Origin of the sequence: Gracilimonas halophila (assembly GCF_042684365.1) — a bacterium.
Taxonomy (GTDB): Bacteria; Bacteroidota; Rhodothermia; order Balneolales; family Balneolaceae; genus Gracilimonas; species Gracilimonas halophila.
Genome location: NZ_JBHULI010000025.1, coordinates 506,174 through 563,844 on the forward strand (window position 1 = coordinate 506,174; position 57,671 = coordinate 563,844).

General features: G+C 41.9%; 44 protein-coding genes and 1 tRNA gene (2 of these 45 running past the window's edge). 24 read left to right on the forward strand and 21 right to left on the reverse strand.

The window, feature by feature from the left end; all coding sequences use genetic code 11:
• Positions 1–70, reverse strand: the 5' end (the start) of a protein-coding gene (locus ACFSVN_RS13170; protein WP_390303668.1) for an FtsX-like permease family protein. It extends 1,157 nt beyond the left edge of the window; 70 of the gene's 1,227 nt are visible here — the first part of the coding sequence; it begins with the start codon at positions 68–70; its stop codon lies beyond the left edge, outside the window.
• 126 nt (positions 71–196) lie between these two features.
• Complete coding sequence (lysS, locus tag ACFSVN_RS13175; protein ID WP_390303671.1) at positions 197–1,741, reverse strand: lysine--tRNA ligase; 1,545 nt, start codon at positions 1,739–1,741, stop codon at positions 197–199.
• Positions 1,742–2,092: 351 nt separating this feature from the next.
• On the opposite strand from lysS, the gene ACFSVN_RS13180 reads away from it, so the two are divergent.
• Together ACFSVN_RS13180 and ACFSVN_RS13185 are read left to right on the forward strand one after the other, a co-directional pair.
• Positions 2,093–4,288, forward strand: a complete 2,196-nt coding sequence (locus tag ACFSVN_RS13180; protein WP_390303674.1) for a hypothetical protein — start codon at positions 2,093–2,095, stop codon at positions 4,286–4,288.
• Positions 4,289–4,316: 28 nt separating this feature from the next.
• Positions 4,317–5,813: a DUF5723 family protein gene (locus ACFSVN_RS13185; RefSeq protein ID WP_390303677.1), complete on the forward strand. Its 1,497-nt coding sequence runs from the start codon at positions 4,317–4,319 to the stop codon at positions 5,811–5,813.
• Between the two features lie 362 nt (positions 5,814–6,175).
• Here the strand turns inward: ACFSVN_RS13185 and ACFSVN_RS13190 are convergent, their stop codons facing one another.
• Genes ACFSVN_RS13190 through ACFSVN_RS13210 form a run of 5 tightly spaced genes read right to left on the reverse strand, consistent with a single transcriptional unit; the run spans position 6,176 to position 11,309 of the window.
• Positions 6,176–7,264 (reverse strand): NAD(P)/FAD-dependent oxidoreductase, encoded by a 1,089-nt coding sequence (locus tag ACFSVN_RS13190; protein ID WP_390303680.1) that lies wholly within the window; start codon positions 7,262–7,264, stop codon positions 6,176–6,178.
• 2 nt (positions 7,265–7,266) lie between these two features.
• A complete protein-coding gene (gene pncA / locus ACFSVN_RS13195) occupies positions 7,267–7,881 on the reverse strand; it encodes a bifunctional nicotinamidase/pyrazinamidase (RefSeq protein WP_390303683.1) in 615 nt (204 codons plus the stop codon).
• Between the two features lie 4 nt (positions 7,882–7,885).
• Positions 7,886–9,283, reverse strand: coding sequence for a nicotinate phosphoribosyltransferase (locus ACFSVN_RS13200; RefSeq protein ID WP_390303686.1), 1,398 nt, complete (start codon positions 9,281–9,283; stop codon positions 7,886–7,888).
• A 54-nt stretch (positions 9,284–9,337) separates the two neighbouring features.
• Positions 9,338–9,943 carry a penicillin-binding protein activator LpoB gene (locus ACFSVN_RS13205; RefSeq protein ID WP_390303689.1) on the reverse strand — a complete coding sequence of 202 codons (606 nt, stop codon included), beginning with the start codon at positions 9,941–9,943 and terminating at the stop codon, positions 9,338–9,340.
• Between the two features lie 28 nt (positions 9,944–9,971).
• Positions 9,972–11,309, reverse strand: a complete 1,338-nt coding sequence (locus tag ACFSVN_RS13210) for a hypothetical protein (RefSeq protein ID WP_390303692.1) — start codon at positions 11,307–11,309, stop codon at positions 9,972–9,974.
• 59 nt (positions 11,310–11,368) lie between these two features.
• On the opposite strand from ACFSVN_RS13210, the gene ACFSVN_RS13215 reads away from it, so the two are divergent.
• From ACFSVN_RS13215 to ACFSVN_RS13290, 16 genes are all read left to right on the forward strand, one after another.
• Positions 11,369–12,991: an Ig-like domain-containing protein gene (locus ACFSVN_RS13215; RefSeq protein WP_390303695.1), complete on the forward strand. Its 1,623-nt coding sequence runs from the start codon at positions 11,369–11,371 to the stop codon at positions 12,989–12,991.
• 2 nt (positions 12,992–12,993) lie between these two features.
• Positions 12,994–13,881, forward strand: a complete 888-nt coding sequence (locus ACFSVN_RS13220; RefSeq protein ID WP_390303698.1) for a mechanosensitive ion channel family protein — start codon at positions 12,994–12,996, stop codon at positions 13,879–13,881.
• A 112-nt stretch (positions 13,882–13,993) separates the two neighbouring features.
• Positions 13,994–17,467: a methylmalonyl-CoA mutase family protein gene (locus tag ACFSVN_RS13225; protein WP_390303701.1), complete on the forward strand. Its 3,474-nt coding sequence runs from the start codon at positions 13,994–13,996 to the stop codon at positions 17,465–17,467.
• Between the two features lie 568 nt (positions 17,468–18,035).
• Positions 18,036–21,173: a glycoside hydrolase family 2 TIM barrel-domain containing protein gene (locus ACFSVN_RS13230; protein ID WP_390303704.1), complete on the forward strand. Its 3,138-nt coding sequence runs from the start codon at positions 18,036–18,038 to the stop codon at positions 21,171–21,173.
• Between the two features lie 24 nt (positions 21,174–21,197).
• The gene (locus ACFSVN_RS13235) at positions 21,198–22,619 is read left to right on the forward strand and encodes an Ig-like domain-containing protein (RefSeq protein ID WP_390303707.1); all 1,422 of its coding nucleotides are present in this window, start codon (positions 21,198–21,200) and stop codon (positions 22,617–22,619) included.
• Positions 22,620–22,670: 51 nt separating this feature from the next.
• Entirely contained in the window at positions 22,671–23,498 is an 828-nt protein-coding gene (locus ACFSVN_RS13240) for a glycoside hydrolase family 16 protein (protein ID WP_390303710.1), read from the forward strand.
• 59 nt (positions 23,499–23,557) lie between these two features.
• The gene (locus ACFSVN_RS13245) at positions 23,558–26,971 is read left to right on the forward strand and encodes a hypothetical protein (RefSeq protein WP_390303713.1); all 3,414 of its coding nucleotides are present in this window, start codon (positions 23,558–23,560) and stop codon (positions 26,969–26,971) included.
• 16 nt (positions 26,972–26,987) lie between these two features.
• Positions 26,988–28,295, forward strand: coding sequence for a glycosyl hydrolase family 17 protein (locus ACFSVN_RS13250; protein ID WP_390303716.1), 1,308 nt, complete (start codon positions 26,988–26,990; stop codon positions 28,293–28,295).
• 36 nt (positions 28,296–28,331) lie between these two features.
• Entirely contained in the window at positions 28,332–29,801 is a 1,470-nt protein-coding gene (locus ACFSVN_RS13255) for a glycoside hydrolase family 30 protein (RefSeq protein WP_390303873.1), read from the forward strand.
• A gap of 18 nt (positions 29,802–29,819) precedes the next feature.
• Positions 29,820–32,171 carry an MFS transporter gene (locus tag ACFSVN_RS13260; protein WP_390303719.1) on the forward strand — a complete coding sequence of 784 codons (2,352 nt, stop codon included), beginning with the start codon at positions 29,820–29,822 and terminating at the stop codon, positions 32,169–32,171.
• 1 nt (position 32,172) lies between these two features.
• Entirely contained in the window at positions 32,173–33,078 is a 906-nt protein-coding gene (locus ACFSVN_RS13265; protein WP_390303722.1) for a glycoside hydrolase family 17 protein, read from the forward strand.
• 2 nt (positions 33,079–33,080) lie between these two features.
• Complete coding sequence (locus ACFSVN_RS13270; protein ID WP_390303725.1) at positions 33,081–34,013, forward strand: glycoside hydrolase family 17 protein; 933 nt, start codon at positions 33,081–33,083, stop codon at positions 34,011–34,013.
• A gap of 112 nt (positions 34,014–34,125) precedes the next feature.
• A complete protein-coding gene (locus ACFSVN_RS13275) occupies positions 34,126–35,982 on the forward strand; it encodes a T9SS type A sorting domain-containing protein (protein ID WP_390303728.1) in 1,857 nt (618 codons plus the stop codon).
• A 211-nt stretch (positions 35,983–36,193) separates the two neighbouring features.
• Entirely contained in the window at positions 36,194–38,887 is a 2,694-nt protein-coding gene (locus ACFSVN_RS13280) for a ligand-binding sensor domain-containing protein (RefSeq protein WP_390303731.1), read from the forward strand.
• Between the two features lie 40 nt (positions 38,888–38,927).
• Positions 38,928–40,160 carry a TlpA family protein disulfide reductase gene (locus tag ACFSVN_RS13285; protein ID WP_390303734.1) on the forward strand — a complete coding sequence of 411 codons (1,233 nt, stop codon included), beginning with the start codon at positions 38,928–38,930 and terminating at the stop codon, positions 40,158–40,160.
• Positions 40,161–40,279: 119 nt separating this feature from the next.
• A complete protein-coding gene (locus tag ACFSVN_RS13290) occupies positions 40,280–40,651 on the forward strand; it encodes a hypothetical protein (RefSeq protein ID WP_390303737.1) in 372 nt (123 codons plus the stop codon).
• A 107-nt stretch (positions 40,652–40,758) separates the two neighbouring features.
• Here ACFSVN_RS13290 and ACFSVN_RS13295 read toward each other — a convergent pair whose 3' ends face one another.
• The 11 genes from ACFSVN_RS13295 to thrS form a co-directional block, all read right to left on the reverse strand.
• Positions 40,759–41,442 (reverse strand): tetratricopeptide repeat protein, encoded by a 684-nt coding sequence (locus ACFSVN_RS13295; protein ID WP_390303740.1) that lies wholly within the window; start codon positions 41,440–41,442, stop codon positions 40,759–40,761.
• A gap of 71 nt (positions 41,443–41,513) precedes the next feature.
• Positions 41,514–42,206 carry an ABC transporter ATP-binding protein gene (locus tag ACFSVN_RS13300; RefSeq protein WP_390303743.1) on the reverse strand — a complete coding sequence of 231 codons (693 nt, stop codon included), beginning with the start codon at positions 42,204–42,206 and terminating at the stop codon, positions 41,514–41,516.
• Positions 42,206–43,024, reverse strand: a complete 819-nt coding sequence (locus ACFSVN_RS13305) for a TIGR00282 family metallophosphoesterase (RefSeq protein WP_390303746.1) — start codon at positions 43,022–43,024, stop codon at positions 42,206–42,208. Before ACFSVN_RS13305 ends, ACFSVN_RS13300 begins: the two co-directional genes overlap by 1 nt.
• Before the next feature lie 27 nt (positions 43,025–43,051).
• Positions 43,052–43,345: a cell division protein ZapA gene (locus ACFSVN_RS13310; RefSeq protein ID WP_390303749.1), complete on the reverse strand. Its 294-nt coding sequence runs from the start codon at positions 43,343–43,345 to the stop codon at positions 43,052–43,054.
• Complete coding sequence (locus ACFSVN_RS13315; protein WP_390303752.1) at positions 43,342–43,596, reverse strand: hypothetical protein; 255 nt, start codon at positions 43,594–43,596, stop codon at positions 43,342–43,344. The genes ACFSVN_RS13310 and ACFSVN_RS13315 overlap by 4 nt, the downstream gene beginning before the upstream one ends.
• Before the next feature lie 16 nt (positions 43,597–43,612).
• Positions 43,613–46,021, reverse strand: coding sequence for a phenylalanine--tRNA ligase subunit beta (gene pheT / locus ACFSVN_RS13320; RefSeq protein ID WP_390303755.1), 2,409 nt, complete (start codon positions 46,019–46,021; stop codon positions 43,613–43,615).
• A 17-nt stretch (positions 46,022–46,038) separates the two neighbouring features.
• Positions 46,039–47,046, reverse strand: a complete 1,008-nt coding sequence (gene pheS / locus ACFSVN_RS13325) for a phenylalanine--tRNA ligase subunit alpha (RefSeq protein ID WP_390303758.1) — start codon at positions 47,044–47,046, stop codon at positions 46,039–46,041.
• A 138-nt stretch (positions 47,047–47,184) separates the two neighbouring features.
• Complete coding sequence (gene rplT, locus ACFSVN_RS13330; protein ID WP_390303761.1) at positions 47,185–47,532, reverse strand: 50S ribosomal protein L20; 348 nt, start codon at positions 47,530–47,532, stop codon at positions 47,185–47,187.
• Positions 47,533–47,550: 18 nt separating this feature from the next.
• A complete protein-coding gene (gene rpmI, locus ACFSVN_RS13335) occupies positions 47,551–47,751 on the reverse strand; it encodes a 50S ribosomal protein L35 (RefSeq protein WP_390303764.1) in 201 nt (66 codons plus the stop codon).
• Positions 47,752–47,826: 75 nt separating this feature from the next.
• Positions 47,827–48,372, reverse strand: coding sequence for a translation initiation factor IF-3 (gene infC / locus ACFSVN_RS13340; protein ID WP_390303876.1), 546 nt, complete (start codon positions 48,370–48,372; stop codon positions 47,827–47,829).
• 18 nt (positions 48,373–48,390) lie between these two features.
• Entirely contained in the window at positions 48,391–50,334 is a 1,944-nt protein-coding gene (gene thrS / locus ACFSVN_RS13345; RefSeq protein ID WP_390303767.1) for a threonine--tRNA ligase, read from the reverse strand.
• A 162-nt stretch (positions 50,335–50,496) separates the two neighbouring features.
• Here thrS and ACFSVN_RS13350 point away from each other — a divergent pair, with 162 nt between their 5' ends.
• Both ACFSVN_RS13350 and ACFSVN_RS13355 read left to right on the forward strand, forming a co-directional pair.
• Positions 50,497–51,594, forward strand: coding sequence for a PAS domain-containing protein (locus ACFSVN_RS13350; RefSeq protein WP_390303770.1), 1,098 nt, complete (start codon positions 50,497–50,499; stop codon positions 51,592–51,594).
• Positions 51,595–52,626, forward strand: a complete 1,032-nt coding sequence (locus tag ACFSVN_RS13355) for a sensor histidine kinase (RefSeq protein WP_390303878.1) — start codon at positions 51,595–51,597, stop codon at positions 52,624–52,626.
• A 25-nt stretch (positions 52,627–52,651) separates the two neighbouring features.
• Here the strand turns inward: ACFSVN_RS13355 and ACFSVN_RS13360 are convergent.
• Both ACFSVN_RS13360 and ACFSVN_RS13365 read right to left on the reverse strand, forming a co-directional pair.
• Positions 52,652–52,725 (reverse strand) — tRNA-Val (locus ACFSVN_RS13360).
• A 184-nt stretch (positions 52,726–52,909) separates the two neighbouring features.
• Entirely contained in the window at positions 52,910–53,272 is a 363-nt protein-coding gene (locus tag ACFSVN_RS13365) for a four helix bundle protein (protein WP_390303773.1), read from the reverse strand.
• 236 nt (positions 53,273–53,508) lie between these two features.
• On the opposite strand from ACFSVN_RS13365, the gene nusB reads away from it, so the two are divergent.
• Genes nusB through ychF form a run of 3 tightly spaced genes read left to right on the forward strand, consistent with a single transcriptional unit; the run spans position 53,509 to position 55,766 of the window.
• The gene (gene nusB / locus ACFSVN_RS13370; protein ID WP_390303776.1) at positions 53,509–53,976 is read left to right on the forward strand and encodes a transcription antitermination factor NusB; all 468 of its coding nucleotides are present in this window, start codon (positions 53,509–53,511) and stop codon (positions 53,974–53,976) included.
• Positions 53,976–54,653: a metallophosphoesterase family protein gene (locus ACFSVN_RS13375; RefSeq protein WP_390303778.1), complete on the forward strand. Its 678-nt coding sequence runs from the start codon at positions 53,976–53,978 to the stop codon at positions 54,651–54,653. The genes nusB and ACFSVN_RS13375 overlap by 1 nt, the downstream gene beginning before the upstream one ends.
• Before the next feature lie 18 nt (positions 54,654–54,671).
• Positions 54,672–55,766 (forward strand): redox-regulated ATPase YchF, encoded by a 1,095-nt coding sequence (gene ychF / locus ACFSVN_RS13380; RefSeq protein ID WP_390303780.1) that lies wholly within the window; start codon positions 54,672–54,674, stop codon positions 55,764–55,766.
• 31 nt (positions 55,767–55,797) lie between these two features.
• Here ychF and add read toward each other — a convergent pair whose 3' ends face one another.
• Positions 55,798–56,787 (reverse strand): adenosine deaminase, encoded by a 990-nt coding sequence (add, locus tag ACFSVN_RS13385; RefSeq protein WP_390303782.1) that lies wholly within the window; start codon positions 56,785–56,787, stop codon positions 55,798–55,800.
• Positions 56,788–57,230: 443 nt separating this feature from the next.
• Between add and polA the strand changes: the two genes are divergently transcribed.
• Positions 57,231–57,671, forward strand: the start of a protein-coding gene (gene polA, locus ACFSVN_RS13390; protein ID WP_390303785.1) for a DNA polymerase I. The gene runs 2,313 nt beyond the window's last position; only the first 441 of its 2,754 coding nucleotides appear in the window; its start codon is at positions 57,231–57,233; the stop codon falls past the right edge of the window.

A 57,671-nucleotide genomic window follows, 5' to 3' on the forward strand; every position in this document is an offset into this window, starting at 1 on the left:
ACGAAAGAAACCCGGAGCTTTTTCGGGAGCCTTTGAAATATCTAAGAGCAAGATACCATTCAAATTTCATCGGGTTCGTTACTGGTTATGCGTTAATGGTTCTTTGATATATAACTACGATTGTACGTCTGTGCTACAAGTTTATTTTAAGTACCTACAGCTTTTCCAATAACGAATATACCAATAACGAACATTGTTATTCCGGTTTCATTTGTGGGAAGAAAAGTACGTCCCGGATAGAATCGGAGTTGGTCATGATCATAGCCAGCCGGTCGATACCGATACCGATTCCTGCCGTAGGAGGCATCCCATATTCAAGGGCACGGATAAAGTCTTCATCGATGGTCATAGCTTCATCATCACCGCCGGCGCGAAGTTTGGACTGTTCCTCGAGTCGCTCCCGCTGGTCAATAGGATCATTCAGCTCGGTGTAAGCATTTGCGATCTCCTTACCATTACAAATTGCTTCAAAGCGTTCAACCAGCCCTTCTTTGGAGCGGTGTTTTTTGGTAAGCGGACTCATTTCTATAGGATAATCCGTTATAAAGGTAGGTTGTATGAGTTTCCCTTCCACATATTCTCCGAAGATCTCGTCAATGATCTTACCGGCGCCAAACGATTCATCAATTTCCACATGCAATTCTTTGGCAATGGCACGAAGTTCATCTACCTCTTTGCCGTATAGGTCTTTTCCGGTTTCCTTCTCAATAGCTTCAAACAAAGGAATACGCGGCCATGGAGTTTTGAAATCGATCTCATTTTCTCCGACCTGTACTTTCGTTGATCCATGAAGTTCAAGTGCTACTTTTTCAAGCATATTCTCCGTGAATTCCATCATCCAGTTATAGTCTTTATAAGCTACGTACAACTCGACCTGGGTAAATTCAGGATTGTGGAAACGGGAAAGCCCCTCGTTGCGGAAGTCTTTGGAGAATTCATATACACCATCATATCCGCCAACGATCAATCTCTTCAGGTACAGCTCATTTGCAATACGAAGATAAAGGTCCATATCAAGTGCATTGTGATGTGTTACAAAAGGCTTGGCTGCCGCTCCGCCGTAAATTGGCTGAAGGATGGGGGTCTCGACTTCCAGGTACCCCTTTTCATTCATGATATTGCGCATCATCTGCACCATTTTTGTACGCTGCTGAAAGGTTTTGCGTACTTCAGGATTTACGATCAGGTCCACATACCGCATCCGGTATCGTTGTTCCTTATCCGTGAAGGCATCATGGACAATGGTTTCACCATCTTCCGTAGTTTCTTCTTTGGGAGTTGGGATAGGCCGGATGGTTTTGGAAAGGAAGTGAAATTCCTCGGCATGCACGGTCGTCTCTTCGGTTCTTGTCTTGAATACAAATCCTTTGATCCCAACAAAGTCGCCAATATCAACCAGCTTCTTGAAGACCTTATTGTAATTGTCATTCCCAAGCTCTTCGGTAGCTACATCATCACGTCTGATGTACACCTGAATGGTTCCCTCAGAATCCTGTAGATTGAAGAAAGCCGCTTTCCCCATAACTCGCTTGGTCATAACCCGGCCCGCTATAACAACGGTATCAGTGTCGGGGTTATCCTCATCACGAATCAGTTTATCTTCCTGCTCTAAAATTTGTTTTGAAGTATGAGTTGCATCAAAAGAATAAGGGTAGGGGTTAACTCCGAGTTCTTGAAGTTGCTGGAGTTTTTCCCGGCGAATTTCTTCCTGCTCCGAGAGGGATAATTCCTGTTCAGACATGTATATAAGTAAATTTAATTTTGGCGTTCAAATAGAAGCTTTGAAAATACCGAATTATGCAGAGAATTGTGAGCCCAAGACAAGATTACTTTTATTTAAGAAAAGTGAATTTTTGCCGAAAAAAGAAATACTGCCATTATTAGTATTAATTAATCATGACCGGAAAAACTGCATATTAAGGGGTTTTTATTAGGATGAAACATTCTTAATTTAAATTTAAAGCTCAGCTTTATAGCTTGTTCGAAAATAATGAACATTCCTACCGGCATATTCTTATAAACTTTCATCATCAACATATATTAGGCAATGCATAACTATAGACACTTTTATATATGGCTCATAATTGGAGTCATGTTCACGGCATGTGAAATACCTGACAAACCTGATTTCCAAACCTCTCACAGAGTAGAAGCTCCTATATTGTATAATAAGACCTTTCAATTCATGGGAGAAGATGATAATGTATTGATCGACAGCACCAGTGCCGATTTCGATTCTTTATTTTCTGTGGATGGTGATAATTTCATTTCCCTTGTGAACGAACAGGATTTTGATCTTGGAGATCTGAACGATGCCATTCCTGAAGTAGATATTGATCCGACTTCTTTTAGTTCTGCCGTGGGTGAGATCGAGTTAGGCAGTTTTTCATCCGGTGGGGGTAATTTGGGTACTGCGAGCTTTCAAGATCTTACAGGAAACAATCCAGCTGCTTTTTCAGCAGGTACTCCTTTACCACCATCTGGAGGACCGACTGCTCCCTATAATATCGATATCGGTAGTAATGCGGATTATTTTGTAAGTGCAACACTGAAGAATGGGGCACTTGAGATCACGATTACGAATGATCTTGGTTTTGATATTGATGCAATTTATTTGGACCTGAATTCAAACAACACTACGATAAGTACAACCACTATCAACAATGTAGTACATAGTTCAACAGCATCAGGAACATTCAATTTCACTGATGGAGATGTACTTGAGGATATAAATTTAGATGTATCTTTGGAATGGTCAGCTCAAAATACTCAAGCAGATCCAAACGAGTTGATAGTAGAAAGTGCAGAAGGGGTAGATCTCTTTGCCTCTCAGGTTCAAGCTGTTGTAGGATCACAGGATTTTACTACCAGTAATGTGTCAAATTTTGATAACTCGGAATTCATTTTTGATGATCCGAGCCATTACGTGGAACTTGAATCCGGTGATCTTGAGATCGCTGAGATCATAAATAGCATTGATATCACTGTTGAACAAATGGAAATTTCTTTTCCGGGCATTCGCTCAGCTCCGTTTGGAGCAGGAGATTCGTTAGTGATCGTCTATAGCGGAGCTACTGAGATATCCCGAAATGGAAGCGCTCCGGCTCGTCAGGTTGATCTTTCCGGGTATCGAATTTATGCCAACAATAATCAGGTGGAATACAATATTGTAGCTCAGACTGAGAATACTCAAACAGGTTCAGGAGCACAAGCACGTGTGATCACGGAGAATGACCAGGTCTCATCTTCAGTTGCCATAAGCAATCTTATAGTTGGTGAAGCCTTTGGTTTGATCGTTCCCCAAACGGTATTACTAAGTGATGACGATCCTAATAATGGGGTCGACCAGCTCGATGTGTTCAATGACAGTGAAGCTGAGATCTCGGAAGTTGATGGACTCAGTGACCTTTCAAAGAAACTTGAAGGACTTGAATTTACTGAGCCTTCCCTAAGTATTAATTATACTACTACCGTTGGAGTACCAACGACTATTTATGGGGCCATTTTAGGGGTGAGCGGAAATGGTACTCCCGTGTATCTGACAGGAAATACGGGCAGCGAATATGAAATTACTTCCCCTATAAACGGCCTGCAGGAAAATGGAACGGATATCCCAATAGGAAATCTGATCAAGTTTGAGATCGATCCTTCATCAACTTCCGGGACCATTAATTTTGATGAAGCCACTACAAATGTGGATGACTTCCTAAATAACCTGCCAAGTGAGATCCGGTTTATTGGTAAAGCAGCGGTTAATGAGAACAGCGAAGAAGGGTCAGTTACCAATCCTATTGAATTCGAACCTGTGATCAGCGTGAACTTACCGCTCGCTTTCAGAACCACGCAAGCAGCTACCTTTAAGGATACAACAGATCAGGACCTAAGCAACTTACCATCACCTGACAACGGAGATAGCAATACGATAACTGATGGGAAGCTGGTCATCAACTATGACAATGGCTTACCTATGAATGTGGATCTCGAGATCAAGTTTCTTGACTCTGAGTACAATGCCTTTGAGACACTTACCATCGATCGTCTTGAGGCAGCAGGTGTTGATGCTAACGGATTTGTGGACAGTCCTGCTAACGGACGTACAACCATGATTGCGCTAAATGCTGAACAACTAAGACAACTCTATAGAACCAGGTATCTGGAGATATCAGCAGGATTGCTTAGTACCGATACCAGTGGAGACGGAAGCGGAAATGAAGTAAAAATTCGCACCACTGATTTTATAACTATCTCAGTGAACGCCGATTTCACTATTGAATCGGAGGTAAACTAAAATGAAGAATCTGGCTAATATAAATTTCATGAAAAAGAACATACTATTCCTCATTCTTATTTTTGGGGTTACAGCAACAACAGCGTTGGCACAATCACGTCATTTCAGTGCTCAATCTCTGGGAATGGGAGGCGGAGGAACCGCTTATATGGATGGATACAATGCCAACTTTATTAACCCGGCTAACCTGATGCTGGATATACATCGCCCACGAACTACCATTGGTTTTGCTAATTTGGGAGTAAGAGCAGGCGGTAGCTTGGCAAATATTGCGGTTTATAATGAATACCTGACTACAGGTCAGCTGATAGCCGGCGACACCAGAACCAACATGCTTAATGATTGGTTTGGCGGAAGTTCATTCAACAACCGACGAATGGCGGCCACCGTCAGTGTAACTCCTTTGGGAGTTTCTCACAGACGTTCAAAACAGGCCTTCAGTTTAGCTTCCAGGGTACGGGTTACGGAAGAGTTCTCCATTAATAAAGGAATGGCAGAATTATTGACCTATGGATTAGATGCAGATAAATTTTCTGATCCTACGCCCATCAACTTCAGCTCAAACACGGTAGCGTTTGCTGAGGTCTCTGTTGGGTATGCACGTCAAATATTGAGCCTTCCCGATCTCTTATTTGCAAAGGACGTTAAACTCTATGCCGGAATTGCACCGAAGTATTTGTACGGAATTTATACTGCCGACATGAACTTCAATTCTACCTTGCAAATGACCAGAGGTGATCAGTCGTCTCCATTTACCATCAATCATCAATTTAGCTACGGTTTGAAAACGATCGGCCTGCTTTCACAACAACTTCAGGAATATGATGCTGCTTATGAAGCTGATGAGGATGCTGATATTGGCGATTATGTAAAATATGAAGGGGATGATATCGGTGAAACACAAGCTACCGGTTTTGGTGTGGATATGGGAGCAACACTCGAAATGGATGTTTCTTCATTGCCTATACCATTATTTATGAATGCGAATAAAACCCTTCGCCTCTCTATGTCGATCACTGATCTTGGATCGCTAAGTTATGATCAGTCTGCATCAAATACTTATGCAGATGGAGAATTCTCCTATGAGGGTGCTAAAGATGAGGATTCATTTAGTGATTTCTTTGATAATCTTGCTGACAGCCTTCAAAATGATGTATATGGGAATTTTGACACCGAAGAGATAGATGACGTAAAATATAATTTACCATCCATGTATAATTTTGGAGCATCACTCGAGATGAACAAGCTTTTGCTTGCACTCGATTATGGGATAGGATTCAATAATAATGGGATCAACTCAAAGCGCAGCGTTCTTACATTAGGTGCTCAATACAGGTTTTTCGGCTTTCTTCCTATAAGAGTGGGCACCAAGATAGGAGGATATGCTTCAGCAGCTTATTCAGCAGGAATTGGGCTTGATTTTAACTTCCTGGAGCTTACTGTAGGTGCTTCTACTGTAGCTAATTCAGCGAATAATGGATCATCTGCCGGTGTAGCCTGGAGCGGACTCGTTCTTCGGTTCTGATCAGGTTTAGACATACTGAATTTTTAATTGCAGAGCTTGTTGCTCAGGAAATATTAAAATCCCCTGAACAATGAGCTTTGCTATTTATGAGATCCTTGGCTTGATCATTTCTTTGCCGTTAAGCTATGCCATGGCCCATGTAGCAATAAAATACTCATCCCCGAACTCGATCTGATGGATCACCCATCTGATCGATGGACCAGGCGCAGGATGCTGGTTTAGGATACAAACAAGTTGGTGCTTGAATCAAGCAAACGGTCAGATGGGCTTGGAGCCATCAGACCGTGCTTCAAAGGTTTTAATGAGGGTATTATCTTGAACTCATGTTAAACGAGAAAGGAGATGTTAAAGAAGCAGAGAAATTAAAAACGAGCAATTGACATTTGCTCGGGTAATAAACCACCATTGAGAATATGATCGGCGAGTAGTGAACTCAAATAATTCCCATACATCAAACCTTTCGAGCCTAATCCGGTGAACACGTGAACCTGTTTTAATTTTGGGTGGGTGCCAATAATGGGTTTTCGATTCGGCGTTGAGGCTCTTACTCCGGCCCATTGGTCTACAAGTACCGCATCTTTAAATAGAACCGGATAGACTTTCCCCAATCTCTGTATTAAATACTCAAAGCCATCTTTATCAGGTTCAGTATGCTCAAAATGATGTTCATAGGTACTGCCTGCTATGAATCGGGTCTTAGAAATGGAGGCAATGTACCCAAGGGCTGAAATGGAGTACTCAAAATCCCCGGCTTTGGGAGACTCAAAAACTGCTAACTGCCCTTTGATCTGATTAAGCGGTAAAGAATTACAGGGTTTCAAGGTCTTGGTCTCAGATCCGGTAGCACAGATCAGATGTTCCGCATACAATTTTTTACCTGCTATAGATATGCTGAAAGGAGATTCATCATAGTCTATTGAATAATCCGCATTTGTAAATAACTTCAATCCTTCCTTCTCAAGAAGATCGGCCTTACTTCGTAGATATAATTCTACGTTCACGGTAAGTCCTTTGGGAAGCCACATACCGCCATCCACACAATTTAGATCGGGATTGATAGAATGAATTTCATCTTTTTCAAGCCACTCACACCAACCTTCAGGCCAGTTATCGGGGTGAGCATTTTCCTTCATCCGGGAAGCCATTTTTTTATCCTGGGCAGGTCGTAAGATCCCGGTTTTCTTGTAGAATTGAACTGGTGTCTGTTTCTGAACATGATCAAGGTCAGCAGCAGTGGAAGTCAGGCAGGATTCCGCATTCCAAACGATAGTGCCATATCGTCCCGTTGCAGGGTTAACCATTCCAAGAGGGGTACCTGATGCGCCGGATGCAATATCTCCGGTGTCGATTAAACATACCGATACTCCCCGATCAAGTAACTCACCTGCAATAGAAAGCCCGGCTATACCTGCACCTAACACACAAAAGTCAAAATGAGAAGGAGAGGACACTATTATCCTGAGATTTGATTGGCATTCTTTAGATCTACACCGGCATCTTTCATCTCTTTTAAGGCAGAATCGACGGAGCCATCCATGTCAATTCCGCGCACAGCATCTTCTGCCAAAGTAACTTTATACCCAAGCTTGAGAGCATCAAGTACGGTCCATTTCACGCAGAAGTCAGTGGCCAGACCGGTGACAATAAGTTCTTCCACACCCCTTGCCTGAAAATATCCGTGCAAGCCGGTTACGGTATCATGGTCGTTCTCAAAAAAGGCAGAATAGGAATCGATCTCTTTTCTGAACCCTTTCCTGATGATGAGTTGTGAGGGCTTGGCTCTGAGGTCGGGATGAAATTCAGCACCTTGGGTACCCTGTATACAGTGATCCGGCCACAGAACCTGTTCCCCGTATTCCATCTCAATTGTGCTAAATGGTTCTTTATCGGAGTGATTGGAAGCAAAGGACCGGTGATCTTCGGGATGCCAGTCCTGCGTCTGTACAATACAGTCAAAATCATCCATCAGGTTGTTGATCGGTTTGATCACTTCATCACCACCGGGAACAGCCAGGGCTCCTCCGGGACAAAAATCATTTTGAACGTCAACGATCAGCAAAGCTTTCATAAAATTATGCGTTTTGTATTAGTTCGATCTTCAGTTCTCGTAGTTTCTTACTTAAACCCACTTTATACACATGGGGATTATCAAAGCGTTTATGCTCGTCATTTAGTTTCGAGAGCCTCATCCTGGCATATTCTGCACTTTCCTGAACCGTTGGAGGGTCGATCATTATTTCACCTTTATTTACCACGTTATGCAACAGCTCTTCACTTTCCAGCTCTGATACTATTGTAGAGCGATGTGCTATATAGGGATGATAGATAACAGAGGGATTCTCTTCATCATTTAGAGCAATGCCGTCACTGTAAAAAGAGCCATCTTCATTAAAATATCTAATGATTTTCTTTGAATCCGGAAGGGTAACTTTCTCTTCATTTTCTGAGATCTTAAGCGTAGGCTTTCCGTTGATAGAGCTAAGCTTATAGACTCCGTCAAGAGCGGGATCATCGTATGCCGTTACTAACTTCGTGCCTACTCCAAAAAGGTCGATAGGAGCACCTTGATCAAGTAAACTCTTGATCAAATGCTCATCCAGTTGATTGGAAGCGGCAATTTTTACGTATTCAAGGCCGGCATCGTCCATCATCTGCCGGCTTTTACGAGCAAAATATGCAAGGTCGCCACTGTCTAACCGGATCCCGACCAGTTTATGCCCTTTTTCTTCCAGCTCTTTTGCTACTTTGATCGCATTTGGGACTCCTTTTTTGAGCGTGCTGTATGTATCAACAAGGAGGATGGAGGAATCGGGATAATGTTCGGCATAGGTTCGGAAAGCGGTAAGCTCATCTTCAAAAGATTGTATCCAGGAATGAGCCATGGTTCCGTTTATGGGGATGTCATCCATTTTTCCAGCCAACACATTTGATGTCCCCTGAAAACCACCAATTACTGAGGCTTTAGAAGCCTGAAGCCCGCCAAGACCCTGAGCTCTTCGAAGCCCGAAGTCTACGACGGCATGATCTCCTGCAGCTTGTTTTATGCGGGAGGCTTTAGTGGCGATCAGAGAGGCAAAGTTCAAGGTGTTAAGAAGTACCGTTTCCAGGATCTGAGCTTCAACAATAGTTCCTTCAACTCTTAAAATAGGTTCATTCGGAAATACGATCTCGCCTTCTTTTACAGAATAGACAGACCCCTTGAATTCGAAATCCTTTAGGAAACTGAGAAATTCTTCTTTGAATCCCTGCGAACGTAAATACTCCAGTTCTTCGGGGTGAAAGCGGAAATACCGGATGATCTCGAGTAAGTCTCCGAGACCTGCAAAAACTACATAACCGCCATCGAAGGGAAGGCTGCGAAAGAAATAATCAAAACTTGCTGTTTGTTGGTGGCGCCCGGAAAGGAAATATCCCTGGGCCATGGTCAATTCGTAAAGGTCGGTGTAAAGCGCGGGTTTTTTTAAGATCATGAATGTAAAATAAAAAGGCTTTCTGAGAATCAGAAAGCCTAAAGAAAAAAAGATCTAACCTCTGTAATTCCTTCTTTCGATCAGTTTTTTGATCTTTTTATTCCCGATCCAGACCTTTTGATTGGTTTCAACATTAACCAGCTCCAGATTAACGGTATAAAAAACAGCCAAGGTACGCCGGTCAGGGGTTTCGTCAACAATAGAGCTTATGTTTCCAATGAGCATAAAGTCGGCGCCCAGTTCCTGAGCCATTTCTTTCATCGTTTCAAGAGAAGCAAATTCCTGTTGTTCAAGTCTTTCCTGACGAATGTCCTGTCTTTCATCACTGCTGGCTACAACATTTACAGAGCCGGAATTGACAAAGGCCCGCTCCATTTCTTTTGTGATAACTTCAGTATCGATGTGTTCCATGCTTTCATTTCGAACATTCCCAACGATCACAACCGGAGATTTTTGGTGTTGCCGGTTATGCTGATTGAGCCAAGGTTTGGTAAGTGCATCAGCGATCATTTCCTCTGACACCATACGTGCGTCAGTATCATTCCATCTGCCTGAAAGGTCAGTAGTTTCAGAAGGATTGATCCGGTTTACTTTACTTGTGGGTCGGCATCCTGATATCAGGAGTCCGAATAGGAGAGTGGATAGAATTGCGTATTTCATAGTGGTGATATTTGAAGTTTTATGATTTTTAATAAGAATAAATTGATTCAATGAGTCCCAGTCTGGTTTGGTCTGTAATCTCGATGGTTCTTTTTTCTGAATAAAGTATAGCCCCTGAAGCTGATAGATACTGTATCTCTATCTCGTTAACTCCAATTGGCAAGTTGATCACATTCATCCAGGCCTTGCCGGGCATGGTTTGCCATCCTCTGAGATCCGCTTTTTCTGTACTTTCCTGGCCGATTATCCCTAATACATCAACCAGGAATCCTAAGCCTTTGTTCTTTTTCCGGACCGAAGAAGCTGCGTAAGATGATCCCGCAGCCTTGAGCGTAGCCCTTAGCAACGAACGAGTATATATAATCGGGATCTTAGCTTTATAAACTTCAGCAGATACAGCGTCCATTTCTTCTATAAGCTCCATATCGTATGTTTGTAAAGAATCAGTTATGATACGAATGCTGCTTATCCTGGATCTATAAAGATCGATCTTGGGAAGTGAGAATTTTACATAGAAGCTATTATCATTATCTCCATCTAGCCAGAGCCTGAAGTCTTCTTGTTTCTTTATTGGAGCCTGTCCTGTAAATGCTGTAACTAAGACATTATAAGAATGGGGTTCTCTTATTTTTTCAAGATCATCAATATTTACAGGGGTTTTTTTACTGATTTCTTGTTGCTCCCTGAGTGCTTTGCCGAGCTTCTCAAATTCGATTCGCGAATCATCAGGTTTTCCTGTCTTTGCATATAAGATAGTTGCCAGATAATGGCTGAACGCGCTATTCTGAATATTCACTTCACCGGAATTCCAGTCAACCTTTCCCGTAGTATCTTCTCTGGCAAAGGCTTCGGCCAAACCTTTCAACCTTATATCCAGCTGTTCCATCTTAAAAGCCATTCTGCGGGTTTCAACCAGTGCGCCTTCCCAGTCATTTTGATGAACATAATTCAAACTTTTAAATGCGTTCAGGTAAATATCCTCATATGGTTCACCATCATAGACCAGGGTATTGTCATTCACTAACATGGCTTTAAAGCCCCGGCTTATACTTTTTGTGTAAGCATCATCTATCAATAATTCTGCATTATCAAAGAAAACACTGCTACTGTCAAAATTGCCGGCAAAGTGATGGATCAATCCGGCTTCGAGGTTTTTAAGTACGAGGTCTTTGGATTTGTATATTTCCTTATCCTCAAACTCTTGCAATAATTTTGAAGATTCTTGATAATTTCCTGAGACAAATGAAGAACGCAGGTCGTGCTGGGCATCATCAAGCACATAGGCATGGCAACCGGTAAGTAAAATTATTGCACCAATATAAAAGAGATGAAATCCGGCTTTATTTATGATTATCTTGGCACCCATTAAGAAATTTTGCCCCTTATTTCTAAGGTTTTATGAATTTTGAATTATAACCAATTTACGTGGAAATCAGACCTTTGTTATATCGCATTTTAGTGTTAGCTATTTCCGGATTTATGGTTTCCTGTGCTACTCCAATTGCACCAACCGGAGGCCCTTCAGATAATAAAGGACCTGTTTTGGAATTCACAGAACCGGAAACAGGCACAACGAATTTTGAAGGAAAAGTATTTGAGTTTCAGTTTGATGAGTATATAAACAGATCAACGGTGAGAGGAGCAATTACAGTTGAGCCTGATCTTGGTATTGAATACGATATTTCCTGGAAAAGGAAGAAGATGTTCATTGAATTTGAAGAACCTTTTCCGGATTCGACTACGATCATTATTAAACTGGGAACAGAGATCACAGATACCCGAAATAATAAAATCCCCAGCCCAATTACATTAGCCATCTCAACGGGAGATGAGATCGACAGCGGTGAGATATCCGGTAAGATACTTCTTGCTGAAAACGGCCGGGCTGCGGATGAGCAAAGAATTCTACTTTATCGTCAACCGGTTGACCTTAGCAAACGAGCAAACTATCAGGCACAAACAGATACTTCAGGCAGCTTTAGTTTTTCATATTTAGCTGAAGGAACTTATAAGGCATTGCTGGTAGATGACAGAAACCGGAATAAGATCTGGGACAGGGAAATTGAAGCAGCATATCCATTTTATGAGGAATTTATCAATTTAGAGAAAGATGGGAGTAAGACTCTGGATGTGATATATGCCGTGAGGAAAGATACCACAAAACCCGAACTGCAAGGAGTAGGGTTGTTTTCCCAGAATAGAATGAGGTTCAGGTTCAGTGAATCTATCCGGTTAACCGACAGTACATCAATACAAGTTTCTGACTCTTCAGGAAATGCATATTCTTCCGCTTTTCCGCTTTATGTTTCTCCGCGGGAGCGGTTCGTGCTGTTTGCCCAAAGTAGCGAACCGCTGTTGGAAGAAGTAGCATATAGCACAGAAATAAAAGGTATTACTGATATGGGAGGGAATGAACCGAGTTCTGCTAGTTTCAGCTTTACCGGAACATCACAGGAAGATACTACCATGCAGCGTATCATTTCAGTAAATGGTCAGAACGGACTATCACAAACCGACGAGTTTATAGTGACCTATGCAGCTCCCATTACTGAGCCTGAAATAACAGATTCAGTGGTGGTTATAGAGGGAGATGTGGATTTTGGGGATTGGCCTGAGATCTCGGTAGAAGAAAATAAACTTAAGATAGGTCCACAGCAGGAATGGATAGAAGGTATTAACTATCAGTTTTTGATCTGGAATCCGGTTACACAAAGAAGAAGTATGTATGAACCGGAAGTCTGGGACTCAACGGAATACGGTGAGATGGAGATAAACATTGAAAATGCGGATTCTTCTGATACATATTATGCGAGGATCCTGGGGCCAAATGGAATGGAAGTCGAATTTACCGGCTTTACAGTATCTACGATCATACCCGAACTTTCGCCTGTTTCCTATACGCTGATCCTTTTTAGGGATGAGAACGATAATCAGAAGTGGGATACAGGTTCTGTTTCTCCATACCAAAGTCCCGAAAAATATTATGTACAAAGAAGTATCAATGTTCAGGAAGGATTTATTTCTGAAGTTAATGTTACATTCGAATAATCATGAGTGAATTACTAAGCCCATATATAAGCGAAGTTTGGCACCTGCCCATTTTAATAGGCGGTATCATTTTAATGACCATTGTAGTGGCCTCAGTAACCACGAGGATCATCAATGTGATGATCAGGAAAAATCGTGAAATAGAAGATAATGCAGATGTCACGAATCTTGTTTTCTTCAAGCGTTCTGTTATTGTTCTTATTTATCTGACAGGTATTAGCTTTGCGATCTACATGATCCCACAGCTGCGGGTAATTGCAGCCTCATTGCTGGCCGGTGCCGGATTGTTTGCCATTGCCATAGGTTTTGCGTCTCAGGCTGCTTTAGCAAATGTGATCGGCGGATTGTTCATTGTCATGTTCAAACCCTATAAAATAGGTGATCGCATACAGGTTAGAACAGATCTGAGCGGGGTTGTGGAAGATATTAACCTTCGGCACACCGTAATTAGAAATTTTGAGAACAAACGCATTATCATCCCTAATTCCGTGATCAGCAATGAAGTGGTTGTCAATTCAAATTACGAAGACAACAAGATCTGTAAGTGGATCGATATGGGCATTAGTTACGATTCTGATATTGATCTTGCTAAGTCTATTATGAAAGATGAGATCCTGAAACACCCGCTTTTTGTGGATAACCGAACGGAAGAACAAATTGAAGAGGGAGAAGACATAGTACCCGTTCGGGTTATTATGATGGGTGAATCTTCCGTTAATTTACGTGCCTGGAGCTGGGCTGAAAATCCCCCTGATGCATTTGTAATGGGCTGTGACCTGCTTGAAAGCATTAAAAAGCGCTTCGATAAAGAAGGAATTGAAATCCCTTTCCCACACAGAACGTTGGTATATAAAAATCCCAAACCTGATTCTTCTGAAGAAATGCCGTAATTCTGAGTAGCAAGAATTTTCAAGGTTTAAAAACATCGTAAACGAACATCGATAATCCCTGTTCAAATCCTTATCTTGTGGAACCGCTTCCAAAACATCAAGAAATTTAATTATGTCGGTAGAAACGAAAAAAACATCTTCTAAAAAAGAATCTGCTTCTTCTAATAACAGGAATGCTGTTCAGGAACCGTATCAGTCAAAGCATAAGGTTCGCTTTGTAACGGCAGCCAGTCTGTTTGACGGTCATGATGCCAGTATCAACATTATGCGCCGTATTTTGCAGAGCAGCGGGGCAGAAGTGATCCATTTGGGACACAACCGCTCGGTACATGAGATCGTTAATTGCGCCATTCAGGAAGATGCCCAGGGTATTGCTATCAGTTCTTATCAGGGCGGGCATGTGGAGTATTTCAAATACATGATCGAGCTGTTGGAAGAACATGGAGCCGGACATATCAAAGTATTTGGCGGCGGCGGTGGTGTAATAGTTGGGGATGAAATTGAAGACCTCCATAATGCCGGGGTGACCCGTATTTTTTCTGTGGAAGATGGAAGCAAAATGGGCCTTCAGGGCATGATCAACTTCATGCTGAAAGAATGTGACTATGACCCGCTCTCGGTAGCAAAGCCCGATCATAAAAAAGTATTAAAGAAAGATACCATTGCATTAGCTCGTTCCCTCACGGCCATCGAAAATGAAAAAGAGGATATACTTTCCTACAAAGAGGGGAAATTACTGGACGGCAAAGGTAAAGAAATTGAGATCGGCTCAAAGACCATCCCGCTGGTTGGAATTACCGGGACTGGTGGAGCCGGAAAGAGCTCATTGACAGATGAACTTGTACGGCGCTTTTTAACCGAATTTGAAGACCTGACCATTGGTATCATTTCCGTAGATCCATCCAAGATCAAAACAGGTGGAGCATTACTTGGCGATCGCATTCGCATGAACAGCATTGATACTGAACGGGTATTTATGCGCAGTATGGCAACAAGAGCTTCCAACCGTGCTACAAGTAAGGGATTATTAGGTGCTATTGAATTGTATAAAGCCGCAGGATTTGATCTGATCGTTGTAGAAACATCCGGTATTGGTCAGAGTGGGACGGAGATCGTAGAATACACGGATATTCCGATGTATGTAATGACCAGCGAATATGGTGCTGCCACTCAGCTGGAGAAGATCAACATGCTGGATCTGGCCGAGTTGGTAGTTCTGAATAAATTTGAGAAAAAAGGCTCGCTGGATGCGCTCCGCGATATCCGCAAGCAGATGATCCGAAATACCGGTTCATGGCATGCCAAGCAGGAAGACATGCCGGTTTATCCAACCATTGCTGCTCAGTTCAATGATGAAGGGGTGAACCGTTTGTTCAAGGCATTAGTCGATAAGATCAATGACCGCTATGAAATTGGCTGGGAAACGAAGTTATATAATGATCCAAAGCCCGCCGAAGATATTCAGGCTCAGGCCATCATCCCCGGAAAAAGAGTGCGTTACCTTTCTGAGATATCTGAAACCGTTAGGGGGTACCACGAGTGGGTAGAGGAGCAAGTGGAAGTAGCCTCAAAATTAGATCATGTATCCGGAACCATCGATCAGCTCGAGAGCTGGAATCCCGATGAGAAAGAAGTGATGCAGGATAACCTTGCCAAGATGAGGGAGCACTGGCTTTCAAAGCTGGATGTACTTCCGAAACGAATTTTAGAAGGATGGGATGAATTGTATGAAGAATATCAGCAGGATGAATTTGAAGTTAAGATCCGCGATAAGGTATTCAAGAATAAACTGTTCCGGGAATCACTAAGTGGATTGAAGATCCCCAGAGTTGCTCTTCCCAAAACAAAGAGTAAGGGAGATCAGCTTAAATTTGCTCTGAAAGAAAATCTTCCGGGATATTTTCCATATACAGCCGGTGTATTTCCATTTAAACGGGAAGGGGAAGATCCCACCCGTATGTTTGCCGGAGAGGGAACTCCAGAGCGAACCAACAAGCGATTCCATTATGTTAGTGAAGGCATGCCTGCAGCCCGACTTTCAACAGCCTTTGATTCGGTAACATTATACGGGGAAGATCCCGGTTACCGCCCTGATATCTACGGTAAGATCGGAAATTCCGGGGTAAGCATCTGTACGCTGGATGACATGAAAAAACTGTACTCAGGATTCGAACTGACATCCCCGAAAACATCAGTATCCATGACCATCAACGGCCCGGCGCCGATGATCCTGGCAATGTTCATGAACACCGCCATCGATCAGGAAGTGGAGCGCTATCTCAAGAAAGAAGGAAAGTGGGAAGAGGCAAAGAAAAAGATCAAAGCCTATTTTAAAGATCGTGGAGTTAAACAACCTGAGTATACAGGTGAGATCCCTGAAGGTAGTGATGCATTTGGATTGTCTACCTTGGGAATTACCGGTGACAATCTTTTGCCGGAAGAAACCTATGAGAAGATCAAGGAAGAAACCCTTTCGGTAGTTCGGGGAACAGTTCAGGCGGATATCCTCAAAGAAGATCAGGCTCAAAATACCTGTATTTTTTCAACAGAATTTGCCCTCAAGATGATGGGGGATATTCAGACATATTTCACTGAACACAAGGTTCGAAATTATTACTCTGTTTCTATTTCAGGTTATCATATTGCAGAGGCAGGAGCGAACCCGATCACACAGGCTGCTTTTACCCTGGCCAATGGATTTACTTTTGTTGAATATTACCTGGCGCGCGGACTGGATGTGGATGATTTTGCCCATAACCTGTCGTTCTTCTTCAGTAATGGTCTTGATCCTGAATATGCAGTTATCGGTCGCGTAGCCCGACGTATTTGGGCTGTAGCGATGAAGAACAAGTATGAAGGCAGCAAGCGATCCCAGAAGCTGAAATACCATATTCAAACGAGTGGACGTTCATTGCATGCTCAGGAAATTCAGTTCAACGATATTCGTACCACGCTGCAGGCCTTGTTAGCCATTTATGACAACTGTAACTCACTGCATACCAATGCTTATGATGAGGCTATCACGACTCCGACCGAGGAATCGGTACGCCGGGCTCTTGCCATTCAGATGATCATCAACAAAGAGATGGGGACGGCGAAAAATGAGAATATCAATCAGGGTTCTTATTTCATCGATGAGCTAACCGACCTGGTAGAGGAAGCCATCCTAACTGAGTTCGACCGTATCACCGAGCGTGGTGGTGTGCTGGGCGCGATGGAAAGCATGTATCAGCGGGGTAAGATCCAGGATGAGTCGTTATACTATGAATCTAAAAAGCATTCCGGCGAGCTGCCTATTATTGGAGTGAATACCTTTCAGAAAGAAGGGGAAGGAGAAGAGGGAGATAAAGAGATCGACCTCATTCGTTCAACCGAGGAAGAAAAACGTCAGCAGATCGAGAACCTTGAGCAGTTCTGGAAACGCAACGAGAAAGATGCCGATAAAGCTATTGAGCGACTTAAAGAAGTAGCCCGGAACAACGGCAATCTGTTTGAAGAACTTATGGAAACCGTTAAAGTTGCTTCCCTGGGGCAGATCTCCCATGCACTTTATGAAGTAGGCGGGCAGTATCGTCGTAATATGTGATCACTTATTAACCGGATTTCGGCATTAAGCAGATTGCCACTATCATTTTTCCAGTGTTGAGTGAATCGGAGACTGAAAAGTTTTAGACTTAGGGAGTCTCTGATTTCCAATGCGGGCAACTCATTCTATTCAAATCAAAACCTGGTACCCATGCTGCAAGTCGGAGACCAGCCAGGCCTCTTAAATAATTGCTCGTTCAGTATTTATGGTTGGATAGCATTTTTTGTTGGTATTGAGACTTAAGAGATCTTTTGCACAAAACTTTCTGATTCTTTGGTAACAGCTCTAAAAAAAAGGCCCATCCTTCATTTCTACCTTTAAAAAGTATATACACGCTGATTTTTTTCAAAATATAATCGTGTATAACATTTCCTTCGCATTCCCATCATAGATCACCTGAAAGGGCTTTTTTAGCCCGTAAAAGCGCTTTTATTTGCAGTGTATATACATTGTAAATATTGATATTCGAACGCATCCCTATTAATGTCGCTTCAGTTAATGTAATTGGATCACTTGTTGGACTAATTTGATTAAGCACACGAAAGTATAAGCCAAAAATAGCATAGATATGAAAAAGCCCATCTTTTTACTCCTCATATTACTGTGTATTTCCACAGCAGTACAGGGCCAATCAGAACAAGTAACCGTTGAGAAAACCCAGTCGGGCTGGGTCTTACTTGTCGATGGCGAACCCAAAGTTATTAATGGTATGAACTGGGATTATTTTCCCCGGGGAACAAATTACGCATACAGTTTGTGGGATCAATCTCCTGAATTCATTCAGCAGGCTCTGGATGATGAAATGGCACTACTGAAGAATATGGGAGTGAATGCGATCCGTGTTTATACCGGAATACCCAAAAGGTGGATCACCTATATATACGAGAATTACGGTATCTATACGATGCTTAACCATTCTTTTGGTCGCTATGGATTGACCATTGAAGGAGGCTGGATGGCCAATACAGAATATTCAGATCCACGTGTTAAAGAGCTATTAATCAGTGAAGTTACAGAACTTGCTGAAGAGTACAAGGACACCCCGGGACTGCTTCTCTATTTATTAGGAAATGAAAATAACTACGGATTATTCTGGGGCGGAGCCGAAACAGAAGATATCCCCATTGAAGATCGACAATCAACCATTCGAGCTCGTGCGATGTATGAGCTGTTCAATGAAGCTGCTGTTGAAATGAAGGAGATCGATGACAGCAGGCCTATTGCCATGGCAAATGGTGATCTGCTATTTATGGACTTAGTAGCTGAACTGGTACCTGATATGGATATTTTTGGGACCAATACCTATAGAGGCATGACTTTCACAGATCTATATGAGAGGGTTGAAAATGAATATGGAAAACCTGTTTTACTCACTGAATTTGGCTCTGATGCTTTCAATGCTCAAACTTTGCAAGAAGCCCAGGGAGCACAAGCCAGATATTTATTCAGCAACTGGAAGGAAATTTACAGGAATGCTGCAGGTATGGGTGGTACCGACAACTCCATTGGCGGGTTCACGTTTCAGTTCAGTGACGGATGGTGGAAGTTTGGGCAGACTGAGGGCCTGAATACCCATGATACCAATGCATCATGGGAAAACGGCGGATATGAATTTGACCATGTTGCCGGTGAAAATAATATGAATGAAGAGTGGTTTGGGATCATGAGAAAAGGTCCAACCGATCTTGCCGGATTTTATGACCTGTATCCCAGAGCTGCTTACTATATGTTGAAAGAGGTACACCAGTTTGATCCCTACGAAGAAAACATAGGTTCTGAGGATCTTGAGAGCCATTTTTCAAATATTTCTATTATTGATGCTGAATTACGGGCAAGTTCAGGTGGCGGGCAATCAGAGGGCAGCTCTGACTTAATTAGCTTAAGCAGGTTTTCAGCCAGTTTTGAGACTTTCAATACCGGAGGAAGTTTGATCACCACTCCGGAAGAAGCTGACCGTAATGAAACTATGTATCCCAATGCTCAGGGATTTGATCATCTTCAGTCTTTCTTTATAGGGGTAGAGGCTAAACCTGCTCCTAATATGAGAGCTGAGGTAGTTACCAATATCCTTGGTAACGTTGCAGAAAACCCGATCGATGAGATCTTCTATGAGAACCGTGGCAGAGCGGTAGAGCTCATGGGGCAGAATGAAAACATTACCGTTGAGTCACTGAACAGGGTAGATATTTACAGTGCCAGTTACTCATGGAATCAGGAATATTTTAATCTGGAAGGGTTCTATCGTACCGGGCATTATCACTGGGGATACGAAGGTGATTTCTTTGGATTGTACCCGGAAGCTAATTACGGTGAGCAGATCGACATCTATAACGGAACGGCCCCTTTTGGATTTGAAGCAGAGGGTAAGAAGATGTTCGATGGATTTAAGCTCGCCTTTGGTCCACAGTTATGGTGGGGAGCCAACCCGGCTGTATTATTGAAGTATTCTACGAACGTTGGACAAACTGAATTAACCGGTATCTATCATGAAGACATCGAAAGGCAAGGTTTAACGGGAAGTTCATTTGCTATTCCTCAGCCAAAGACCAGGAGAGTAACACTGGCAGCAGGCCGTGACTTTGGTAATTTCGGAGTTCAACTGGGCGGGATCTGGGCAGGAGAGCCTTTGAATGGACGAAACTTTCAGTTGGTGCGAGAGCAGTCGGATGGCAGCTACAATTTATATGAAGATCAGATCAGCTCGCAAGATAACTGGGGTGGAAAGGTTAAGCTGACCTATGAAAGCGGAACGTTCAACTGGTATGCGCAGTCTGCTATAATGGGACTTGTAGCCAATGGTGGAGCCGATCAAACCATGACCTTCACCGGGTGGAGGCTCAAAGACAGCGGCAGCGGAAACCAATACAATATCTTATCAGGATTTACCTATCAATTTGGGAACCTTCAGGTCGCTCCAAATTTCCTATGGCAGAAACCGATCGAAGGTCCAATTCCTGCTGATGTAGAAGCTCCGGGCAGACCACGTAATATTCTCGAAGATCCTTTTGTTGTGGGTGGAAATCGTGAACAGATATCCGGTGAGATACTACTAACCTACGACCCAACTCCCGGTACATATATGTATGAGTGGAACAACGACATGGCTGAAGACGCCCGCTTTGCAATGAGTTTAGGATTTGTGTTCAGACATTTGAAAACTACCCGGGATGCTGCGATCGGAATTCTGCCTGACGGACGAACATTCTTCCCGTTTCCGGGAGCACCACCGGCTGAAGATCTTTGGGAAGTACACACAAGGATCGTTTCCAAGTTAAACAGGGATCTGGGTCTTATCGCAAACCTATATGGGGGAGATGCACAGGCAAACGGAAGTGATCCAAGACTGATCAGTCGTTACGGGGGGGATGTACGCATGATCTACAAGAAAATGAAGCTCAGTAGTTTTGTTAAAGTGAACGATTGGGGTCCATACGATTACCATCGAGATTTCAACCTGACTTTCCCATTGCAGCTAATGGCAGATATTTCAACGGATCTTGGAAAGCCGGATTGGTTTGATCTGCCTTCTACACGAATTGGAGTCAGAGGTACCTGGAGATCACTGAATCAATATTCACCAAGGTATGCACCAACTTATGTTATGGATCCTAGCGGTGAAATGGTTCCTGATCCTACAGCTCCCGGTTTTGACAATGGGACTGAATGGGAATTCAGAACATACATTCAAATTGATATTACGAACTAAGAAGAGGCTAGAAACATGAAAAGAATGGCTTTAATAAATACCACACGTACGATACTGGCAGGTTTGCTACTCATGTTCATAGTACAAGGTTGTGAACGTTCTGTAGACGGCCTTGAAGAACCGGGTTTTACAGAGAATCCAGATGTTTTCATAGATGGATTTAGTTCCGGTTTAGAATACTATCCATTTGAAGGATCCCGACTGGATGCCTTCAGTGTGGATAATGACAACACATATGATAATTCAAACCTTGCCATGCGCTTTGATGTGCCCAATGTGGGAGATCCTCTTGGGACGTACGCCGGTGCCATTTTTAGAGATGAAAATGGGGGGCGTGATCTGACTTCCTATAACGCTCTTACTTTCTATGCTAAAGGGACAATAGCAGGAACGATAAATGAAATAGGATTTGGTCAGGATTTCTTAGGCAATGAATATGCTGTAACATTGAACAACCTGAAGCTTACGACTAATTGGGAGAAATATGTGATCCCGATTCCTAATGCTTCCGTTTTGACATCCTCTCAAGGTTTATTTTGGTATGCTGAAGGACCTGAAGACGGTGATGGTTACTCATTTTGGGTTGATGAATTGAAATACGAGAACCTCTCCGGTTTAGCACAGCCCAGACCGGCAATCAACAATGGAAATGATGAGACTCAGACTAGTTTTATCGGGTCAAGCATTCAGCTGCCGGGCCTTACATTTACAATAAATCAGGCTAATGGTGTAGACGTAACAGTAGGTGCAGCCCCGGCTTATTTTACATTCAGTTCTTCAGAACCGGGTGTAGCAACTGTCAATGAAAATGGTTTAGTGTCAGTAGTGGGAGAGGGCACTACAGAAATTACAGCTACCCTCAATGGTGTAGAGGCGAATGGATCTTTGACCATCGAATCCATTGGTAACTTCACGCCGGCTCCAACACCATCAGAATCTCCGGATGATGTGATCTCTATTTTCAGTGATGCATACGATAATGTACCGGTCGATTTCTACAATGGATTCTATGCACCATTCCAGACAACAACCTCTAATGACTTTACTGTCAACGGAAATAGCGTGCTTAATTACGAGAACTTCAACTTTGTGGGGATCGAGTTCAATCAAAATGTACCTACCATTGATGGAAGTAATATGACGAATCTCAGCGTGGACATTTATCTGCCAAACGCTGTACCACCAGGATCTGCCTTTGCAGTTAATTTAAGGGATTATGGTGCTGATGATTCATTTGGTGGTGGCGATGATTCCACAGCACGAATAAATATTACACCCGGAACGAACCCTGCTTTGGTTTCTGGACAGTGGATCAACATAGATCTTGATATTTCCGGTATGACCAACCGTTCAAATTTAGGTCAGATCGTTTTTGATGATGATCAAGGGAAGGCATTAGACGGAGCTACGATCTATGTAGATAACATATACTTATATAACGAATAAAGTATTCCAGAGCTATCCAGCTCAACGTGTAAAATTAACACAACAGGTTTTATGAAAAGATACACTCAATCAATGTTGATACTGACTCTTCTGATCTCCTTTACTGTGGCATGCGACAGTAATAATGAACCGGAAGAAAGCTATACAACTATTGTGTGGCAAGATGAGTTCGAACAGGATGGAAGTCCTGATTCGGAACTATGGTCCAATGATATCGGCACCGGAGTAGAGATTTTCGGGCAGCCTGGTTGGGGTAATAACGAACTACAGTATTACACTGACCGCCCTGAAAATATCAAGGTCGAAGACGGCATGCTCGAGATCACGGCTAGAAAAGAACCCTTCAATGGGTCAAACTATACCTCAGCCAAAATACTGACACGAGGTAAATTTGAGAGTACCTACGGACGATATGAAGCTCGCATTATGCTGCCGTTTGGACGAGGGATCTGGCCGGCATTCTGGTTACTTGGTGATGACTCGGGTGGAACGGTTAGCTGGCCGCAAATTGGTGAGATCGACATCATGGAATACCGCGGACAAGAACCAACAATTGTCCATGGATCTGTTCACGGTCCCGGTTATTCAGCCGGCAATGCGGTCACAGACAGGTATCAGTTAACCAATGGCAGGTTCGATACTGAATTTCATGTATTTGCTATCGAGTGGGGGCCTGATTTCATCAAATACTATCTGGATGATACGCTTTACAACGAAATCACTCCTGAGGATGTAGGAGGGGAATGGGTTTTCAACGACAACTCCTTTTATATCATTTTGAATGTAGCCGTAGGGGGATCATTTGTTGGTTCACCTACTGATGCAACCCCTTTTCCACAAACCATGCTTGTGGACTACGTCAGAGTTTATGAAGAGTAAGCTGGAAACAACTAGCGTAACAAAATTTAAATACTAAACAAGAAGTACTTCAATTTATCGTGTCAATTACCCTCAAGGAAATACAAAATGAAGACTGGTTCAAGATCTCAGATTTTGACGAACTGAGACCTTTTTTCATGAGCATTGTAAGTGATTCCAATCACTGGATGTTTATTTCAAGTAATGGTGGCCTAACAGCCGGACGAAAGAATGCAGAATATGCACTCTTTCCTTATTACACGGAGGACAAGATCACAGAATTGGCGCATACCACCGGAAGTAGAACGATCTTCCAGGTTTCAAAGGGTAATGATACTCTTATCTGGGAACCGTTTACTGAAAGACATACCGGTCGCTTTGAGATCACCCGAAACTTATATAAGAACCGTTTCGGAAATAAGATCATGTTTGAGGAGATCAATCATGATCTTGGCTTGAAATTTAGCTATCAGTGGAATTCGAGTAATTTGTATGGCTTCGTCAAGAAGTCCGAATTGACCAGCTTAACGGATCAGCCTAAGGATGTAACCCTGCTCGATGGCATTCAGAACATAATGCCATATGGTGTAAGCAGTGATCTTCAAATGAGATCCAGTAACCTGGTGGATGCTTATAAGAGAAACGAGCTTGAAAAAGGGTCGGGTCTAGGTATTTTTGCCCTGAGCGCAATCATAGTTGATAAAGCCGAACCCAGTGAAGCGCTAAAGGCCAACGTAGCATGGTCACTGGGACTTGATAACCCAACGTATCTTCTTTCCTCATTACAACTTGATCAGTTTAGAAATAAAGAACCTCTTAAAGAAGAAACGGATATAAAAGGAGAGAAAGGCGCCTATTTCGTAACCAAAGATCTCAACCTGGAGGGCGGTTCAAGGACTAGTTGGGCTATTATTGCGAATGTTAATCAGAATCAAGCTCAGGTTATTGAATTGAGCAGTGCTATACATTCTGACAATAACCTTTGGGAAAAAGTTGAGAAGGATATTTTCAGGGGCACAAATAAATTACTGGAATTGGTTGCAGGTGCAGATGGTATCCAGCTTAGCAACGATAAATTACAAGATGCACGTCATTATTCTAACACGCTTTTCAACATTATGAGAGGAGGCACCTTCGATCATAATTATAAGATCGAAAAGGGTGATTTTTCCAAATATCTTCAAAATGCCAGCAAGAAAGTTTATCAAAACAACCAAGAGTTTATAAATAAACTTGACGACCATTTTGAAAAAAGAGAATTGGATAAGCTGTTAGAAGGATCTGATGATACAGATCTGATCCGTCTTGGTAAAGAATACCTTCCTCTAAAATTCAGTCGTCGCCACGGAGATCCCAGTCGCCCATGGAATAAGTTCTCCATTAACACCAACAGTGAAGTGGACGGGTCAAAGATCCTGGATTATGAAGGCAACTGGAGAGATATCTTCCAGAACTGGGAAGCGCTTGTTCATTCCTATCCTGGGTTTATTGAGGGCATGATATATAAATTTTTAAATGCCTCAACCTTCGATGGATATAATCCATATAGGGTAACAAAAGGTGGATTTGACTGGGAAACCATTGAACCTGACGATCCATGGTCTTACATCGGGTATTGGGGCGATCATCAGATCATTTACCTGCTCAAGTTTCTGGAATTTTATGAAAGTCATGGAAAGGCTGGATTAACTGAACTGTTTGAAAAGGATCAGTTTGTATATGCCAATGTTCCATACCGCATTAAATCGTATGAGGACATAGCCCATGATCCCAAGGATACCATTGAGTTTGATGAGGAATCAGACGCTGATATTCGCCAAAAAGTGGACGAGAAAGGTGCTGATGGCGCATTGCTTGGCAGTGCCCATAATGAGATACACCACGTTAATTTTGTGGAGAAGATCCTTGCTACGGTGCTTGCAAAAGTTTCCAATTTTGTTCCCGAAGCAGGAATATGGATGAACACACAACGACCGGAGTGGAATGATGCGAATAACGCTTTAGTGGGCAATGGCGTATCGATGGTAACACTCTACTATTTACATCGGTTTCTGAAGTTTCTGAAACCGGTAGTAAATGGCCTCCCTCAAAATGATATCAAAGTATCTGAAGAACTCAAGATCATGTTTGAGGGAATCATAAAGGTGCTTAAAGAATATGAAAACCTTCTGTCAGGAGATATCAATGACAACCAAAGAAAAGTCATAACAGAAAGATTGGGGAAAGCCGGTAGTGATTACAGAGCGAAGATCTACAAAAACGGCTTCAGTGGTAAGCGATCAGCTGTCTCATTGGATGAGGTCTCCGGTTTCATTTCAATGACCCTGAGTTATCTGGAACACTCTATTAGGGCCAACAAGAGGGAAGATGACCTATACCACGCTTATAATCTTATGAGCTTCTCGAAAAATGGTATAAGCATTTCAAACCTGGATGAAATGCTGGAAGGACAGGTTGCCGTCTTAAGCGCAAATTACTTGTCATCAGAGGAATCCCTAAAGGTACTTAATGCTTTGAGAAACAGTGCGCTGTATAGAGAGGATCAGCAAAGCTACATATTGTATCCAAACAAAGATCTCCCCGGTTTCCTTAAGAAAAATAACATCCCTGAGAAGCTTGTAAAGAAGTCAGAGTTACTAAGGAAGATGATAGAAAATGGAGATCAAACAATTATAAATCAGGATGTTGAGGGAGGCTATCATTTCAATGGAAACTTTAAGAACGCAAGAGATCTTAAGAAGGCCTTAAATGAGTTGCAGTCCGGGGCTTACGAAGACCTCGCAAAAAAGGAGGAGCAGCTTCTCCTGAATATATTTGAAGAGGTATTTGATCACAAAGCATTCACGGGTCGTTCCGGGACTTTCTTTGGCTATGAAGGCCTGGGGTCTATCTACTGGCATATGGTTTCAAAATTGTACTTAGCTGTTGAGGAAGTTTGTAAACGTGCTGCAACGGCCAAGGCTGATACGAATATTCAACAAAAACTCGCCAAACATTTCGATGAAATAGGAGAGGGAATTGGTATTCATAAATCTCCTGAGGTTTATGGGGCTTTTCCAACTGACCCGTACTCACACACTCCAAGTCATAGAGGTGCCCAACAACCTGGAATGACAGGACAGGTCAAAGAGGATATTCTTGTTAGAATTGGAGAGCTGGGGCTAGAGATTGAAAACGGAGTGTTGAATTTCAATCCAACACTGCTGAAAGCAGAGGAATTCACAAAAAATGAGCAAACCCTGAAGTTGGTATCTCTTAATAAAGAGAAGTATGAGTTGAATATTCCTGATAATGCATTGGCATTTACTTGCTGTCAGGTACCGGTTATTTATAGGACCGCTGAATCTGAAACTGTTGAAGTGATCCATAAAGATGGCACATCAAGAACCTTTAATCAGCCAAAACTTGACGAAGAAACAACCGACCACATTTTTCAGAGAACGGGTGTGGTAACAAGAATCAATGTCTCACTCAATAAAGAAAAACTTCGGTAACCCAGGGTCAGGAATCATGAAATACTCACTCACTCATCATTCATTCAGTTTCCTGATCCTATTGGGTTCCGTTCTAATAATTGGCTGCAATAACCAACCCCGTGAAAACTCAGATACTACGAACGTGACAGCAGAAGAAATCCTACAAGACCCAGTAGCATATCCGGCCATCTCTTATAGTGGTTATAGGGAGATCACCCGTGATAGTGTTCCCTCTATCGGTGAATTGAAGGAAGACATGAAGATACTTTCTGCTATGGGCATTAAAATGGTCCGAACTTATAACGTATATCTCGATGCAGTCCCCCGATTATTAAAGGCGATCAGGGAAATGAAAGCAGATGGTCCTGATTTTGAGATGTACGTGATGATGGGGGCATGGATAGATGCAAAAAATGCGTGGACAGATGAACCGGAACGAATCAGGGATGAAGACAGTCCCCGCAATGCTGAAGAGATCGATCGCGCTGCCGCTTTAGCCAGGGAATATCCTGATATTGTAAAGATCATCGCCGTCGGAAATGAAGCTATGGTACACTGGCAAACCGAATATTACGTGGAGCCGGGAATTATTCTGAGATGGGTAGATCATCTTCAGGGATTAAAAGAATCAGGGGAACTGCCCGAAACTCTATGGATCACAAGTTCCGACAATTTTGCTTCCTGGGGTGGAGGAGATCCTGCCTATCATAAAGAAGACCTGAATAAACTTATTGAAGCCGTGGATTACATTTCCATGCATACTTACCCAATGCATGACACCCATTACAATCCGGTTTTTTGGGGTCTAAGAGATGGTGAAGAGGATCGTTCTGACATGGAAAAGATCGAAGCAGCCATGCAGCGATCACTCGATTATGCTATATCTCAATATCAAAGTGTGGTCGATTACATGGAGAGCCTGGGTGTAAGTAAACAGGTTCATATCGGTGAGACCGGATGGGCAACGGTATCAAATGGATACTACGGGGATGATGGGTCGAAGGCTACTGATGAGTTTAAATCAGCCCGGTTTCATGAAATGATCCGTGAGTGGTCTGAAGAGAATGATGTCTCAGTTTTCTATTTCGAAGCTTTTGATGAGAAGTGGAAAGACGCTGAAAATCAGCAGGGATCGGAAAACCATTTTGGGTTGATCAATCTTCAGTCACAGGCCAAATATGCACTTTGGGATAAAGTTGATGCCGGGGCATTCGAAGGATTGACCAGAGATGGAATGCCGATCACGAAAACCTTCGGGGGCGATATCGATTCCCTTATGAAAACCGTGAGTGTGCCCCCAACCAACGAAGAAATTCAAACAAGAGTAAGTGGGGAGAACTAAATGCTGAACTTCATTCAATTTATTGCTCCACTTTTAATGATCGTCCTAATGGTTGGTTGTACTAAAGAACGGCAACTTGAAGTTGAAATTTTTGAAACATCGGAAAGTGGAAATAAGCTTACAAAACTAGAGGAATTCCGGGAAGTAACATCTCAAGTAAAAGTGGTATTGGATCCTGAGGAGACATTTCAGGAGATCACAGGAATTGGAGGTTCCTTCACAGAGGCATCCGCTTACTTGTTAAATCAATTGAGTGATAAAAACAGGGATAAGATACTAGTGGCATACTTCGGAGAGTCAGGGGCGAAATATTCGCTTACCAGAACTCATATGAATTCCAGCGATTTCTCATTGGGTAATTACTCCTATGCACCTATTGAAGGTGATACTGAACTCGAAAACTTCTCTATTGAAGAAGACCGTGATGATATCATTCCTATGATTAAAGATGCCATGGCTATCTCAGAAGATGGTTTCAAGATCATATCCTCGCCATGGACGGCCCCGCCCTGGATGAAAGATAATAAGGAATGGGAGGGCGGAAAGCTTTTACCGGAATACTATGACACATGGGCGCTGTTCTTTTCAAAATACCTGCAAGCTTATGAAGATGAAGGTATCGATATATGGGGTATCACAGTTGAGAACGAACCTTTAGGTAACGACAGTAACTGGGAGAGTATGCACTACACTCCGGAAGAACAAAACGAATTCGTGAAAGGTCATCTTGGTCCGATCTTAAGAGAAGAATGGCCGGATGTAAAAATTCTGGGCTACGATCAAAATCGCCACGAAGAGCTTATTGAGTGGGTTGATGCTATGTACGATGATGAAGAAGCTGCTCAATACTATGATGGAACGGCGGTGCACTGGTATGCGAGTACCTACAAGATCTTTGCTGAAGAACTTCAGTATGCTCACCAAAAAGCCCCTGATAAACATCTGATCCAAACAGAAGCAACGGTGGATGCTGAAATACCTGCCTGGAAAGACGATGACTGGTATTGGTCGAAAGAAGCAACAGATTGGGGCTGGGATTGGGCACCTGAAGATCGGAAACACCTTCACCCCAAATATGTGCCGGTTTTCCGTTATGCCCGGGATATGATCGGAACACTCAACAATTGGGTAGATGGCTGGGTGGATTGGAACATGGTTCTGAATCGTCAAGGCGGGCCAAATTGGGCAGAAAACTGGTGTGTAGCTCCTGTTATTGTAGACCCTGATGCAGACGAAGTTTATTTCACACCTCTGTATTACACCATGTCACATTTCAGCCGGTGGATTCGTCCGGGTGCAGTAAGGATTGGTCACAGCCAAACAGGAGATGAATTAATGCTTACAGCGGTTCAAAATCCTGATGGAACCATTGCGGTGGTTCTTCTAAATCAGGAAGAGAATTCTAAAGGGATACAATTAGATCTGAATGGAAAAACAGTCTCCTTTGAAATAAAGGGAAAAGCTATTCAAACCGTGCTAATCCCTCCCATAAATGATCGGTCTTAAACCATAAATCAATAAAAGATGTCACAGCCTAAAGCATTAAAAAAGAAGGTGCCCTATCGTCATAAGATAGCATTCGGGATGGGTATGCTGGCTAATCAGATGTTTCCCGCCACATTGGGAATATTTATGGTAGTGTTGGTGCAGAATCTTGGTTTTCCGGGCTGGATGTGGGGGATTGTTTACTTCTTACCCCGGGTTCTTGACGCCGTTACCGATCCTATTATGGGCTTTATATCTGATAATACCCGTTCAAGATGGGGACGCAGAAAGCAATATGTGATCACAGGTGCGGTAATAATGGGAGTAGCTTTTACGATCATGTGGCAGCTATACGCTGAAAACACAGTAAACTATAACTTCGGCTACTTCTTGTTCTGGTCATTCGCTTTCTACATTGGCTTAACCATATTCAGTGTTCCTTATGTAGCTATTGGTTATGAAATGAGTGACGATTTCCATGAGCGAACTGAAATTATGGCGATCGCACAATGGATCGGTCAATGGGCCTGGGTCATTGCTCCCTGGTTTTGGGTGATCATGTATGATCCGGAGTGGTTCCCAACCGCTGAAGTAGCTACTCGTGAACTTGCTATCTGGGTAGGAGTAGTTTTTGCTCTGTGTGCTATGATTCCCGGTCTTTTTATTCCTGGAAGATCTACTGTCAATGAGGATTATGAACCACTCACACTGAAGAACGTTGGGCGAAGCCTGAAGGAAATTTTACGTGGTTTCAAAGAAGCATTTTCTTCAGTTCCGTTTCGAAAGCTCTGTATTTCTACCTTCTTCATTTTTAATGCCTTTAATACCGTTGCCGGTTTTTCATTCTTCATTATAGTCTGGTATTTGTTTGGAGGAAACGCCGGAGAAGCGGGTATTTGGACTCCACTGTTTGGAAGCGCGGGAGCATTAGTTACCACTTTTCTGGTGATTCCTATTGTGGCTCGCATGTCAAAAAAGCTGGGCAAGAAAAATGCATTTATGATATCCCAAACAATATCATTGTTTGGATACGCCAGTTTGTGGTTTCTATTTGTTCCCGGAAAACCATGGTTGTTCTTGCTGGCATTGCCTTTCCACTCTTTTGGGATCGGGAGTTTGTTTGTATTGATGATGTCTATGACTGCGGATGTGATCGATCTTGATGAACTCAAATATGGAAAACGTAGAGAAGGAATATTTGGTGCGATCTACTGGTATATGGTGAAATTTGGTTTTGCGATTGCTGGTGGATTAAGCGGTGTAATTTTGACCGTAGTAGGTTTTGACGGAAACCTGGATGTACAGCCTGAGGGAGCAATCACAGGATTAAGGTTATTCTTTTCCGGCTTACCAATGTTTGGAACAATGGTGGCACTTTGGGTAATGCGTGATTATGACGTAACCGAAGAAAAAGCTAATGAGGTTCGGGAAATCCTGGATGCTCGCAAAGCAGAAAAGGAAGCAGCTCCGGCTCCCTATTTTTATCAGAAAGATATGCTGCTTTCTATGACATCTGTCGATCCCGAAGTAGAGGCGATCTCAGCCGAGATCAACAAACTAAGTATGAGGAAGCTAAAGAGTAGCTTCAAGGAGTCTTTGAACAGCGGCATACATGGGATTTGTTTTAGTCCTTACCTGGAAGGCCAGAGTCTGGGTGATCAGCTATCAAGAGAACAAATTGAGAAGAGAATGAAAGTAGTGGCTCCACATACCAGCTGGGTTCGTTCATTCTCATGTACTGATGGTAACGAATACATCCCCGAAGTTGCCAAAAAAATGGGATTAAAGACCATAGTTGGTGCTTGGATTGATAATAATCTGGAAGCAAATGAAACAGAGATTCAGAATCTAATTAAGATTGCCAAAGCCGGTCATGCAGATATAGTCACTGTAGGTAATGAATGTCTGCTGAGAGAAGAACTAAGTGAAGATGAGATCGTGGGATACATCAAAAAAGTAAAAGAGGCGCTGCCCGGGGTGAAGGTGAGTTATGTGGATACGTACTATCAACTCCATAAAAGCCCGAAAGTGATTGAAGCATGTGATGTGATACTGGCTAATTGCTATCCATTCTGGGAAGGCTACGATTCCGATCACTCATCAATGTATTTGACAAAAATGTATGATGTGATAAAAGAGGTTGCCGGTAATAAAAAAGTCATCATTGCAGAAACAGGATGGCCAACATATGGGAAAAACGTGGATCAGGCAGAACCGTCCATCGAAAATATGATGAAATACTTCATTCGCTTAAAGAAATGGAGTGAAAAGGAGGAGGTTGAAGTGTTTTACTTCTCCTCATTTGACGAATCCTGGAAAGCCCGACACGAAGGTGATGTAGGAGCGAGATGGGGACTTTGGAATAAAAATGAACAGTTAAAAGTAAACTAAGATGTCATTCAGAGAAGAAAAATATTTGACTTACAAGCGTTCAGGATCAGTATCCGACCTGAATTACATAGACGGAGAACCAGATCTGGATATTAACTGTCTGTTCAGGGAAGTCCTGAACGATGGCATTCACGGCTTTTGCTTTAGCCTGTATGAGGAAGGTCAGTCTCCAGGTGATACGGTATCTGAAGGCCAGATCCGGCGAAGAATTGAGAAGATAAAACAGCATTCTGAATGGATCAGAACGTTCTCATGCACGGAAGGAAACGAGCTTATACCGGTTATTGCGAAAGAATATGGCCTCAAGACCCTTGTTGGAGCCTGGCTTGGGAGTGATAAAGATAAGAACGATGAAGAGATCGAAAGTTTGATCCGTTTAGCGAAAGATGGATATGTAGACATCGCTGCTGTAGGGAATGAAGTGCTTTACAGAGATGACCTGACTGAAGAAGAGCTATTAGAATATATCGGAAATGTTAAGGCCGAATTAACGGATATCCCTGTCGGCTACGTGGATGCCTACTATGAATTTGTACAACGTCCTGCATTGGTCGATGTATGCAATCTGATCCTCTGCAACTGCTATCCATATTGGGAGGGAACATCCTTTGAAGATTCATTTCAGCATATGCGCCAAATGTATTATCAGGCAAAAGAGGCCGGAAAAGGTAAAAAAGTGATCATCACTGAAACCGGATGGCCAAGCAAAGGTGAGGCTCTTGGTGGTGCTGTTCCATCAAAAGAAAATGCTATTCGATATTTCGTTAACACCAATTTATGGTCACAGGACGAAGACATAGAAGTGTTTTATTTCTCCTCGTTTGATGAGTCATGGAAGGTCAGCAGTGAAGGGGAAGTTGGAGCTTACTGGGGAATCTGGGACGCCCAGGGAAATTTAAAATATTGATTATGAATAGCTTTAAAAAAATTGGGATCGAACCGGGACCTGCAATTTGCTACTCAGGTTATAGAAATGGTCAACAACCCGGTAAAAAATTGCCTGCTTACGAGGAGGTCAAAGAAGACTTGGGTCTACTTCATAAGCATTGGAAATATCTGCGGCTGTTTGATTGTGATGCTCATGCTCAAACAGTCATTGATGTGATCCAAAGGGAAGGCTTTGAGTTCAAGATCATGCTTGGGTCTTATATCGTGGCAGAGCAAAATAATTTCAATTGTCCCTGGGGGGGAGGTGTTTATCCCAAAGTACAGCTGGAACAGAATGAGCTCTTCAATCAGAAAAAGATTGAACGACTTATTGAATTCGGCAACCAATATCCGGACATCATCTTTTCATTATCAGTTGGAAATGAAGCATGCGTAGGATGGACTGATCATTATGTGCCTGAAGAAAAAGTATTGAGCTATGTACAGCAGGTTCAGGAAGGAGCAAAGCAACCGGTTACATTTTGTGAGAATTATGTTCCATGGCTATCCAAGCTGGAAGAGCTTGCCGAAACCGTAGACTTTATATCAATACACACTTATCCGGTTTGGGAATATAAACCCATTGAAGAAGCTCTTTCTTACACCAAAGAAAATTTCTACTCCGTTCAAAAAAAATATCCTCACAAACCGGTGGTCATAACTGAAGCAGGATGGACCACAAGGTCTAATGGAAAAGGAATTGAACCGAGATTAGTAAATGAGGAATTCCAGAAGAACTATTTCGAAAATGTAACAGAATGGGCAACCGAAGAAGACATTCCAACCTTCTTCTTTGAGGCCTTTGATGAATACTGGAAAGGTGCACCCGAGCCTTATGAACCTGAGAAGCACTGGGGCCTTTTTAATATTGACAGAAAGCCAAAATTGGCTATTCAGCATATCATCGAGAGTTAGAAAATGGAGGCAAATACATGCAAATAATTTTACCAATAACAGAAATAATTGAACACTTAAAAAAAGTATCGAACAAAAAGCTACAATCTATTAACAACCAAACCCTAAGATCATGAAAACAACAATATTAACAACGATATTGACATTTGCTCTGGTTATGATGTCTAGTTTGGCATTTTCACAGACCGGGACAGTAATATTTACAGAAGACTTCGATGCAGCTACATCTATTGACGATTGGACTACTGCTGGAGATGCAGCTTCAAGACCAGGTGATATAACACTTGAATGGGCTGAAACAGCAGGTGTAGGTTCTACCGGCGCATTGAGATTTAGCGGAGTTAACTCAGATCCTGCAGCAGGACGAGCTTATATCCTTGAAAAATTATTTTCGGGTATAGATTTTGGAGGAGAAACTGATGTTACTGTTTCTGTTTCAATTAAATCTGAAGGATTGACAAATACGAACTTGTCTATTCTTACAGAGATCAGTGGATCTGTTCAGGAAAACCCTTCAGCTACGGGCGATATTAATGAAACTGGATTTACTACATTAACATTTACACACTCATCAATATCAGCCACAGCAAATTTTGTAAAGTTCTTGTTTAATATTGCAGCAGGAGCTGTACAGGATGCTGGTGGCTCTATATTAGTTGATGATATCTCTGTTACTGCGAACGACGGATCTGGCGGAACCGGAGAAGAACTTCTTACCAACGGAGATTTTGAAGCAGGAAGAGCTCCATGGACAGATACTGCCGGTGAGATCAGGGAAGAAGGAGGAAATAGTTATTTCTTTGCTGATGTTGCAACAGCAGGACAAGCCTTTAATGTGAATTTAAGCCAGGTTCTGGAGATCACTCAAGGTGAAAACTATATTCTCGAATTTGATGCTTCAACCGGTTCCGGAAATACACGGACAATGATAGCAGGAATAGGACTTAATGAAGGAGACTTTGTTTCAGTAACACAAGAGATTGAGCTAACCGATCAAAACCAAACTTTTACCCTGCCTTTAACAGCTACAGGATTTGGTTCTGCAAACAGTCGCGTTCTGTTCGATATGGGTGCGGATGTAGGTATAGTAGTAATAGATAATGTGTCTTTAGTACAAGGTGGAGAAGGGACTCCAGTAGTAGAAGCACCTGAGCCACAGACCGCCGCTCCTACGCCCCCTGACAGAGATGCAGCAGATGTTATATCATTGTTTAGCAATGCCTATACCAACATTGAAGTTACTTCCTGGGCAACGGAATGGAGTCAAGGTTCTACCAGTACTGATATACAGGTTGAAGGTGACGATGTGAAGCAATTTAATTTAAATAACTTCAGTGGAATACAACTTGCAAATTCCATCGATCTTTCAAGTTTCACACATATGCACATTGACTACTGGATCGCAGATGATGTGACAGGAGGAGAAGTACTGAATCCTAAATTGTCAAACCATGGAAACCTTCCAGGTACAGCAGGTGAGACAAGTGCAATAATACTTGCTAATCCGGTTACAAGATCTAATGAATGGGTTTCACTAGATGTGGAACTTGATAATTTCTCAATAGCTGGTGGCGGAAGCAGTGCAAGAGACAAGATATATCAGATACTTCTTACAGTTGATGGAACTATAGATGTGGCATACATCGATAACTTTTATTTCTACAAAGAAACTTCTACAAGCATAGAAGATGGGGCAGAAATACCTGAAGGGTTCTCACTGAACCAGAATTATCCAAACCCATTTAACCCAACAACCAATATATCATTTAATATTCCGAGCAATGGAGAGGTTAAACTGGAAGTATTTAACATTCAGGGCCAACTCGTAGCTACATTGGTAGATGGATTCCGATCTGCCGGAGAATATTCGGTCACATTCAATGCAGCAAATCTGGCTTCCGGAATTTATACATACCGTTTGTCCACAGAGAACTCCGTTCAAGTGAAAAGCATGGTACTTATTAAATAACAGTAGAATTGACATCAATTCACATAATAATGAAACCGATCTCCTTACAAAATGGGATCGGTTTTTTTATACTCTTCATACCGACTTCATACTATTGATGCATTTTGGACAAAATTTTAGTTAAACTGAGAGGAATTATAATTAGTCACATTTGATTTAAAGTATGATTCGGCAACGATAAGACACTAATTTTTAGCTAACCCTTTTCTATTTGAGCCTATTAGCTACATATTTGATTTTCTTTTTTGGGAGTATATTTGCTTTTCAGTCTCAACAGCTACCTGAAAAAGGAGTTCCCTATCTTAAAAATTTTACACCTGCTGATTACGATCACAAAGGCAAGATATGGAGTATTGATACTGCGCCTAACGGAATAGCCTACATGGCCTCCAATAGTGGGATTCTGGAATATGACGGCCGGGAATGGAAAAATTATTCAGGGAGTGATGGTATAACACGTTCATTGGTTGTGGTCAATGATTCATTGATATATACCGGATCAGATTTGGATTTTGGGGTTTGGAAACGAAACGAATACCTGGAATTTGAATACACCTCACTCTATCCATTTCGGGAAGATCTTACAGGGATAAGTGAGGAGTTTTGGGACATTCATTACATCGACGATAATGTATTCTTTGTGTCAGCTAATAATATATATGTATATAGTGAGGGTAACCTAACTAAGATTGCTGCTCCAACTGAGATTCAGAATAGCTTTACGGTAAGCGAAACACTCTATTTTCTCGATGAAGGGGGATTATTTAGAATTGAAGATCTTTCTCCAAAACAAGTTCCCGGGTTCCCAAAGAACAATATTCCTGAGATGATAGGGGCATATGAATATGAGGGAAGTCTGATCATGATAAGTCAGAATTCAGGTTTATATCAATACAAAAATGAAGTTTTTAGCCAAATCAACACAGAATTATCACAAGTTCTGAATGAAGGTAATGTTTTTAGTTTTGAACAAATTGATGATACTCATCTTGCATTCGGGACAATTTTAGACGGGTTGTATATAAGTGATAAGAACGGCAATATTTTACATCACATAAATAAAAATAAGGGGCTGCAAAATAATACGGTTCTAAGCATGCACCAAAGTTCATTTGGCCATCTTTGGCTGGGAATGGATTACGGGGTTTCATTTTTAGATCTTAGTAACGAGCATACCTTTTTCTACGATTACAGAGGGAATTTTGGTACCGGATACAGCGCCATTCTCAGAGAGGATACTTTTTATTTAGGTACTAATCAGGGGTTATATAAAACGGATTGGAATGAACTGAACAACTACAGAAGTGAATTTGATAATTTTGAGATAATAGAAGGATCGGAGGGCCAGGTATGGTCGCTTACAACTATTGAAGATCAAATTTGGATAGGACACGACCGTGGCTTATTTACATTGCAGGATAACAAATTAAACAGGCTTGGTGACCTGCGAGGGGTTTGGACTATTCAGCCTTATAAAGATCATTTACTTGTTGGGACTTATAATGGCATCTCAATCTTCAGAAAAGAGAATAGTGAGTGGTCTTATTGGAAGCAAATGGAACTCATTGTTGGTTCTTGTAATCAGATCCTGATCGAAGATGAACAAACTATTTGGGTTAATATTCCTAATTACGGTGTTATAAGAGCTTCTCTAGATGATGATCTTTATCCAACGGAAAGAGAGATCTATCTTTCCGAAGAGTTTGACGGAAACAACCAGTATTTGAGAATTGAAGAAGATGGAGTTCAGGTATTGACAGATACTCATAAATTTGAGTACTCTGCCTCAGAGGGATCCTTTTCAGGTCAAATTCAAGATCAATTAAATTCGAAAGTTGAAGATGTACTTCAGGGAACAACTAAGCCTGTTTTACTGAATTATGAATTTGAATTTTATCCCATTTATAATGGATTCGCCTTAAAGAATCTTAGCATGCAAAAAAGTAAGCCGGATACTGCATATCAATTAGTATTCAGAAATGTCAAAGCTTACAATAATGATGAAGTAAGAAAAACCTTTGGAGGAGCAGAACTCTCTTATACTTTCAATAATCTTAGAGTTGAAAGTATAGTACCGAATCAAGAGGATGTGGAGTATCAGTTCAAAACTGATGCTAATGAAGAATGGAGTGATTGGTCTGGCTCAGGGATCATTGAACTTATCGGAATGAAGTATGGAGATTCCCAATTATCAGTCAGAGCAAATGTGGATGGAACTATCACAGCGGCTGAAAATATATATTTTAGTGTGAACCCACCTTGGTATCGAACCTGGTATGCCTATACTGCCTACATATTCATGGCATATATTTTAATATGGGTTGTTTATTTCATACAGGGAGCAAAACTTAAAAAACAGAAGAAAGCCCTGCTTAAGGATCAAAGAAAATCGCTGCACAAACAAGAAAAACGGTACAGGCAAAAAATTAAAGAAGCTGAGGAGGCAAAGTTAAAAGCCGAATTCGAGAATGTTAAGGAACAGCTTAAAAGCAAGACCATAGAGTTGGCTACTAAAGCTCGGGAAAATGACGAAAAAAATAGGATATTGGAGTCTTTAAATGAAAAGCTAAAACGAATTGAGGAAAGCCCAGAGAATATAGAACGAAGAGTAACCGAGCTTCAACAAATAGTTGACTCCCATATAAATTCAGATGACAATACCTTTGAAATTCAAATTGATGAACTTCATAAAGATTTTTACTCAACACTGAGAAACGAATTTTCTGAACTGACAAGATATGACCTTCGTCTTTGTGCCTACATCAAACTCGGTTTTGATTCCAAAGAAATATCCAATCTTCTTAATATTAAACCATCGAGTGTTTACATTAGTCGTTCGCGGCTGAGGAAAAAACTCAATATTGAGTCAGATGAAGATCTACATGGTTATCTGGGCTCTCTGTGAAAATGTACTTTCTTGATCTATGCTATCCAATTGGAATTCTATGAAAAAAACTATCTTTAAGCTTTTTCTCCTTCTTTTGTTAAAAACCAGTCTGTATGCACAGGATGCAAAAGAGGGGAGCTGGAGGGGGGAAATTCATTATCAACCTACAGGCGAGAAGTTGACCGTTATCCCTTTCACATTCACAGTCAGCTATCCGGAAAACTCCAACGCACCGGTTTTGAATTTTATCAATGGTCAAGACAGTGCATCCATAAACGCAACCGTTCAAAATGATACTATAACGGTGCCCATGTTTGGGTTTGATATCACACTTAAAATGGCTGTAAGTAAGTTTGACAGTGATATAATGAATGGATACCTGATAAAGCATTATAATGATCGTAAATATGATTTTAAGGCTGTTTATGGAGCACCTAGATATGTTATAGAGCAAGAAGAAGATGTAATACAGGTAGGTTCCAGATGGAATATGAAAGTAAATGTTGGCCGGCCGGATGAATATCCTGCAGTAGGACTTTTTGAACAGGAAGGGGATCGTGTTACCGGAACTATTATGACTGAAGTGAGCGATTATCGTTTTTTTGAAGGGAAGGTTGAAGGCAACGAATTAGAGATGTCTGTTTTTGATGGAGTCCACTCTTTTTTATTGAAGGGAAGCTATAATGAGCAAGAAGACAGGTGGAAAGGAGAACTAATTCTTGATGAAGGTTATTCTCGCCCCTGGGTGGCTGAACAGGATAATGGAGCGGAGCTTCCTGACCCATTTGAGATCGTAGATCTAACCGGAAAGAACATCAGGCCGGATTTAAAAAAATTAGCAGCTCTTACAGATCAGCAAATTGATCCACAAGACTATGAGGGTAACGTGCTTGTGGTACAACTTATGGGAACCTGGTGCTCTAACAGTCAGGACCAAACCCGATATCTGACAGATTGGGTGGATAATAATTCTGACCGGGATGTTAAGCTGTTGGCTGTAAATTATGAGGCAAATTATTCTCCTGAGTATGGTTTAAGCAGAATTGAGACGTATAAAAATCGTCTTGATATTCCATATCCTATGATCCTGGGCGGCCCACTTTCTAAAACCAAAGCTGCTGAAGCTTTTCCCTTTATGGACGAGATACTGGCTTTTCCTACCTTGGTTTTTATCGATAAGGGAGGATATGCCCGTTATGTACATAGCTACTTTACCGGTCCGGCAACCGGAGAATATTACAAAGATTTTGATCAGAGATTTAATGCTATCATCGATGAGCTAACGCAGTAAATATGCTACTTCTAATGAGAAGACTCTTTTAATATCCTTTTTTAATTAAATAACTTTTTCCCGGAATCTTGGTATACATTAGTTAGAAACTAAGGTTCTTTCAAAATCACAATTCCGTTATGACCTACTTAACCTTGTTAATTCTTTCATTGGGATCTTTAACCGCTTTAGTTCTTTTTGGGATGATATTTTACGGTATAAAGAATCGTAAATACATGGAAAGCCTTGGAGAAAATCTGGATGAATCAACTACGGTTTTAAAGGGAGATTTTAAAGAAATTCGAAGGTCCCTCGAAGGCAATGAAAAACAACAAGAGAGAATCTTAAAAAGGCTCCAAAACTTAGAGACGATCGTAACCAGTGAAGCCTGGGATGCCATCCAGGCCGGAGAGGATGAGAATACCATTGGCCTCCACCTTAATGATGAAGAAGAAGAACAGCCCGATGCTGAAGAAGCAGCCCGAAGAATAGCCAGGAAAATAAACCGATAAACTCATCTTTGTGTCTATCCCCTTGATTCTTTAACTGATGAGATGGAATTCAAATAAAAAAGGCCTCGTTTGAGGCCTTTTTTCCAGATCAATAAAATCAGTACTGATTACTTTGTAGCAAGCATCCCTTTCAGGCGCTGAGACTCAGCCAATTTGGTGCTTTCGGGGTAATCATTGATAACCCGGTTAACCAACTCAGTGGCTCGTTCATAGTTCTCAGCTTCATAATAAGCTTGTGCGGCTTCGTAGAGATTGGAGGGAGTGGTAACCTCATTTTCATTCCATTCTGCTGCCTGAACAAATTTATCGGCTGCTGCAGTGTAGTTCTCCTGAGCCAGATAGACTTTAGCATGGAAGGTCAGGGGACCAACGCCAAGGATTCCTTCAGGTACGTCGAACGCTTCTATATACATAAGAGCGTTATCAATATCGCCAAGTTCGAAACTTGAAACAGCTGCATAATAATTGGCAAGGTTGCCTGCATTTGTCCATGGAAATTCTTCAGCGATCTGATCAAAACCATAGGTCAATTCAAAATCGTTGCCATAAAGGGCTTCTTCATAATTTCCCTGGATATAGGCAGTTTCTGCTATGGACAGGAGTTCCTGTGCCTGGTTTTCCTGAGCAGAGGAATAATACTTATAGCCAAAAAAGCCTCCGATAACGATTATCAGAGCCAAGGCAATGGTTATGATTTGGGTTTTGTTTGCGACATAATAATCCGCAGCACGTTTATAATTCTCCAGCAGCGGATCGGATTCTAATTCTTCTTTTGAAAGCCTTTTAGACATATTTGTATAATTAAAATAACTGTGATTTTTAGATTCAGAAAATAGGACTGTTTTTGGGACTTACCAAAACCCTAAAGTGTTTCTAAAACCCCTTTTTTTAGTTCTAATATTCGATCTGAGCGTTGTGCAATTTCTTTCTCATGTGTGATGAGCAAAACAGATACCCCCATGGCTTCTCTAAGCTTGAATAAAAGGTCGAGAATGATATCGGTATTTTCCTGATCCAGATTTCCTGTAGGTTCATCGGCTAAGATGATCCTGGGGTTATTCATAAGGGCTCGTGCCATAGAAACCCGTTGCTGCTCACCTCCGGATAACTGTGTGGGACGGTGACCTTTTCTGCCTTCAATACCAAAAAGGCCCAACAATTCTTCAGCGCGCTCAAAGGCCTCTTTAGATTCAGTGCCTGCGATCAGCCCGGGCATGGCTACGTTTTCAATTGCAGTAAACTCGGGCAGGAGATGATGAAACTGAAACACAAACCCTATATATCTGTTTCGGAACTCTGCCAGATCATCGGTTTTATAAGTAGTGATGTTCTTGCCATCCCAGAAGACATCGCCTTTATCGGGACGATCGAGTCCGCCAAGAATATGTAATAGTGTACTTTTGCCGCTTCCGCTTGAACCGATGATGGAGGTAATACTTCCTTCCGTGACTTCTAAATTCATGCCCTGTAAAACATGAAGCTCATCCTTGTCAGGACCTCCGGGGAAACTTTTGTGCAAATTTTTAGCTTCGAGAACAATCTTTGAATTATCCATTATGAACCTTCCGTATTGGTAAGACCGGGATAGGTTACCGGCTCTATATGAACACATTTACCGGTTTCAATATCTACTTTGGCAAACACCCCACACAGTTGATTGTCACCCTTAGCGGCTCTGTATTTCTGGTGAACACCGGTCATAAATCGTTTAATGGAAACTTTTTTATCCATCCCGATCACAGAATCAAAAGAACCGGTCATTCCGGCATCGGTGATGAAACCAAGTCCATCGGGTAAAATACGTGCATCGTTGGTTTGAACATGTGTATGTGTACCAACCATTACAGAAGCCTTCCCGTCAATGTGCCAGCCTAAGGAGATCTTTTCGGCAGTTGCCTCTGCATGGAAATCTACAAAAATGATATTCGTCTCTTCTCTCATTTTCTCTAAAGCCCATTCGGCGGCCGTAAAGGGATCATCAATGGCTTTCATAAAAGTGCGCCCTTGTAAATTCAAAACCCCAACTTTGATATCTTCTTTGTTGGGAACCGGAAAGATGCTAAATCCCAGGCCTGCATTTCCTTTGGGATAGTTGAGAGGGCGGAGGATGTGATCATTCTCACGCATGTAGTCGAAGATTTTCCACTTATCAAAAGAATGGTCACCGCCGGTGACAACATTTACTCCAAGGTTTAAAAGATTCTTGACGATACTGCGGTTGGTGCCAAAGCCTTCATGGGAATTTTCTGCATTGGCGATCACAAAATCTGCGTTGTATTTCTTAATGAGGCTGGGTAAGAAGGTGTTGGTCATTTCAATACCCGGGTCACCTACAATGTCTCCAACAAAAAAAATGCTGATAGTATCAGCCAAAATGAGCTCCTAAAATTATGGGATTGGTTATTCTTTGATCTCGGTAAGTAGTCGCTCTAAACTGTGGTTCACTCGTTCCATAAGGACTTCCTCACTGTTTTCGAGTTCACTGTTTGCATTACGCACTTCAAATAGTTCCTCAGCGATACTGAGTGCAGCAAGAACCATTACGGTAGATTCCGGTTGTTTTACCAATTGCTGGCGATAGGTCTTGAAACGATCATCCACAAACTTGCAGATCCTGATCATAGATTCTTCTTCGTGGTCTTCCACTTTAAGCGGGTACTGTTTTCCAAGAATAGTAACTTTTATGGATTTCATGTATCAGCTCCCAGGTGATGATCAATTTTTGAAATAAGGCCCTGCACATGTTGCCTGAGCGCAAGCCGTTCGCTTTCGCTGATGGCTGAAAAGATATCTGTTTGCTTTTCGTGCTCTTCTTCAAGCTTGGCTTTAAGCTTAGCATTATCGCGCTTTAACTCACGAATTTCCTTTTTCAGGCTATCAACTTCCGTACCCACTTCATCCAGAAGCTGCCTGAACTTATCGGTTTGTTGTGCAAGTTTGTTCATACGTATGCAGGTTACCCTAACCTCTCAATTTAGCTGAAAAATCTTTTTCCAATGATTTTACTATACGCTGAATAATAGGTTCTACTTCTTTGATATTCAAGGTCTTGTTAGGATCAAGGAATTGTAGCCTGAAGGCGAGGCTTTTGTTCCCCTCACCGATGGATTCTCCCTCAAAAACATCAAAGATATCAATGCTTTCCAGCTGGTCTCCGGCTTTTACCTTTATCGCATCCATGAGCTCACCGGCTGTTACGGACTGCGGAACTATGACTGCAAAATCAAATTCAAAGGCGGGGAATTTGGGAACGGCTTTAAACTTCATTTCGGGGATCACGCTTAAAGCTTCAGCTATGGCTGATACCGAAAGTTCAGCAACAAAAGTTTCCTGTTCAAAATCATATGATTTTTTAAGATCATTCGCAGGTACGAACAGCGAGCCGATCTTTACGTCACCCCAGAAATAGTTCAGTGTTTCAGCATCGGCGGCTTTTGAAGATATATGATCGGTCAAATTGAGCTTTTTGAAAAATGCATTTACCAATGCTTTCAGATCAAATACTGAATATGATTCAGCCTCATTCGACCAGATATCAGTATACTTCATTCCGGCAAGACCAAATAGTACATGTACTTCCTCCTTGATCCCTTTATAGTAGGTGCCTTCTTCATCCTTATTGAATACGTGTCCAAGTTCAAAGAACCGGACTCCCGAAGCTTTTCGGTTGAAGTTATAAGAAGCTGATTTCATGAATCCATGAAGCAGAGAGGGACGAAGGGTGCTGTTATCCTTATTCAAGGGATTCAAAGCCGGGATCATGTTATCCAGTTCGCCATACAATGCAGCATCTTTCTCAGAAATTAGAGAATTGGAATAGATCTCGCGAAGCCCTAATTGTAATGCCGTATTCCTGATTTTTTGATTTAGTTTCTCCCAATCATTTATGGGTTCGGAAGAAACAAAAATTCCATGTCCCGGAGATGGGATCTTATTATAGTCGAAAAGGCGGCCTACTTCCTCGATCAGATCTACTTCACGCTCCAGGTCAGGACGGAAAGTCGGGATCTCAAAAGTGATCGTGTCCTTATCCTTAGAAACTTCTGTAAGCTCCAGCCCATCCAAAATGTTGCTGATAACATCGACCTCAAAATCAGTTCCGAGCAAAAGATTTACATAATTTTTTCGTAGTGTGAGCTGATGTGTCTCTGTTTCAGTTGGATGTATGTCGATAGTTTCATCGGCGATCTCTCCACCCGCAACTTCAGCAATTAACTGAGCGGTACGCTCTGCTGCAAGAGCTTGAATATTTGGGTCAATGCCACGTTCAAATCGATAGGAAGCATCGGTTTGCAGGGTTTGCTCTTTGGCAGTTTTACGGATAGAGCCGGGATCGAAATACGCACTTTCGATGAGAATGTCAGTGGTATCATCACTTACTTCTGAATCGACTCCTCCCATTACTCCGGCTATCGCAACAGGACCTTCACCGTCACAAATAAACAAAGTGCCGGCTGAGCATTTACGCTTTACATGATCCAGTGTCTCAAATTCAATTTCTTTTTCAAAGTCTTTAACTACAATTTCCTTGCCGCGCACGGTCTTGTAATCAAAAGCGTGCAAAGGCTGGCCTAATTCATACATCACGTAGTTGGTCACATCAACTACATTATTGACGGGGCGTACCCCTATAGCCTTAAGTTTATTTCGCAGCCAGCTTGGGGATTCTTTTATTTCAACACCCTTGACTATTTTGCCTACATAACGATGACATTTTTCGGCATTTTCAATTTTTATGCTGATGTCATCTGAATCCTTAACTGCTTTTCCGGATCTTATTTCCGGCTTCTTTAGCTCCAGATTTAAAGCAGCTGAAAGATCCCGTGCAACTCCCAAATGACAGGTAGCATCCGGTCGGTTTGGAGTGATGGCAATGTCGATGATGGTATCTTCATACAGTTCAAAGATCTCAGATATTGGAGTTCCAACTTTCAGGTTCTCATCCAAGACCATAATTCCGTCATGATCGGTTCCAAGCCCGAGCTCATCCTCGGCACAGATCATTCCTTCTGAAACTTCTCCGCGAAGTTTAGCCTTCTTGATCTTGAGGTTTGAACCGTCATCCAGTTTAATGGGAAGGGTAGAGCCGACTGTAGCAACGGGCACTTTTTGTCCTGCCGCTACATTTTTAGCTCCGCAAACGATCTGTGTTTTGGAGTTGCCGAGATTGACATCACAAACCTGAAGTCGGTCAGCATTTGGGTGCTCACGAACTTCCAGCACTTCGCCTACGATCACACCTTCTAATAAGCTTCCGAAATCTTCAATTTCTTCAACTTCGAGTCCGATGAGCGTTAACTTGTCTGCGGTTTCTTCCGGTGAAAGAGGGAGGTCAATAAATTCTTTAAGCCAGTTATAAGATACTTTCATTAAAGTAAGGTAGGTATTTAGTTAAACTGTTCTAAAAACCGAACGTCATTTTCATAAAACGTACGGATGTCATCAATTCCGTGGCGGAGAATGGCAATTCGTTCAACGCCCATTCCCCAGGCAAAACCAGTATATTTCTCAGGATCAACACCGGCTGATTTGAATACATTGGGATCAACCATTCCGGAACCTAAGATCTCAAGCCACTTTCCATCTTTTTCAGAACCCCACCATATATCCATTTCAAGGCTTGGTTCTGTGAAGGGGAAGAATCCCGGTCGAAGGCGGTATTTTACATCAGTACCAAACATTAATTTGGCAAAGGTAATGAGTGTTTCCTTAAGGTCAGCGACGCTTACATTCTCATCAATATATAAAGCTTCCACCTGGTGAAATAGAAAATAGGACTTGGGTGAAACAGCCTCATTTCGGTACACACGTCCCGGCATAATGGTCCGGATCGGCGGCTCGGTATTCTCCATCAACCGAATCTGAACGGGGGAGGTATGTGTTCTGAGAACCAGGTCCTGTACTTTTGGGTCATCACTTTTACGGATGAAAAAGGTGTCTTGCTCATCGCGAGCAGGGTGATTGGGAGGAAAATTCAGCGCGGTAAAGTTATGGAAATCATCCTCGATCTCCGGTCCGTCAGAAATGGTAAAGCCAAGCCGGTAAAAAATAGATTTCATTTCCTCCAAAGTCTGAGTCAATGGATGTAACGAACCCAGCGGATAGGAAGGAGAGGTTAGGGTGATGTCGTCTTTGGCACTCAGGTCTTTACTTACATCCTGAGCAAGTGATGCTTTGGCATCTTCAAACTTTGACTCAGCCATCACCTTGATCTGATTCATGGCCTTTCCAACTTCAGCACGGTCTTCTTTAGGTACTTTACCCATGTTCTTAAACATGGACTGAACCTTGCCATTACGTGATAAGAACTCTAAGCGGAACGCTTCAAGCTGATCCTCATTCTTAATTTCGAAGTTCTGAATTTCTTTTTCTAAAGCTTTAATGTCATCAAGCATGGAGTGCTTATATAGTTGTTTTCAAATGAAATTATTACAATGTCATGTGAGCGCATACAGCAATCACAATTCCCAATAATAAAAAAACCGGTAAACCTTTTGAAAAGATCTACCGGTTTATATCATAAATATATGCAATTAAGCAGTGGCTTCCTTTACAATAGCAGCAAACGTATCTGCATCGTGGACGGCAAGATCTGCAAGTACCTTACGGTTGATCTGCATATCCTTCTGCTTCATCGCGTGGATGAGCTTGGAATAGGTAGTACCGTTTAGTCTTGATGCCGCATTGATGCGGGTGATCCATAATCGACGGAAATTACGCTTACGATTCTTGCGATCTCTATACTGATAGAGAAGTCCTTTCTCTACGGCATTTTTCGCAATGGTGTAAACGTTCTTACGCTTGCCCCAGTAACCTTTCGCTTGATTTATAATCTTTTTGCGACGGCGACGGGAAGCCACAAGATTTAGTGAACGTGGCATTTTGTCGTTATTTTAGAATTAAAAATTATAAGGCAGTTGTTTCTTGATAGACTTTTCATCGGCTTTATCAACCAATGTGTCTTTACCAAGCTGTCTCTTAGTTTTACTACTTTTCTTAGTCAAAATGTGACGCTTAAAAGCTTTCTTTCTTTTAATTTTACCGGAACCGGTAACCTTAAAACGCTTTTTAGCACCACTGTTACTTTTCATTTTTGGCATGGAAATCCACCAACTTTTGTGAAAATTTAAAGACTTATAAAATAGGGAGATTTAAACCCCTACGCAATGAAGGAATTAACTTTTTGAAGGGGTCAGCATCATGATCATTCTTCGGCCTTCCATATTGGGCTTGGATTCCATTTTGCCAACATCAGAAAGGTCTTTAGCGAGTTGTAAAAGCAACAATTCGCCTTTTTCAGTATAAAGCATGTCACGGCCTCTGAACTGCACCGTTGCTTTAACTTTGTCTCCGCCTTCCAAAAATTCCCTGGCATGGCGTGTTTTAAATTCAAGATCATGATCGTCCGTATTAGGACGGAAGCGCAATTCTTTAACAGACATAGTGTGCTGTTTTTTCTTGGCTTCTTTTTCTTTTTTCTTTTTCTCGTACATGTATTTTCCAAAATCAATCACCTTGCAAACAGGGGGCTTGGCTTTTGGGGCAACTTCTACGAGATCCAAATTGAACGATGCGGCTATTTCAAGCGCACGCTCGGATGTTGCGATCTCGTGCTCCTCATCAGGTTTGATAACCCGAACTTTGGCTGCATTGATTTCTTCATTAATTCTTGGACGATCCTCATTTTGAGGAGGGCGTCGCGAGTAACTTCTTCTTGCGATAGTAACCTCGTTGTTTAGTTAGTCTTTAGGTAAAGCTTTTGTTTTAATTTCTTCATTAATATCTGAAAGAAAATCAGAAAAATTGAAAGTTCCAATATCGCCTTTTTTATGGCGACGGACGGAAACTGTTTCATTTTCTACTTCCTTTGCTCCCACTATTAACATATAAGGAGTCTTACTCGTTTCAGCATCCCGGATCTTTCCTCCGATCTGCTCGCTTCGTTTGTCAATTTCAACACGAACTCCAAGTTCGGTCAATTTCTCATAGCAATAATCAGCATACGCATTTTGGTCATCGGAAATAGGGAGAATGCGAACTTGCTCCGGAGATAACCAAAGCGGGAAGTCACCGGCAAAGTGTTCGATCAAAATACTGGTGAACCTCTCCATAGATCCAAATGGTGCACGGTGAATGATCACCGGACGATGTTTCTCATTGTCAGACCCAATATAGGTCAGATCAAAACGCTCAGGCATTACATAATCAACCTGAACGGTTCCAAGCTGCCATTTGCGGCCGATTGCATCGCGTATGATAAAGTCGATCTTTGGTCCATAAAAACTTGCTTCACCGGGAGCGATGGTATAATCCAATTCCATTTCATCGGCTACTTCTTTGATCTCTTTTTGAGCACGATCCCAATATTCGGTATTTCCACCATACTTTTTCTCATTGTCGTCTCTGTAAGAAAGGCGGATATCAACCGGCATCCCAAACGTACTGAATACTAGCTGTGTAAGCTCAATGGTATTCTTGATCTCTTGCTTCAGCTGGTCGTGAGTGCAATAAATGTGGGCGTCATCCTGAGTGAATCCACGTACTCGTGACAACCCGCTCAACTCTCCTGATTGCTCATAGCGATAGACAGAGCCAAATTCAGCAAGTCTCAGCGGAAGATCCCGATAGCTGCGCATTTCATTCGAATAAATTCGGTGATGATGCGGGCAGTTCATCGGTTTAAGCATATATTCTTCATCGTCAACCTGCATGGGATTGTACTGCGAATCCTGGTAGTAAGGATAATGACCGGAAGTTTTGTACAATTCAATATTGGCGATGTGCGGAGTGATCACCTCTTTATACCCACGCTTCTTTTGTTCGTCTCGAAGGAAGGCTTCCAGGGTTCTTCTTAAAACGGTTCCGTTTGGCAGCCACATCGGCAGGCCACTGCCCACCATATTATCGATCATATAGATACCCAGCTCTTTTCCGAGTTTACGGTGATCTCTTTTTTTGGCTTCTTCAATTCGGTGCAAATGCTCATCCAGCATTTTTTGCTTCGGAAAACTGATCCCATAAATACGAGTCAGCTGCTTACTGTCAGAATCCCCGCGCCAATAAGCTCCGGCAAGGCTGGTCAGTTTTACAGCTTTTACATCACCGGTATTAGGAATATGTGGCCCACGGCAGAGGTCAGTGAAATCGCCTTGTTGGTAAAATGTAATAGTACCGTCTTCAAGATCTTCGATCAGGTCAACTTTATACTCATTGCCTTTATCTTTATAGAAATCCAGAGCTTCTTTCTTGGAAACCTCTCTGCGTTCAAATTCTGACTTCTTGCGAGCCATCTCAATGAACTTTTTCTCAATCTTTTCGAGATCATCCTGGGAAATTTGCTGATCCCCAAAATCAATGTCATAATAAAAACCACTTTCAATGGGCGGTCCGATACCGAATTTTGCTTTCGGGTAAAGTTCCTGAATGGCTTCAGCTAACAAGTGAGCAGAAGAGTGCCAAAAGGTGTATTTACCGTCTTCGCTATCCCATGTATTTATAGTGATATCAGCATCTTCGGTGATTGGTCTGTCAAGGTCGAGGATATCACCGTTTACTGTTATGCTAAGGGCGGCACGGGCTAAGCCTGCTGCAATGGATTGGGCGACTTCGAGCCCGTTTACTCCTGATGAATATGTACGTTGAGTTCCGTCGGGTAGTGTAAGCGTAATGTTTTGGTCTGCCATTCAGTTTATTATTCTCAGAATTTGTTAGTACCGTAAGATAAAAAAAATAGTATGTACACACAGGCTTATTCCTGCTATATTTTTAACTTAATTCTTGTTGGAATTGCTGGATCAGAAATGGCATATTCGTTCGGCAATGAATTAAATCATCTTTGGTAAAAAATGAAATTTACCTCTGAAGCAAGCTTCTTTGATGCGCAGCCAATGTTTGTTTGTGAACAGGCATCGCTGAAGATCCTTGACGTAAACGCTGCTGCGTCTAATATTTTGGGTTTTCCCAAGAAAAAATTCCTAAAGAAAAGGATCCTTGATTTCGGTTCCAAGAAAACATTGAGTGAACTTGATGGGTATCCGGCTAATAGTGAACAGAGAAATATTGATGACGTATGGTTGTTCAAGACCGATAAAGGAAAAGACATCTATTTCCAGCTTTCAGGTCACCTGATCAATTACAAAGGTCACCCTGCAAAATTGGTTATCGCACATAATATTTCTGATTTTTTTGAAGGGAGATCTTCCAAAAAAAAGCTGCTTTCCAGCCAATTGAATCTGAATAACTTCCCTCTTGCGGAAATTGAGTGGGACCCTTCACTTCGTATCATAAGATGGTCAGAAAAAGCGGAAGAGATATTTGGATATACCGAGGAAGAAGCAATAAAAGGGGACGGATTGCTTCAGAAATTCATTCATGAAGATGATCTGGATTATGTGCGTGATAAGATCCGGGAAAGTTATGAAAGAGGAATGCAGGAAGTTTCTCATATTAACAGGAATATCACCAAAGATGGTGAGGTGATCTATTGTGAGTGGTATAATTCCTTACTGTATAATGATGAGGGTGAAGTAGTATCAATTTATTCCCTTACCCATGATGTTACAGCCCGGGAAACGGCATTGAATAATGCAAAGCGGGGGATGAAGAGTTATCAGGATCTGTTCAACTCCATAAGTGACGCTATTTACATGCTGGATAAGGATGGAATGATAGTTGAGGTTAATGAAGGGCTTGAGCAAACTTTTGGATATAAGCGTAGAGAGGTAGTCGGTAAGCATAATAAGATCCTGGCTGCACCCGGGAAATACGATGAACAGCGTATTCAGGAGATCATCAATTTGGCACATGACGGTAAGCCGGGTAAATATGAAGGCTGCGGAAGGAAAAAGAATGGAGAGATCTTTCCAACGGAATTCCTGGTGAATACCGGAAATTATTTTGGAGAGGACGTGCTCATCGTAATTGAGAGGGACGTAACCGATTGAATAGAATCGGAAGAAGCCCTCAAACACCGGGAGGGATTATTTAGCAAGCTGTTCAATTCTTCTCCTATTGGTATCGCTTTATTAAATGAACACCGTGAAGTGGAAATGGTGAACGACGGATTTGAGCAGCTTTTTGGCTATCGTGAGAATGAACTTCGCGGACTGGAACTCGATAAGCTGATAGTTCCGGAACAAGGCCATGAGGATGCCCTGCGTTTAAGTGAAAGTGAACGTGTAAAGCAAGTTACTGAACGTCGTATCCGAAAAGACGGAACGGTTGTGGATGTGATCATATATGCCGTTCCGGTTGTAGTTGAGAAGAGCGTGGTTGGTATCTACGGGATCTATGTGGATATCACCGACAGGAGAAAGGCGGAAGAACAGGTGCGGAGATCTCTGCGGGAAAAAGAGATGATGCTTGCCGAAATTCATCACCGGGTGAAAAATAATTTAGCGGTGATCACAGGAATTCTTGAACTGCAATCCTTTTCTGCTGAAAGTGAGAGTGCGAAACGCATCCTGAAAGACAGTCAGATGAGAGTGAATTCCATTGCTATGGTACATGAGAAGTTGTATAAGAGCGAAGACTTTTCCAAAGTTGATATCAATCAGTATTTCAACGAATTGTCTGAGATCATTCAAAAGACGATGAGTAAGGGCAAAACTAAAGTAGATATCGAGCTGAATATTGACTCGGTTCAGTTGCCGATCACACAAGCTATCCCATGCGGACTCTTACTGAATGAAATTCTCAGTAACAGTTTTAAACATGCTTTTGAAGGCAGGAAAGAAGGGACAATAAAAATATGTTTATCTAAGCTGACGGATAAATTAGTATTAAAGATCCAGGATGATGGAATAGGGCTTCCCGATGATTCTGATATCGACATTAATAAGTCGATGGGAATGACTCTTATCAAAACACTTGCAAAACAGCTTGACGCGAAGTTCAATTTTAGGAATGAATGCGGAGCTTCCTTTGAATTTGAGTTTGAGAAGAGAGAAGTAGAAAATAACCGCAACAGCAGTTAACTGAAGAATAGCCAAGAATAGAAAGTGCGTCCTACTGGATTCGAACCAGTGACCTCTGCAATGTCAATGCAACGCTCTAACCAACTGAGCTAAGGACGCATTATTTTTTTAAATCAAGGCTTCAAATATAGGCACCTTTCGGGCAGGATTACAACGGAAGTTTTAGGTTTTTCGGACTGTTTAAATTCGCCCATCGTAAATCGGTCTTTCGGTCGGTCGAAAATCAATTGAAACAGAATTACGATTAACCGATGGACCGATAGACCGAACTGCGAAGTGGGTTTTAGTTCTGCAATTTTTTTCGGGAAGTTTGAACGCTTTTCACAAAAATAGAAATAAGCTCATTACACTCTGATAAACCATTTAAGAGGTGTTTTTCAGATGTATATAAATTTGAATACTGAATAATCTTTAGGCAAACATATGATTCTCTTAGTTCTTTTAGAATAACCTGAAGTTTATGGATGAAATCCTTTAAAGATTCAGCACTTCTTGCCTCCCCATAATTTAAAGCGGGAGAGGTTCCACTTCTTACTAGTTGTCCGGATAAGTGATTTCCGGCCTTATTGGAGGGAATATCTTCAAGAATTTTAATAATGAGTACTGAGAATTTTATTAGTTGTTCCTCTAGATCTGCCTTGTTCATTTCAAATATGTTGATTTAATCTTTGTATGTAAGAGAGATTCAAATGTAATTCCTTACAAAAGATTTCTTCGTCCATCGTAAATCGGTCTTTCGGTCTATCGAAAATCAATTGAAACAGAACTGAGATTAACCGATGGATCGATAGACTGAACTACGATTTAAATTTCCTTTTGCTACTACACAATTGTTTGAACAATGCCGTATCTTTGGCGCTCATTAAGATTTAGTTATTTGGCATGATCAATCGCAGACAAGTAAGAGAAACTGTTCTCAAAGCAATTTACGCACTCCAACTCGGCAACGATTCAACTCAGCATGTAGCTGATACCATTATTAAAAAGGCAGAATTCGCTAAAAAAAAAGAACTTCGTCGCTTTGCTGAGAAGTTGTTTTTTAAAACGGTTGAACATGAAGAGGAACTTGATGAAGTAATTTCCAAGCACATCAAGAATTGGGACATTCATCGTCTGGCACTTATAGACCGGTTAGTGTTGAAAATGGCGATCTGTGAATTCATCTATTTTGAAGAAATTCCAACTAAAGTGAGTATCAACGAGGCCATTGAAATAGCGAAGCGATATTCAACAGCAAAATCAGGCAGGTTCATCAATGGAATACTTGACGCCGCATTGACCGATTTGAATGAATCAGGACGTATTAATAAAAAAGGAAGAGGACTGATTCAACAATCTCTTGGTAACTGATGCCCGACATAAAACAAATAATTGCAATAGGCGACATCCACGGATGTGCCGAATCCAGTAAAACCCTGCTTACTAAATTGAATGATCAATATGGTAATGATCCTGTTTACGTATTCGTGGGCGACTACATAGATCGTGGGCCGGATTCAAAAAAAGCTGTGGAAGATCTGATTCACTTTGACGAAGATCATCGCTGTATCTTTTTACGAGGTAATCACGATCAGATGCTGCTGGATGCGTATGAAAAAAATGAATGGGACCTTTGGTTGAGCAACGGAGGTAATACCACGCTGGCCAATTACAACTCCGGTCCCGGTAAATTTGATCTTCCTGAATCTCATTATGATTTTTTCAAGGACACGATTTTATACTGGGAAACGGAGGACTTTTTCTTTGTGCATGGAGGCATTTTGCCGGACCTTACTATTAAGGAAAACCTTGAGAGTGACTATGAGCGAAGTCAGTTTTTATGGCAGCGAGATCATGTATATTCTAGGAGAAATCACTGGGAAAAAACGGTTGTGTTTGGTCACACTCCGGTCAGGGAACCAATAGTAGAGGAAAACATGATCGGTATTGATACCGGTTGTGTCTATCAGGAGGAAGGCTTTGGTATTTTGACGGCCGTAGTTTTACCGGAAATGAAATTTATTCAACAAGAAAGTAAAGACTTTTAATAAATAAACAGATCGTAAATGAGCTTAAGATGTGGAATTGTTGGGTTGCCCAACGTAGGTAAATCAACTTTATTTAATGCCCTTAGTAATGCAGGAGCTGAATCAGCAAACTTTCCTTTTTGTACCATCGACCCCAATGTGGGGATGGTACCCGTTCCCGATGAACGATTGAAGAAACTGGCCGAACTGGCTGAATCAAAAAATGTACTCCCTACAACTATTGAGTTTGTAGATATCGCCGGATTGGTAAAAGGTGCATCAGAAGGAAAAGGGAAGGGGAATGCGTTCTTATCTCATATCCGTGAAGTGGATCTTATACTTCACGTTGTTCGGTGCTTTGATGACAATGACATCATTCATGTGGAAGGAAATGTAGATCCCGAGCGAGATGTCAGGATCATAGAAGAAGAACTCATTCTGAAAGACCTGGAGAGTGTTGAAAAACGTGTCGAGAAATTAAAGAAGGAAGCCAAGGGCGGTGATAAAGCCAAGAAAGCTCAACTTGAGATCGTAGAGCGACTGGCAGACCATTTAGGTAATGGTAATTCAGCCCGTACCTTCGAAGTTTCCAAAGATGAACAGGAAGCGTATAAAGACCTTTTCCTGCTTTCGGCAAAGCAGGTTCTTTATGCCTGTAATGTAGGGGAATCCGATCTGGAAACCGGGAATGAATATGTGGAAAAGGTGAAGGAAATTGCTTCTGAGCATGACGATAATACCGTAATGTTCTGCGCCAAGATCGAAGCTGAAATTGCCGAACTGGATGAAGAGGAAAAAGAGATGTTTCTTGAAGAACTCGGCGTAGCAAGTGCGGGACTGGATCGTTTGATCAAAGCGGCCTATGAAGAACTTGGATTGATCACCTACTTCACGGCAGGACCTAAAGAAGCCCGTGCCTGGACTATTAAGAGGGGAACAAAAGCTCCACAAGCTGCAGGAGTTATTCACACAGATTTTGAGAAGGGATTCATCCGAGCCGAAACCATTGCCTATAAAGACTATGAGGAATTAGGTTCCGAAAAAGCCGCGCGTGATGCCGGTAAAATGCGCCAGGAAGGGAAGGAATATGTGGTGAAGGACGGAGATGTGTTGTTGTTCCGTTTCAATGTTTAAAATACCTGTAGGGGCGTATTGCAATACGCCCCTACGTATTTTTAAATCCTTCTATTAATCTTTTGCGTAATTTTTCTTTTGTGGTTTCATCACAAAATGCCGCCTCGAGCGCATATTCATTCACTCGTATAAAGTGTTCAATTTGCCAATCGAAATCCTGGTTTAATTTCTGATACTCTTCGTTAAGAGAGACGTTCGAGATCGCCCGACCATCCGTATTCACGCTAAGGGAATTACCGTTCTTATAAATGTCATTGATCTGATGATCTGCTACCGAATCATAGATTCCGGTCTGAATATTACTGGTGGGGCACACTTCAAGGTGAATATTCTTTTCCTTTAAATGATCCAGTAATTCCCAGTCTTCAATACTTCTGACTCCGTGACCAATTCTCGAAGGATGAAAGTTTCCCAAAACCTCCCGTACACTTTCCGGTCCGCATGCTTCTCCGGCGTGGGCTGTACAGGGAATATCATGTTCGCGGGCATATTCAAATGCTTTTATGTGATTGTCGATTGGTAAAGTTTCATCGGCAGCAATATCAAAGCCTACTACATTGGTTCCTTTGAATTGTTCCACCAGCCTGACCGTTTCCATGCTGTGTTCCTCAGAAAAATGGCGGAGCGTGCATAGAATAATTCTTACTTCAATACCTGTTTCTTTGATTCCGACATTAGTTACTTCATCCACAATTTGAACTACTTCTTTTGCGGATAATCCCTTTTCCAAATGTTGAAGTGGTGCAAACCGTATCTCAGCATAGATCACATTATCGGCCTTAAGCTGTTGGAAGAGGTCGAGTGTAACAGCTTCCAGCTGCTCTTTGGTTTGCATGATGGCAATAGGAGCCTGTGCACATTTCAGATATTCTTCCAGGCTCGCACAATTAGCAGGTGCAATGAAGTCCCGGTCGTATTCTTTTCTTGTGATCCCCGGACGCAGTTTTTGTACCACCTCATAACTCAGCGAGCAATCCAGGTGAAGGTGCAATTCTATTTTTGGAAAAGTATTTATGTTCATGAAAATTGAGCGTCCATATCTAATATTAAAGTCTCCCTTTGAATTGCGAGGGTTGTTGTAGCCAAGGAGTACCAAGCTTAATAACAACTTCCTAGTCCTTAGCTACATCCTCCGCCTCCCATTCGGTCGGCACCTCCCTCAAGGGAGGACTTCTCTCTTCCCGAAAGCTATCGGGACAGAGTGAAATCCGGTTTCTCTCCAAAGAGAGATAAGTTCCCAAAAACCTAAGAACACTAAACTTCAATGTTCAATATTCCTATGTTGAATGTTAGACATTCAAACCCTGTGTCCCTTTGGAGGGACAGGAAGAACAGCTTGCTGTTTCTTCCGGGGATGAGAGTCAGGGAACTAACTCTGCCAAAGGCTAAAATCTACATTCGTAATTACTTTGAAAAAAAATTAGTTTCCATCAGGAAATTAAGGCTTTAAACTTAACCAAATTCATGTCTAAAAAACTTCTTTATTTACTCGATGGAATGGCATTGGCTTATCGTGCCCATTTTGCATTTATCAACAGCAGATTAAAGAATTCAGAAGGCATTCCCACCGGACCTGTACTTGGTTTTGCGAATACTCTCGAAAAAATGCTGGATGAGAAAAAGCCTACCCATATTGCCGTAGCCTGGGATACGCATGCACCTACCTTCCGTCATGAAAAGGATGAGGAGTATAAAGCCAATCGCCCCCCACAGCCGGAAGAACTGAAGATCGGAATCCCGCTTATAAAAGAAATGGTGGAAGCCTGGGGTATTCAGAATTTGGAACAAGATGGCTATGAAGCGGATGATATCATCGGAACTATAGCCAGCGGAGCAAATGCGGATGATGTAGATGTGATGATGGTGACTCCGGATAAAGATTTCATGCAGTTGGTGCATGACCAT

What these genes read in the sequence shown, in the direction of transcription:
- lysS (WP_390303671.1), bottom strand. Translation starts at nt 1,741, where the DNA reads ATGTCTGAACAGGAATTATCCCTCTCGGAGCAGGAAGAAATTCGCCGG.
- ACFSVN_RS13180 (WP_390303674.1), top strand. Translation starts at nt 2,093, where the DNA reads ATGTTCACGGCATGTGAAATACCTGACAAACCTGATTTCCAAACCTCT.
- ACFSVN_RS13185 (WP_390303677.1), top strand. Translation starts at nt 4,317, where the DNA reads ATGAAAAAGAACATACTATTCCTCATTCTTATTTTTGGGGTTACAGCA.
- pncA (WP_390303683.1), bottom strand. Translation starts at nt 7,881, where the DNA reads ATGAAAGCTTTGCTGATCGTTGACGTTCAAAATGATTTTTGTCCCGGA.
- ACFSVN_RS13200 (WP_390303686.1), bottom strand. Translation starts at nt 9,283, where the DNA reads ATGATCTTAAAAAAACCCGCGCTTTACACCGACCTTTACGAATTGACC.
- ACFSVN_RS13205 (WP_390303689.1), bottom strand. Translation starts at nt 9,943, where the DNA reads ATGAAATACGCAATTCTATCCACTCTCCTATTCGGACTCCTGATATCA.
- ACFSVN_RS13210 (WP_390303692.1), bottom strand. Translation starts at nt 11,309, where the DNA reads ATGGGTGCCAAGATAATCATAAATAAAGCCGGATTTCATCTCTTTTAT.
- ACFSVN_RS13220 (WP_390303698.1), top strand. Translation starts at nt 12,994, where the DNA reads ATGAGTGAATTACTAAGCCCATATATAAGCGAAGTTTGGCACCTGCCC.
- ACFSVN_RS13225 (WP_390303701.1), top strand. Translation starts at nt 13,994, where the DNA reads ATGTCGGTAGAAACGAAAAAAACATCTTCTAAAAAAGAATCTGCTTCT.
- ACFSVN_RS13230 (WP_390303704.1), top strand. Translation starts at nt 18,036, where the DNA reads ATGAAAAAGCCCATCTTTTTACTCCTCATATTACTGTGTATTTCCACA.
- ACFSVN_RS13235 (WP_390303707.1), top strand. Translation starts at nt 21,198, where the DNA reads ATGGCTTTAATAAATACCACACGTACGATACTGGCAGGTTTGCTACTC.
- ACFSVN_RS13240 (WP_390303710.1), top strand. Translation starts at nt 22,671, where the DNA reads ATGAAAAGATACACTCAATCAATGTTGATACTGACTCTTCTGATCTCC.
- ACFSVN_RS13250 (WP_390303716.1), top strand. Translation starts at nt 26,988, where the DNA reads ATGAAATACTCACTCACTCATCATTCATTCAGTTTCCTGATCCTATTG.
- ACFSVN_RS13255 (WP_390303873.1), top strand. Translation starts at nt 28,332, where the DNA reads ATGATCGTCCTAATGGTTGGTTGTACTAAAGAACGGCAACTTGAAGTT.
- ACFSVN_RS13260 (WP_390303719.1), top strand. Translation starts at nt 29,820, where the DNA reads ATGTCACAGCCTAAAGCATTAAAAAAGAAGGTGCCCTATCGTCATAAG.
- ACFSVN_RS13265 (WP_390303722.1), top strand. Translation starts at nt 32,173, where the DNA reads ATGTCATTCAGAGAAGAAAAATATTTGACTTACAAGCGTTCAGGATCA.
- ACFSVN_RS13270 (WP_390303725.1), top strand. Translation starts at nt 33,081, where the DNA reads ATGAATAGCTTTAAAAAAATTGGGATCGAACCGGGACCTGCAATTTGC.
- ACFSVN_RS13275 (WP_390303728.1), top strand. Translation starts at nt 34,126, where the DNA reads ATGAAAACAACAATATTAACAACGATATTGACATTTGCTCTGGTTATG.
- ACFSVN_RS13285 (WP_390303734.1), top strand. Translation starts at nt 38,928, where the DNA reads ATGAAAAAAACTATCTTTAAGCTTTTTCTCCTTCTTTTGTTAAAAACC.
- ACFSVN_RS13290 (WP_390303737.1), top strand. Translation starts at nt 40,280, where the DNA reads ATGACCTACTTAACCTTGTTAATTCTTTCATTGGGATCTTTAACCGCT.
- ACFSVN_RS13295 (WP_390303740.1), bottom strand. Translation starts at nt 41,442, where the DNA reads ATGTCTAAAAGGCTTTCAAAAGAAGAATTAGAATCCGATCCGCTGCTG.
- ACFSVN_RS13300 (WP_390303743.1), bottom strand. Translation starts at nt 42,206, where the DNA reads ATGGATAATTCAAAGATTGTTCTCGAAGCTAAAAATTTGCACAAAAGT.
- ACFSVN_RS13310 (WP_390303749.1), bottom strand. Translation starts at nt 43,345, where the DNA reads ATGAAATCCATAAAAGTTACTATTCTTGGAAAACAGTACCCGCTTAAA.
- ACFSVN_RS13315 (WP_390303752.1), bottom strand. Translation starts at nt 43,596, where the DNA reads ATGAACAAACTTGCACAACAAACCGATAAGTTCAGGCAGCTTCTGGAT.
- pheT (WP_390303755.1), bottom strand. Translation starts at nt 46,021, where the DNA reads ATGAAAGTATCTTATAACTGGCTTAAAGAATTTATTGACCTCCCTCTT.
- pheS (WP_390303758.1), bottom strand. Translation starts at nt 47,046, where the DNA reads ATGCTTGATGACATTAAAGCTTTAGAAAAAGAAATTCAGAACTTCGAA.
- rplT (WP_390303761.1), bottom strand. Translation starts at nt 47,532, where the DNA reads ATGCCACGTTCACTAAATCTTGTGGCTTCCCGTCGCCGTCGCAAAAAG.
- rpmI (WP_390303764.1), bottom strand. Translation starts at nt 47,751, where the DNA reads ATGCCAAAAATGAAAAGTAACAGTGGTGCTAAAAAGCGTTTTAAGGTT.
- thrS (WP_390303767.1), bottom strand. Translation starts at nt 50,334, where the DNA reads ATGGCAGACCAAAACATTACGCTTACACTACCCGACGGAACTCAACGT.
- ACFSVN_RS13350 (WP_390303770.1), top strand. Translation starts at nt 50,497, where the DNA reads ATGAAATTTACCTCTGAAGCAAGCTTCTTTGATGCGCAGCCAATGTTT.
- ACFSVN_RS13365 (WP_390303773.1), bottom strand. Translation starts at nt 53,272, where the DNA reads ATGAACAAGGCAGATCTAGAGGAACAACTAATAAAATTCTCAGTACTC.
- nusB (WP_390303776.1), top strand. Translation starts at nt 53,509, where the DNA reads ATGATCAATCGCAGACAAGTAAGAGAAACTGTTCTCAAAGCAATTTAC.
- ACFSVN_RS13375 (WP_390303778.1), top strand. Translation starts at nt 53,976, where the DNA reads ATGCCCGACATAAAACAAATAATTGCAATAGGCGACATCCACGGATGT.
- ychF (WP_390303780.1), top strand. Translation starts at nt 54,672, where the DNA reads ATGAGCTTAAGATGTGGAATTGTTGGGTTGCCCAACGTAGGTAAATCA.
- add (WP_390303782.1), bottom strand. Translation starts at nt 56,787, where the DNA reads ATGAACATAAATACTTTTCCAAAAATAGAATTGCACCTTCACCTGGAT.